52 protein-coding genes, 1 pseudogene and 3 riboswitches (1 of these 56 running past the window's edge) are annotated in these 57671 nt (G+C 37.6%); of the genes and pseudogenes, 34 read left to right on the plus strand and 19 right to left on the minus strand.

Annotated features, from left to right (window positions below; genetic code table 11):
• The first annotated feature begins 63 nt into the window (after positions 1-63).
• From JTI58_RS20975 to proS, 6 genes are all read left to right on the plus strand, one after another.
• Positions 64-1026 carry a tyrosine recombinase XerC gene (locus JTI58_RS20975; RefSeq protein ID WP_205443500.1) on the plus strand — a complete coding sequence of 321 codons (963 nt, stop codon included), beginning with the start codon at positions 64-66 and terminating at the stop codon, positions 1024-1026.
• Positions 1027-1084: 58 nt separating this feature from the next.
• The gene (locus JTI58_RS20980; protein WP_205443501.1) at positions 1085-1579 is read left to right on the plus strand and encodes a DinB family protein; all 495 of its coding nucleotides are present in this window, start codon (positions 1085-1087) and stop codon (positions 1577-1579) included.
• A 161-nt stretch (positions 1580-1740) separates the two neighbouring features.
• Positions 1741-1890 (plus strand): transcriptional regulator, encoded by a 150-nt coding sequence (locus JTI58_RS20985; RefSeq protein WP_155591126.1) that lies wholly within the window; start codon positions 1741-1743, stop codon positions 1888-1890.
• A 217-nt stretch (positions 1891-2107) separates the two neighbouring features.
• Positions 2108-2278, plus strand: coding sequence for a hypothetical protein (locus JTI58_RS20990; protein ID WP_016992674.1), 171 nt, complete (start codon positions 2108-2110; stop codon positions 2276-2278).
• A gap of 391 nt (positions 2279-2669) precedes the next feature.
• On the plus strand, positions 2670-4388 hold the full coding sequence (locus JTI58_RS20995; RefSeq protein ID WP_243456169.1) for a sensor domain-containing protein: 1719 nt from the start codon (positions 2670-2672) through the stop codon (positions 4386-4388).
• 368 nt (positions 4389-4756) lie between these two features.
• Positions 4757-6193 carry a proline--tRNA ligase gene (gene proS, locus JTI58_RS21000; RefSeq protein WP_205443505.1) on the plus strand — a complete coding sequence of 479 codons (1437 nt, stop codon included), beginning with the start codon at positions 4757-4759 and terminating at the stop codon, positions 6191-6193.
• Between the two features lie 42 nt (positions 6194-6235).
• Here proS and JTI58_RS21005 read toward each other — a convergent pair.
• Positions 6236-6696: pseudogene (locus JTI58_RS21005) on the minus strand (NUDIX hydrolase).
• 239 nt (positions 6697-6935) lie between these two features.
• Here JTI58_RS21005 and JTI58_RS21010 point away from each other — a divergent pair.
• The 5 genes from JTI58_RS21010 to JTI58_RS21030 all read left to right on the plus strand — a co-directional run bounded on the left by JTI58_RS21010 (position 6936) and on the right by JTI58_RS21030 (position 12917).
• Positions 6936-7622: a Dph6-related ATP pyrophosphatase gene (locus JTI58_RS21010; RefSeq protein ID WP_205443507.1), complete on the plus strand. Its 687-nt coding sequence runs from the start codon at positions 6936-6938 to the stop codon at positions 7620-7622.
• Between the two features lie 191 nt (positions 7623-7813).
• Positions 7814-8140 (plus strand): ArsR/SmtB family transcription factor, encoded by a 327-nt coding sequence (locus JTI58_RS21015; RefSeq protein WP_205443508.1) that lies wholly within the window; start codon positions 7814-7816, stop codon positions 8138-8140.
• Positions 8137-8547: an SRPBCC family protein gene (locus JTI58_RS21020; protein WP_205443510.1), complete on the plus strand. Its 411-nt coding sequence runs from the start codon at positions 8137-8139 to the stop codon at positions 8545-8547. The genes JTI58_RS21015 and JTI58_RS21020 overlap by 4 nt, the downstream gene beginning before the upstream one ends.
• 103 nt (positions 8548-8650) lie before the next feature.
• Positions 8651-11821, plus strand: coding sequence for an ATP-binding cassette domain-containing protein (locus JTI58_RS21025; protein WP_205443511.1), 3171 nt, complete (start codon positions 8651-8653; stop codon positions 11819-11821).
• Between the two features lie 145 nt (positions 11822-11966).
• A complete protein-coding gene (locus tag JTI58_RS21030) occupies positions 11967-12917 on the plus strand; it encodes a nucleoside hydrolase (RefSeq protein WP_205443513.1) in 951 nt (316 codons plus the stop codon).
• A gap of 1 nt (position 12918) precedes the next feature.
• On the opposite strand, the gene JTI58_RS21035 is transcribed toward JTI58_RS21030, so the two are convergent.
• From JTI58_RS21035 to JTI58_RS21045, 3 genes are read right to left on the minus strand one after another with little or no spacing between them, the layout of a single operon-like run.
• Positions 12919-14043, minus strand: a complete 1125-nt coding sequence (locus JTI58_RS21035; protein WP_205443514.1) for a Ger(x)C family spore germination protein — start codon at positions 14041-14043, stop codon at positions 12919-12921.
• Entirely contained in the window at positions 14030-15151 is a 1122-nt protein-coding gene (locus JTI58_RS21040) for a GerAB/ArcD/ProY family transporter (protein ID WP_131520226.1), read from the minus strand. Before JTI58_RS21040 ends, JTI58_RS21035 begins: the two co-directional genes overlap by 14 nt.
• 16 nt (positions 15152-15167) lie before the next feature.
• Positions 15168-16685, minus strand: coding sequence for a spore germination protein (locus JTI58_RS21045; protein ID WP_205443516.1), 1518 nt, complete (start codon positions 16683-16685; stop codon positions 15168-15170).
• 418 nt (positions 16686-17103) lie between these two features.
• Between JTI58_RS21045 and JTI58_RS21050 the strand changes: the two genes are divergently transcribed.
• Both JTI58_RS21050 and JTI58_RS21055 read left to right on the plus strand, forming a co-directional pair.
• On the plus strand, positions 17104-17988 hold the full coding sequence (locus JTI58_RS21050) for a GNAT family N-acetyltransferase (protein WP_205443518.1): 885 nt from the start codon (positions 17104-17106) through the stop codon (positions 17986-17988).
• Between the two features lie 482 nt (positions 17989-18470).
• A complete protein-coding gene (locus JTI58_RS21055) occupies positions 18471-18863 on the plus strand; it encodes a hypothetical protein (RefSeq protein WP_205443519.1) in 393 nt (130 codons plus the stop codon).
• Positions 18864-19232: 369 nt separating this feature from the next.
• Here JTI58_RS21055 and JTI58_RS21060 read toward each other — a convergent pair whose 3' ends face one another.
• Positions 19233-20435 (minus strand): MFS transporter, encoded by a 1203-nt coding sequence (locus tag JTI58_RS21060; protein WP_205443520.1) that lies wholly within the window; start codon positions 20433-20435, stop codon positions 19233-19235.
• Positions 20436-20577: 142 nt separating this feature from the next.
• Here JTI58_RS21060 and JTI58_RS21065 point away from each other — a divergent pair, with 142 nt between their 5' ends.
• Positions 20578-21132 carry an XRE family transcriptional regulator gene (locus JTI58_RS21065; protein ID WP_205443522.1) on the plus strand — a complete coding sequence of 185 codons (555 nt, stop codon included), beginning with the start codon at positions 20578-20580 and terminating at the stop codon, positions 21130-21132.
• A gap of 78 nt (positions 21133-21210) precedes the next feature.
• Here the strand turns inward: JTI58_RS21065 and JTI58_RS21070 are convergent, their stop codons facing one another.
• The gene (locus tag JTI58_RS21070; protein WP_205443524.1) at positions 21211-21828 is read right to left on the minus strand and encodes a TetR/AcrR family transcriptional regulator; all 618 of its coding nucleotides are present in this window, start codon (positions 21826-21828) and stop codon (positions 21211-21213) included.
• Between the two features lie 163 nt (positions 21829-21991).
• Between JTI58_RS21070 and JTI58_RS21075 the strand changes: the two genes are divergently transcribed.
• Positions 21992-23185, plus strand: coding sequence for a YhgE/Pip domain-containing protein (locus JTI58_RS21075; RefSeq protein ID WP_205443525.1), 1194 nt, complete (start codon positions 21992-21994; stop codon positions 23183-23185).
• Positions 23186-23244: 59 nt separating this feature from the next.
• Here JTI58_RS21075 and qoxD read toward each other — a convergent pair whose 3' ends face one another.
• Genes qoxD through qoxA form a run of 4 tightly spaced genes read right to left on the minus strand, consistent with a single transcriptional unit; the run spans position 23245 to position 26984 of the window.
• Entirely contained in the window at positions 23245-23529 is a 285-nt protein-coding gene (gene qoxD, locus JTI58_RS21080; protein ID WP_205443527.1) for a cytochrome aa3 quinol oxidase subunit IV, read from the minus strand.
• Position 23530: 1 nt separating this feature from the next.
• Positions 23531-24127, minus strand: a complete 597-nt coding sequence (gene qoxC / locus JTI58_RS21085) for a cytochrome aa3 quinol oxidase subunit III (RefSeq protein ID WP_205443528.1) — start codon at positions 24125-24127, stop codon at positions 23531-23533.
• Complete coding sequence (gene qoxB / locus JTI58_RS21090) at positions 24124-26073, minus strand: cytochrome aa3 quinol oxidase subunit I (RefSeq protein WP_205443530.1); 1950 nt, start codon at positions 26071-26073, stop codon at positions 24124-24126. Before qoxB ends, qoxC begins: the two co-directional genes overlap by 4 nt.
• 20 nt (positions 26074-26093) lie before the next feature.
• Complete coding sequence (gene qoxA, locus JTI58_RS21095) at positions 26094-26984, minus strand: cytochrome aa3 quinol oxidase subunit II (RefSeq protein WP_205443532.1); 891 nt, start codon at positions 26982-26984, stop codon at positions 26094-26096.
• 352 nt (positions 26985-27336) lie between these two features.
• Here qoxA and JTI58_RS21100 point away from each other — a divergent pair, with 352 nt between their 5' ends.
• Positions 27337-28767 carry a MocR-like pyridoxine biosynthesis transcription factor PdxR gene (locus JTI58_RS21100; protein WP_205443533.1) on the plus strand — a complete coding sequence of 477 codons (1431 nt, stop codon included), beginning with the start codon at positions 27337-27339 and terminating at the stop codon, positions 28765-28767.
• Positions 28768-29409: 642 nt separating this feature from the next.
• On the opposite strand, the gene JTI58_RS21105 is transcribed toward JTI58_RS21100, so the two are convergent.
• Entirely contained in the window at positions 29410-30021 is a 612-nt protein-coding gene (locus JTI58_RS21105; protein ID WP_243456171.1) for a hypothetical protein, read from the minus strand.
• Positions 30022-30256: 235 nt separating this feature from the next.
• A complete protein-coding gene (locus JTI58_RS21110; protein ID WP_243456173.1) occupies positions 30257-30700 on the minus strand; it encodes a hypothetical protein in 444 nt (147 codons plus the stop codon).
• A gap of 1105 nt (positions 30701-31805) precedes the next feature.
• Between JTI58_RS21110 and JTI58_RS21115 the strand changes: the two genes are divergently transcribed.
• On the plus strand, positions 31806-33335 hold the full coding sequence (locus JTI58_RS21115) for a DHA2 family efflux MFS transporter permease subunit (protein ID WP_205443535.1): 1530 nt from the start codon (positions 31806-31808) through the stop codon (positions 33333-33335).
• Between the two features lie 128 nt (positions 33336-33463).
• Here the strand turns inward: JTI58_RS21115 and JTI58_RS21120 are convergent, their stop codons facing one another.
• Both JTI58_RS21120 and JTI58_RS21125 read right to left on the minus strand, forming a co-directional pair.
• Positions 33464-34372 carry a C40 family peptidase gene (locus JTI58_RS21120; RefSeq protein ID WP_205443536.1) on the minus strand — a complete coding sequence of 303 codons (909 nt, stop codon included), beginning with the start codon at positions 34370-34372 and terminating at the stop codon, positions 33464-33466.
• Between the two features lie 563 nt (positions 34373-34935).
• A complete protein-coding gene (locus tag JTI58_RS21125) occupies positions 34936-35538 on the minus strand; it encodes a YczE/YyaS/YitT family protein (RefSeq protein WP_205443538.1) in 603 nt (200 codons plus the stop codon).
• A gap of 127 nt (positions 35539-35665) precedes the next feature.
• Between JTI58_RS21125 and JTI58_RS21130 the strand changes: the two genes are divergently transcribed.
• Positions 35666-36184, plus strand: coding sequence for a spermidine/spermine N(1)-acetyltransferase (locus tag JTI58_RS21130; protein WP_205443539.1), 519 nt, complete (start codon positions 35666-35668; stop codon positions 36182-36184).
• Positions 36185-36231: 47 nt separating this feature from the next.
• Here JTI58_RS21130 and JTI58_RS21135 read toward each other — a convergent pair whose 3' ends face one another.
• Complete coding sequence (locus JTI58_RS21135) at positions 36232-36849, minus strand: FMN-binding negative transcriptional regulator (RefSeq protein ID WP_205443541.1); 618 nt, start codon at positions 36847-36849, stop codon at positions 36232-36234.
• A gap of 167 nt (positions 36850-37016) precedes the next feature.
• Here JTI58_RS21135 and JTI58_RS21140 point away from each other — a divergent pair, with 167 nt between their 5' ends.
• Entirely contained in the window at positions 37017-38432 is a 1416-nt protein-coding gene (locus tag JTI58_RS21140; protein WP_205443543.1) for a MocR-like pyridoxine biosynthesis transcription factor PdxR, read from the plus strand.
• A gap of 68 nt (positions 38433-38500) precedes the next feature.
• Complete coding sequence (locus tag JTI58_RS21145; RefSeq protein ID WP_205443544.1) at positions 38501-38929, plus strand: DUF2935 domain-containing protein; 429 nt, start codon at positions 38501-38503, stop codon at positions 38927-38929.
• 83 nt (positions 38930-39012) lie between these two features.
• Here the strand turns inward: JTI58_RS21145 and JTI58_RS21150 are convergent, their stop codons facing one another.
• The gene (locus JTI58_RS21150) at positions 39013-39378 is read right to left on the minus strand and encodes a hypothetical protein (RefSeq protein ID WP_205443546.1); all 366 of its coding nucleotides are present in this window, start codon (positions 39376-39378) and stop codon (positions 39013-39015) included.
• An 805-nt stretch (positions 39379-40183) separates the two neighbouring features.
• Here JTI58_RS21150 and JTI58_RS21155 point away from each other — a divergent pair.
• Positions 40184-40336: a hypothetical protein gene (locus JTI58_RS21155; protein ID WP_205443547.1), complete on the plus strand. Its 153-nt coding sequence runs from the start codon at positions 40184-40186 to the stop codon at positions 40334-40336.
• On the plus strand, positions 40333-41439 hold the full coding sequence (locus JTI58_RS21160) for a response regulator (protein ID WP_205443549.1): 1107 nt from the start codon (positions 40333-40335) through the stop codon (positions 41437-41439). Before JTI58_RS21155 ends, JTI58_RS21160 begins: the two co-directional genes overlap by 4 nt.
• Before the next feature lie 82 nt (positions 41440-41521).
• On the opposite strand, the gene JTI58_RS21165 is transcribed toward JTI58_RS21160, so the two are convergent.
• A complete protein-coding gene (locus JTI58_RS21165; RefSeq protein WP_205443550.1) occupies positions 41522-42262 on the minus strand; it encodes a DUF3888 domain-containing protein in 741 nt (246 codons plus the stop codon).
• A gap of 90 nt (positions 42263-42352) precedes the next feature.
• Between JTI58_RS21165 and JTI58_RS21170 the strand changes: the two genes are divergently transcribed.
• Positions 42353-42772, plus strand: a complete 420-nt coding sequence (locus JTI58_RS21170; protein ID WP_205443552.1) for a hypothetical protein — start codon at positions 42353-42355, stop codon at positions 42770-42772.
• A gap of 35 nt (positions 42773-42807) precedes the next feature.
• Here the strand turns inward: JTI58_RS21170 and JTI58_RS21175 are convergent, their stop codons facing one another.
• Positions 42808-44286 carry an Lsa family ABC-F type ribosomal protection protein gene (locus tag JTI58_RS21175; protein ID WP_205443553.1) on the minus strand — a complete coding sequence of 493 codons (1479 nt, stop codon included), beginning with the start codon at positions 44284-44286 and terminating at the stop codon, positions 42808-42810.
• Positions 44287-44849: 563 nt separating this feature from the next.
• A riboswitch (cobalamin riboswitch) is annotated at positions 44850-45029 on the plus strand.
• Positions 45030-45201: 172 nt separating this feature from the next.
• Here JTI58_RS21175 and metE point away from each other — a divergent pair.
• From metE to JTI58_RS21220, 9 genes are all read left to right on the plus strand, one after another.
• The gene (gene metE / locus JTI58_RS21180; protein ID WP_205443555.1) at positions 45202-47499 is read left to right on the plus strand and encodes a 5-methyltetrahydropteroyltriglutamate--homocysteine S-methyltransferase; all 2298 of its coding nucleotides are present in this window, start codon (positions 45202-45204) and stop codon (positions 47497-47499) included.
• Positions 47500-47653: 154 nt separating this feature from the next.
• A riboswitch (cobalamin riboswitch) is annotated at positions 47654-47846 on the plus strand.
• A 149-nt stretch (positions 47847-47995) separates the two neighbouring features.
• Positions 47996-49612, plus strand: a complete 1617-nt coding sequence (gene nikA, locus JTI58_RS21185; protein ID WP_243456175.1) for a nickel ABC transporter substrate-binding protein — start codon at positions 47996-47998, stop codon at positions 49610-49612.
• A gap of 71 nt (positions 49613-49683) precedes the next feature.
• Positions 49684-50637, plus strand: a complete 954-nt coding sequence (gene nikB / locus JTI58_RS21190) for a nickel ABC transporter permease (protein WP_243456177.1) — start codon at positions 49684-49686, stop codon at positions 50635-50637.
• Positions 50638-50639: 2 nt separating this feature from the next.
• Positions 50640-51449, plus strand: a complete 810-nt coding sequence (locus JTI58_RS21195; protein ID WP_243456178.1) for an ABC transporter permease subunit — start codon at positions 50640-50642, stop codon at positions 51447-51449.
• A gap of 13 nt (positions 51450-51462) precedes the next feature.
• Positions 51463-52236: an ABC transporter ATP-binding protein gene (locus tag JTI58_RS21200; RefSeq protein ID WP_205443556.1), complete on the plus strand. Its 774-nt coding sequence runs from the start codon at positions 51463-51465 to the stop codon at positions 52234-52236.
• 10 nt (positions 52237-52246) lie between these two features.
• Positions 52247-53053: an ABC transporter ATP-binding protein gene (locus JTI58_RS21205; protein WP_243456180.1), complete on the plus strand. Its 807-nt coding sequence runs from the start codon at positions 52247-52249 to the stop codon at positions 53051-53053.
• A gap of 190 nt (positions 53054-53243) precedes the next feature.
• On the plus strand, positions 53244-53609 hold the full coding sequence (locus JTI58_RS21210; protein ID WP_205443558.1) for a DUF2089 domain-containing protein: 366 nt from the start codon (positions 53244-53246) through the stop codon (positions 53607-53609).
• 13 nt (positions 53610-53622) lie between these two features.
• Positions 53623-54009: an SHOCT-like domain-containing protein gene (locus JTI58_RS21215; RefSeq protein WP_205443560.1), complete on the plus strand. Its 387-nt coding sequence runs from the start codon at positions 53623-53625 to the stop codon at positions 54007-54009.
• Between the two features lie 9 nt (positions 54010-54018).
• Complete coding sequence (locus JTI58_RS21220; RefSeq protein ID WP_205443561.1) at positions 54019-54300, plus strand: hypothetical protein; 282 nt, start codon at positions 54019-54021, stop codon at positions 54298-54300.
• Positions 54301-54355: 55 nt separating this feature from the next.
• On the opposite strand, the gene JTI58_RS21225 is transcribed toward JTI58_RS21220, so the two are convergent.
• A complete protein-coding gene (locus JTI58_RS21225; RefSeq protein ID WP_205443563.1) occupies positions 54356-54841 on the minus strand; it encodes an NUDIX hydrolase in 486 nt (161 codons plus the stop codon).
• A gap of 248 nt (positions 54842-55089) precedes the next feature.
• Positions 55090-55285: riboswitch (cobalamin riboswitch) on the plus strand.
• 192 nt (positions 55286-55477) lie between these two features.
• On the opposite strand from JTI58_RS21225, the gene mmgD reads away from it, so the two are divergent.
• On the plus strand, positions 55478-56602 hold the full coding sequence (gene mmgD / locus JTI58_RS21230) for a citrate synthase (RefSeq protein ID WP_205443564.1): 1125 nt from the start codon (positions 55478-55480) through the stop codon (positions 56600-56602).
• Between the two features lie 98 nt (positions 56603-56700).
• Positions 56701-57671 carry the 5' portion of a 2-methylcitrate dehydratase gene (gene prpD, locus JTI58_RS21235; protein WP_205443565.1) on the plus strand. It continues 463 nt past the right edge of the window, so only the first 971 of its 1434 coding nucleotides appear in the window; it begins with the start codon at positions 56701-56703; its stop codon lies off the right edge, out of view.

Here is a 57671-nt window from a genome sequence, read left to right on the forward strand (position 1 = left end):
TTCCCAAATTTATATTTGGGAACGTTTTTTCATGGTAAAATAGAGCAAATAGAGGTGATACGCATGCAAAAAACGAAGCAACCAAAATTCATGAAGGATTTTCTTGTCTATTTAACGACCATCAAAGGAAAGTCTCAGCGTACAAGAAAAGAATATGAATATGACCTGACCTTATTTTTTCGCTTCCACAAAGCTGTCCAAGAAGATTTGAATATAGAGAATTTAGCTGCCATTGATATTAGCACTATTACAATAGAAGAAATCCGTGAAATGACATTAGAGGATCTTTATTTATTCATGGAATATTGTGAGGTACAGCGAGGCAATTCTGCCGCTGCAAGAGCACGAAAAGTGGCGACTTTAAAATCCTTTTTTAAATATCTAAAAGGCAAACGTCGACTCATTGAGGAAAATCCGGCAGATGAATTAGAGACACCGAAGATAGGCAAAAAAAGACCTATCTATATGAACCTCCAGGAAGCTACACAATTTATAGATGGAATTAAGAGCAATCAGGCATCCCCAAGAAATTATTGCATGATGATGTTTTTCTTAAATTTAGGCATTCGTGTCACTGAGCTATGTCAGCTCAATAAGACATCCATCCAAGGACGTTATTTAACCGTGATTGGGAAGGGCAACAAAGAGCGCACTGTCTATTTAAATGATAGCTGTATGCAGGCACTTGCTGACTATGAAAACTGTGGGAAGACACCCTATAAAGGAGAAGGCGAGGAGCCCCTTTTTGTATCACAAAAGGGAACACGCTTTACACGTCAAACCGTTGCCAAAATCGTTAAACGCATTAATCAGCAGTCAGGTCTTCAAAAAGAACGACTTACGCCACACAAGCTACGTCATACATCCGCGACGATGATGTATAAAGCAGGGGCAGATATCCGCAGTTTACAACATATTTTAGGGCATTCTAGTGTCGCAACCACGCAAATTTATACGCATATTGAAGATGAGCAGCTGCAGCATGTCTTAGAAAATAATCCATTTAATATTGTTCGAGAAAGATGATTTTGCTTTACCTGTATCGAATATATAGAAGAACGCCTAATGAAAGGGGTAGCTTAGGATGTCAAACGTCAAAGATCATCTCGATGCCACAAGGACACAATTGCTTCAGGAGATTGACACATTAGATGACACAGCCTTTAATAGGAAACCAGATGTACAAAGCTGGAGTGTAGCACAAATCTGTCATCATCTTGTATTAGTAGAGGAAGCAACGAGAAAAGCCATTGCTTGGGGATTAAAAGCCCAGGAAAATTCAACGCCTGCTCGAAAAAATGTTCAGCTCATTTTAGATCGGACAAAAAAAATCCAGGCGCCATCGATTGTAGAGCCGACAGAACAACCTTTTACCGTTCAAGCCATGCAGGATTTACTCGCCACAACAAGAAAGAACCTCCTCGCCTTTTTACAAACAATCGAGGATCCTGAAGTATTAGCTAAGCGCGCTGTGCAGCACCCAGCTTTGGGAGAATTACCACTCGATCAATGGATTGAAATGGTCTATTTGCACGAGCAACGTCATATCGAGCAATTACAAGAAATCGTTAGAGAATAGCAAGTATCAAGGGAATTTGGCCACAAGGGATGAGCTAAATTCCTTTTAATGTTATTCAATTTTTCTATTATAATCTCTTGACGTGTCACATAATCTGTTATATATTAAATAAAAATAATAACAACTGTTATAAAACAGATTCGTTAGAGGAGGAATTTTAAATGTCAAAGTATCGTGATGGTTATGAATTTTATTGTGAAATGTGTGAGCGCTATGGATTAGAAGCAATTTCTTTTCGTTACTATGTACTACAATTATCACAGCAACAACTTTCAGCTTACAATATGCAAGCAAAACAATTAGGAATTTAAAAGGATGTGATTATGACGGAAGCCGCCGTGAATATTTTATGAAAAGCCCAGCCATACTAAATAAAATGGTCTGGGCTTTCGTGATTTCAGTAAGAAATTTCAGATAATTTATTGACAAGTATCGCAGTCTGTTATATATTTTTAAACAAATAATATTTCTGTTATATAACAAAATAAACTAGACGTATAGTAACGAATGTGAAAGGAAGTTATGAGGATGACAGATTATCGAGAAGGTTATGAATTTTATCGCCAAGTTTGTGAGGAGCATGGGCTAGAGCCTATTAATTTTCACTATTACATTTTAAATTTATCGCAAGAGCAGTTAGATGCCTACAACAAGCAGGCGAAATCAACAGGGGGTTCAATTGAATATGAGGTCTCTTAACATCTAAAATGCCTTACTTCCTATGTGGGACAGTAAGGCATTTTACTTTAACAAAAATTTTACATAACATCAAAACGCAAAATATAAAACTTTAATGTTTTGTATTAAAAAGATAAATAGCCTAAATAAACTATTTACATTAGTTCAAAAGTATCAAAAAACTATATTTTTAGACAATTTCAAGGTGTTAATATCCACTAAATTTTGTCTGTTTTATTAAAAACTATCAAATGTAGCTTTGAATGTTTTTGAGATTTGGGTTGAATTAACTGCTTTTCTAAGACTATAATATAATTACATAAAAAAGGGCGATATACCACAACTTTATACCTCGCTGTAAGATAAAGCAAAAGTACCAAACCCTTCATATTTTAATGAATGGAGAATGAAAATGATGAATATCACGCCTAGTAGTATTAATCAAATGAACTACAGTCTAAAAGAATTACAAGATATCTTTTCCGCCATGAATAGTTCCATCATTGTAGCGATTACAGATCGCACCGGAAAAATTACTTTTGTTAATGATCATTTTTGTAAAATTTCCAAGTATACGCGTGAAGAATTAGTTGGCCAAGATCACCGTTTACTAAATTCAGGCTTTCATCCTAAATCTTTCTTTAGAGAGATGTGGAAAACAATCGGTAATGGCGATATGTGGAATGGCGAGGTGTGCAATCGTGCGAAAGATGGCAGTTTATATTGGGTGAAAACAACGATTATCCCGTTCCTAGATGAAAAGGGAAAGCCTTATCAATATATTGCCATTCGCGTAGATATTACAGCGCAAAAGGACATTAAAAAAATTACTCACATTGCCTATCATGATGAACTAACAGGGCTACCAAATCGTCGCAAATTAGAACAGCGTTTAGAAAATGAATTTCATCAATCTCGACGTACAGGAGAGAAGTTTGCGTTATTTTTCATTGATGTGAATCGTTTCAAACACATTAACGACGGACTTGGGCATATTATCGGCGATATGTTTTTAGTGGAAATGTCGAATCGTCTGCGCAATATTGATCATACATCAAATTCTTTCTATCGCCACAATAGCGATGAATTTGTCATGATTTTAAATGACGTCAGTCGCATTGAGGAAATGGCTAAGGAAATTATTAGCGTCTTCAATGAAAGCTTTATTGTCGACACCTATGAATTTTATGCAAGTATCAGCATCGGCATCAGTATATTCCCAGATCATGCAAACTCCGTAGAAGAATTATTGAAAAACGCAGATATTGCTATGTATGCAGCAAAATCTACACGAGGCAATCAATATCGCCTGTATCGTGACAATATGGATGAGGCCAATGATAAATGGCTTTTATTAGAAACGAAATTACATCAAGCATTAAAACAGGATCGTCTAGAATTACATTATCAGCCTAAAATAGACCTAAAAACAGATTCTGTCATTGGTATGGAGGCATTGCTACGCTGGTACGACCCTGAATTAGGGCATATTCCGCCAGATCGTTTTATTCCATTTGCGGAGGATTGCGGACTGATTAATGATATCGGTGTCTGGGTTTTACGTAAAGCATGTGCACAAGCTCGTCTTTGGAATGAATCACATGAATTATCCTTGCGAGTAGCCGTGAATATTTCGCCCATTCATATTAGCATAGGTGGCTTTGTTGATATGGTGCGTGGTGTCATTGCAGAAACAGGCATTGACCCTAATTTATTAGAAATTGAAATTACCGAGATGAGTATGCTTGATTATACGGAAGATTTAATTGATACAATCAAGCAATTACGAGCACTGGGTATTACTATTTCATTAGATGATTTCGGGACGGGCTATTCATCGCTAAACTACTTAAAAAAATTCCCGGTGGATGTGCTTAAAATAGATCGTGCCTTTGTCCGTGATATCGTGCCTGAAAAATCGGGAATCGCCATGATTTCGGCCATGATTTCATTAGCCCATGCCTTAAACCTACAAGTAGTAGCTGAGGGTGTGGAGGAGGAAGCTGAATTAAACGTACTGCGTGAGCACGGCTGTGAATATGTGCAGGGCTATTATTTCAGTAAGCCTTTATCGGTAGGAGATTTTACGAATCTCATTGTTAATTCTGTCACAAATAAATCCAGTTATTAATTGCTATTCCTGAATGATTTTGCTAAAGTGGGATAAAGTAAAACTGTTAACATGATAGACCATTTGATGATGTGGCCAAGTAAGTAAGAATTGTGAAACAGAAAATATAGCAACTGCTGAGAGCTATATCACCGCTTCTTGACTGAACACCTACCACGGAGATGTTATGCAAACATAACCGAGTCGTTTTCGTTACCAAACGTGAGAGGGCTTTAAGTTCTGCTTAAAGCTAAATCAAGGTGGTACCACGTCATTCCAGCACAAAGACGTCCTTATTCAGAGGACAGCTTTGTGCTTTTTTTCTTGCTTCAGCTAAATCTTCATACGGGTTGAACAAGTATTCATTTAACAAAATAGGAGGAGAACACATGTCAAAACAACTAGAAGATTTTTCGAAATGGTATATCGAGACCATCCAAAAAGCCGATTTAATGGATTATACACCTGTTCGTGGTTGTATTGCGTTTAAGCCAGATGGCTACGAAATTTGGGAGCATATTCAGGAGGAAATGGATCGTCGCTTTAAAGAGACAGGACATCGTAATGCCTATTTCCCAATGCTGATTCCTGAATCCTTCTTCCAAAAGGAAAAGGATCATATTGAAGGATTCTCACCTGAGCTTCCTTGGGTAACTGAGGCAGCAGGAGAACAACTAGAAGAACGGCTAGCCCTTCGTCCAACATCTGAGACGATGATTGGGCATCTTTACTCTAATTGGATTAAAAGCTACCGGGACCTACCAGTGCTAATCAATCAATGGGCAAATGTCTTCCGTTGGGAAAAGAAAACACTGCCTTTTATTCGTACCTCTGAATTTTTATGGCAAGAGGGGCATACAGCACACGTAGATGAAGCAGATGCTCGTCAGGAAACAATGCAAATGCTCGAAATTTATAAAGAAGTGGTGGAACAAGTGCTAGCAATTCCTGTCTATGATGGACAAAAAACCCCTTCTGAGCGTTTCGCAGGGGCTGTCGATACGTACTCTATTGAGGCGATGATGAAAAACGGCAAGGCTGTGCAAGCAGGAACATCGCATTATTTAGGAACAAAATTTGCAGAAGCCTTTAACATCAAGTATTTAAATAAAGCGAACCAGCATGAATATGTTCACACAACATCTTGGGGTACATCTACACGCTTAATTGGTTCAGTTATTATGGTGCATGGTGATGAGCAGGGACTTGTTTTACCTCCACGCATCGCGCCAACGCAAGTCGTTTTAATTCCAGTAGGGCCATGGAAAAAGAACCCTCAAATTATGGAGCATTTAGATGAGATTTTTGCTGCCTTAAAAGCGAAGGGGATTCGTGTACGTCTGGATGACTCGGACCAATCACCAGGCTTCAAATTCAATGAATGGGAGCTAAAAGGGGTACCTGTACGTGTTGAATTAGGGCCACGTGACCTAGAAAACAAGCAAGCTTTACTGAAAGCTCGTGATGAAGAGGAAAAACGAACAGTCGATTTAGCTACAATTATCACAGCTATTGAAGAAGAATTAATGACTATGCAAACACGCTTACTAGAAAAAGCTCGTCAATTCCGTGAAGCAAACGCTCATACGACGATTGACACACTTCCACAATTACAACAGCATATTGACACAGCTAAAGACAATGGCACAATCCCAGGCTGGGTACTTGCTGGATGGTGTGGAGAGGATGCGTGCGAGGAAAAAGTGAAGGAAGAAACAAAATACACATCTCGCAATATTCCATTTAATCCACCAACAACGAAAACAACATGTATTGGCTGTGGAAACAAAGCAAAACATACAGTTTGGTTTGCACAAGCTTATTAATGAACAAAGCCGTATGAACAGAAAGCCCGAACCATGATGTAATTAGTTCGGGTTTTTCATGTTTAGATGGTGAACAATAATATCCTGTGCTTTCTTAACATGATGAGAAGGTAATGCATCTAAAGAAAAATAGTTTAACGCTAAGCTTTCACCATCTAACGCGGATAGTTGCCCATTTACCTGTTCAGCTAAAAAGACCGCTGTTACGCCAAAGACCTCATCCCCATTTGGATATTTAAAATAATCCTGATGACCTGATAATATGGTTAAAAGCTGAAGATTACTTGCACGTAATCTTGTCTCTTCGTATAATTCTCGTTTCGCTGTTTCTTCAAGCGTTTCTCCTGGCTCCATAGCTCCTCCAGGTAGCCCCACATTTTATTATCAGAACGAAATTGCAGGAGGACTTCTCTTTCCTCATTTAATACAATGACGGTAGAACCTACTAATATAATAGGCATTGATCCAACTAATTGTCTTAATTTGGTTACATAATCACTCATAGTGCACCCTCCGTTTCTTGCAATCTATCTAAACCTTAACAGATATCGCCAAATTCTCATCATGATTGTGATAAAATGAAGGGGCGTTTGTTCCTGAAAATTTCCTAAAGCAATAGGAGTATAAATGACAACATTACAATGATTTGTCGATCACTACCTCGATATTAAAATCAAGGATTGCCAGCTATTCAAATGGAGGACGCTCTAATAGAAGATGAACAGTACAAGGAGACAAGGAAATGACCAACACAACCGACTGGAAACAGAATGCACAAAATCATACATTTATTGCTTCGTTTAGTGGTGGCAAGGATAGTGTTTTAGCTTTATATAAAGCATCACAGGTGGGCCAAGCAATGGGACTCATTGTGATGTTGGAAGAAGAAGGGAAACGTTCAAGGTCCCATGGGATGCCACCTGAGCTTATCCAGGCACAAGCTGACTCTATTGGGCTGCCAGTCTATATAGCTGCGGCAAGTTGGGCCGATTATGAAGAAGTATTTGTAGGACTCTTAGAAAATGCAAAGCAGCAAGGGGCAGAGGTATTAGTGACAGGAGACTTAGATATGCCTGCGCATGGCTGCTGGCATGATGAAGTCACTAAAAGGGTTGGTTTAAAGCTAGGCATGCCATTATGGGAGATGAACCATCGAGAGGCTGTCGATGAATTTATGAACCTAGGCTTTGTCACAATGATTGTCACGGTCAACATATCCTTAGGCATGACGGAGGACGATTTAGGACGTGTGCTTACCCCTGAATATGTAAAGGAGCTTGAAGCCCGGAATATCGATCCTTGCGGTGAAGGGGGAGAATTCCATACAACCGTCATTGATGGGCCACTTTTCCGGCAGCCAATTGCGGTGCGCAAATGTTCCATTATAAGAGATGGAGACTACGCATTCTTACCTTTAGAACTGGCATAAATGAAGATACAAATGAATAATTAACTTCAAGTACAAAGGTTCTTGCCTCTGTACTTTTTTGTATTTCGGCTAATTCTACCTTGTACGTATAGAACCCCTATCGCTTTGTCCAAAATAATAATTGACTGGACACTATTTGGTGTCATATAATTAAGACACCAATCAGTGTCCTATTAGAAAGGGTGGTGGTTTTGAATAACAATCATCAAGAGCGTGACGTTTATGTAGCCATTGCTGACCCAACTAGACGAAAGTTGATCCGTTTATTAGCTGAGGTAGATGAGTTACCGCTTCACGAATTAACCGCTCAATTTGACATGGGGCGTACCGCTGTTTCGAAACATTTAGCCATCCTGAAAGATGCAGGCCTTGTCATTGCTCGTAAGGAAGGGAGAGAGACGAGGTATCGTTTGAATGCAGCTCCATTGAAAGAAATACAAGATTGGGTATCGTTTTATGAAGGATTTTGGAAAGAAAGAATCGCGAAATTACATCTTTTATTGGAGGAAAAAAAATGAAACCAGATGTATCATTAGATTTTAAATTTACAAGCTCCATCGAACAGGTATGGCATGCTTTAACTGATTCAGACACGCTAGCAAAATGGATATGGAGCAATGACTTCCAACCAGTTGTAGGGCATAAATTCCAATTCCGTGCTGAACCAAATGAATGGTGGGACGGCATTGTAGACTGTGAGGTGCTGGAAATAGAAGAGCCTCACAAATTATCTTATACTTGGACAAGTGCTGGTGAGACAACGACAGTTACATGGACATTAACACAGGAAGCAGATGGCTCGACTCAGCTTCATCTAGATCAAGGTGGCTTCAGCGAAGAAACAAAGGCACGTCAAGGGGCAATCGAGGGCGCAACATATGCTTGGACAAATATGAGTGCGCAGCTTGAAAAAGTATTAGCTTAGTGTAAATTAAATGACAAAAAGGAGAGCGCAATTCCGTAGCAAGAATTGTGTTCTTTCATTTTCAGTCAAATCTTTTAATTTTCTTAAATGGAAGGATAACTAAATGAAGATTAATGAACTAATTGCCAATAATATCAGCCGTTTAGATGTCGTTTTACCAGAAGATCAATCGTTAGCGATAGCAGGTTTGTCTGGTTCAGGGAAAACGACCTTTTGTCAGACGATTGGGGAAGAATCTAAAAAACGTCTCGTTTCCTTATTGCCAAAGGCTGAATATCAATATTTGTTTCCAAACATTATGGAAACGAACTTCAGTGCCATCAAAATGGAGGATATGCCCCTTGTACTTTTTCTAGGAAAATCCTCAATCTCCAGCAATCCACGCTCCACAGTTGGCACGCATACAGGTGTTTTTAAAGAAATTCGTCATCGACTGGCAGATGAGTTTCATCTTTCGCCAGAGATGTTTTCCTTTAACAATGCGTTAGGCTGGTGTCCTGCGTGTAAAGGACGAGGCACAACCAAAAATGTAGAATGTAAAAAATGTTTAGGAAAGCGCTATAGCCCAGAAGTGGAGCAACATAAAATCACTTTATGGAATGAACCTTATAGTGTTTCTGATATTCACAATTTAAGTATCGAGGCCATCTATTCCTTATCAGAAGAATTAAATATCAGTGAAGAAAAACAGCATATTCTTCACAATATTATGCAAATGAATATTGGCTATTTAACATTAAATCGTATTATGGGGACATTGTCAGGTGGAGAATTAACAAGACTTTACTTAGCACAATTCATGGCGACAAGCGAAAACACAGTGATTATTGTTGATGAAATTTCTGTGGGCCTTGACCATAACACCTTACTGAAAATTTTAGAGCAAATTCAACAACTCGGCGCTAAAAACCAAATTTGGCTAATTGATCATTCTGATACGGTGTTAGACACAGCAGACAAGCATCTATTCTTTGGACCAGGTAGTGGAAAATACGGTGGGAAAATCGTTGAAGAATCTCCACGACCAAAGCCTATGTATTGGGAGCGAAACCTAGCAGCGCCAATATCCTATTATCAATTCCGAGACCTCCATTGCCGTAATATCCAAATAGACGAGATAGACATTCCTCAAAACCGACTTGTTACCTTTACGGGGGAGTCTGGCTGTGGAAAATCAACGCTTGTCAATGAGTGTATCGCTAAAGATTTTGTCAAACGCTATCCAAAGGACAAACTCGTGATGGTTGGGCAAGATCGAAACCAATCGATTACGAGTCGATCTACTGTGGCAACATTCCTTGATATTAAAAAGAAACTAACAAAATATAGTGAAGATATTGATGATATTTTCCAGCGCTCGATTGAAGATATAATCGATGAACTACCTAATGAAGACATCGCCCATAAACGTTTAAGCTTGTTGATTAAGCTTGGACTAGGCTATTTAACACTTGAAAGAAAAACGCAATCCCTATCGACTGGTGAATTCCAATGTGTGCATTTAGTCTCAGAGTTATTTGCCAACTCGCGTAATCCACATACATTATTTATTTTTGACGAGCCTTCTAAAGGGCTATCTCAAAATATTTTAAACCAGTTCATTGATAGTGTAAGGGACATCCTAGAGGATGAAACCATCTCCATCCTGATGATTGAGCATAATGCCTATATGTTGGAAAGCTCAGATTTTGTTGTGGACTTCGGTAGAAGACAGCAGGAGCCTGTAACACATCTTGATGTGACCAGTCATGACGATTATTTTAAGCAGGATAACCATTCAACGGGTACAGCTCCATTACAAATTGCATCTACACTCGCAACACGGAATGGCATTCAATACTTAGAAGACAACCATATTAGCTATTTTAAAAATGCGGAAAATATTTATAAGGGTGGCATCTTAAAAAGCTTATCTTCCATGGCTCGTCTTATTTACGGTGAATACGAATCCAATAAGATTGCCCCTGTTGTTGCCATTGATTTGGAAAGACATTTATATAGCCAATATAGTTTTCTCTATGAAATAGGTGGTCTGATCAATCATATTGTGGCTGCACATCCAACGAATAAGGATACAAGAAGCTTTGATTTTTACAGCCAAGAAAATCATTGTCCTAGCTGCTCTGGTCGATTGGAAATTGAAAAATTCGATTTTGATCTTGTCGTACAAGACAAAAACGTGCCATTTTGGGACGGTCTCTTACATCCAGACATCATGGAGGTCTTGAAATACTATCAACATGCCAAAATAGCGTTTCTCTTTGAGCAAATAAAAAATGAGCTTGGTCAGGATATCAGTAAAAGCTATCATGACATGACTGAGGAAGAAAAGCATACATTTTTATATGGTTATTGGGAAAAATCCTTTTACGATAAAGCAACGAAATCCTCGAAAAAGTGGGAGGGCTTTAATTTTATCATTGGTCGTTATATCGTGATTTCGAAATCCATTATTAAAGAGCAAATGAAGGAAACAAGAGAAATGGTGCCTTGCCCAATTTGTCATGGCACTGTGCTCAACCACCACAAGAAATTGCGATTTGGGGACACAGATATTCGCAAATTGATTCACCAGCCACTTGATGAAGTCATCAAAACTGTAGGCAACTTACCACAACTAGAAAAAATCAAAGCCATCGTTGGCGGAGATATGTCACTGCTACAAGATGTTTCCTTATTGCCAAGGGAAACACAGGTAGCACTGAAAATGCTGGAATTAGAGCTAGCCAGTTTTGTCGGCTATGAAATCGTGCTACAAAACGCTTTTCCGTTCTGGGACAAAATCAAGGATAATCTAGAGAACATCAGCCGTAAAAATCAAGTAACCATCTGTGATTTTGCTACTATACAGGAGACAAGAGAACATATTATTGACCAATATTTTACGAATGGTAAATACAAAAAACTAACATATGTCTATGAAGCATTTGGCTACAAAAAAATCGTCACCCAAATCAATAAAGTAAAAGCTAGTCACTCCTGTCCATTCTGTAAAGGCAAAAAGGTGCTTTCTGAAGATGGGCTGCATGACGGTGTCCATAAATTAACCGTGCCATGTGTAAGCTGTGGTGCAAGTGGCATTAATAAGGAGGGGCGCAAGGAAATCGTGGATGGCGTTGATGTGGAAACATGGCTAACTGGTACTGTAAGCGATGTTGTAACAGAGGGCTCCGATCTTGAGGCCGTTGCCAATATTCCTATTTTTAATCGTATTCGCGAATTGAATAAACAGGAAATGATGGCAGTCTATCAGTTCCTTCAATCAAATAACTAATTCATCAAACCCATGTGCTTCGGCAAATGGGTTTTCTTTCATTGGACTAGAATGACACACTAATTTTTCCAAAAAAAATCATAATCAATGTCAGCTTTGATTACTATAAGGATAACAGTAATGGAAGTAAAAGGGAGGCTATTCTTTGGTGAAGAAAGTGCTGTTATTTGGGGATATTGGCATTGATGATACGGTGGCACTAATCTATGCACGGCTCAATCAAGCAATAGAAATTGTGGGACTTGTTGCAGATTACGGCAATGTATCACGAGAAGATGCGGTGTCCAATATTTATTATGTCATGAAATTGTTTAACTTTCCTCAAGGGATTCCCGTTATTTTAGGAGCAGAAGTACCTTTAACTGGCGAGCAGCCCACCTATTATCCAGAAATTCATGGTGAACGAGGACTTGGACCCATCATACCGAATGATGATCACGAATTAAAAATTGAGAACTTTTTTGAAATTGTCAACATTATTGAAAGGTATAAGGATGATGAGCTGATTATTGTTAATATTGGGCGATTAACCTCACTTGCCACAATGTTCATCCTTTACAAAGAGCTTATGAAAAGCGTAAAGGAATTTTATATTATGGGTGGAGCATTTTGGGTGCCAGGCAATGTGACGACGGTGGCAGAGGCGAATTTTCATGGCGATCCTTTTGCTGTTAATATTGTGCTTACCTATGCAACAAATGTGACAATCATACCATTAAATGCTACGCAAAAGGCCATTGTTACACCAGGAATGGTGGACTATATTGATTCCTTTGGAAAAACAAAAATTTTGAAGCCCTTAATGGAATACTATACACGTTTTTATCAAGAACGGGACCCCTCATTACTAGGAAGCCCCGTGCATGATGCATTAACACTTATGGCAGTTATTTATCCTGACATGTTCATTTATGAATCCTATCCGGTATCTGTTGTCGATAAATTAGAAGGACCTGCAAGAGGGCAAAGTATTGCGGAAACAAGACCTTATGAAAAAAACAACGGCGAAAAAAAACATCGAATTGCCTTTGATCTTCAATATGAACATTTTTTCCATAACTTTTTATCGATCATGACAGGGCAACCATTGCATTAGCTTATTCAAAAACTCCATCTCGTAAGATGATAAAATCAACATTGACATTTACCTTCATGTCTTTATATATCTTATGCCATTTTTCCTTTGTTAGCTTAGCATGTCTTACTTCGCTTCGATATTTCTCACCAAAGCCAAAGATATCAGACTCAACTTCCTGACTATGAGCAATCACTCTACGTATTTCCTTTGACAATTTTTTCTCGATTTCTTTTTCCAGTGCCGCCACACTTTTTGGGTCCCCTTGATTGATATCAGGGTACACCTCTAATACTCTCGATTTGATTTTGATGTTCAGGTCAAATGTTGGCGTATCCGCATCAACTAACATCATTTCTCGTTTCGACTGGATTGCATCAAAAGCTACCGTTATTTTATTGGCAGGCTTTTGAAGAATTTCGGAAGGTACATCTTCGTTTTCCAGAACGGTTTCATATAAACCTACTTTAAAGGTATCTCTGACAATCTTTACGTAAAAGCTATCTTTTGCTGGAAGGGTACTGACCATTTTGCTGCCTTTAAAAAGTGCTATCCCACTTAATTCCACCAGCTCGTCATCTCTTTTAATAATAGGCATGGCAAATTCTTTTCCAGATGAATAGAAATCATGGGCAATTTGATGAAGTGTAGAGGAAATCATATATTCCTGCTTGACATTTTGTTCAATCAACCTAAAAATATGCTGCCCAATATCCTCAATATTTTGATATTCGTATTTCAGTAATGTTTCTGTTTCACCTTCCACAATAGCCATAAAGATTCCATTGCTGACACTAGCATTTTCTAGGTTTGTATCAATATAATAGCGAAGGTCTTTTTTTGCCAATTCCTCTCCAAATAGGATGACTCTCATTTGACCAACCATGATTTTTTTCGAAAGCTTACGATTGGCTTCCATCCGATTTCCTTTACTCGTATCGTTTTCTGTAGACAGAACTTCCACATTGCTTTGAAATTCGGGGTTTACTTCACGAATAACAGCTGTTGTCTTTATTTTATCCTCTGTACCTACATCATAGCCGACTAAAGTAGTTAATCCAACTTTATCCAAAATATTGGTTTGTGCACATCCATATAAAAAAACAAAGGATAGAAGAATCATCCATCTTCCTTTAAGTTTGTTCATTCTTTTTCACCTTCTTTGATGTGAAGTTCTTCTTTAGTCGTGCTATTGGCCAAAGTAAAATAGGGTAGACAAAGATTACGTAAAAAGCAATCTGTCCAAACACCGTGTTAATTGTATTAATCTGTGTCCGTGTTTGAACCAATAATGTTCCGATTAAAACGATGAATGAAAAGAGCCAAACAAATGTCTTTTCACTTATCGGGAATAAACGAATTGCTCCGCGGTACGCAGCCCATAAGTATAGACATAGATTCGGTAAAATGATTAGCATCCAAAAACAAACAGCTACAAATTCAAAGCGTTCCATAAAGGGGAAGCTAATAAAACTAAATAATGTCAAGGTTGCCCATATCGTTTTCAATAGCTTGCCCTCACTGTAATAAGCAATGGACACCAGCATCACGGCTAAATAGATGATGGTTGTAGCTAATAGTCCTAAATGAACAGGTTTTCTGATTTTTTTCTTGTCTTTTACAAAGGGGTAAATCACGTTTAGAATTTCAAAGCCGATAATCGTAAAGGTCATTGATTGTGCCCCTTTTAAAATGGAGCGAATATCATTTTCTAAAATAGGGAGAAGACTTTCTACTGTAGCGTATTTCATCGGAAATGCTAGCATTGGGAAAATCCATAAGGAGAGAATGATACTAAAAAAAGACACGCCTACAATGACACGAAGCCCTCCCGTAAAGGCATAAATAATAATAATTAATAAAGTTGCTGACAGGAACCAGGTCTCGATGCTAGGAAAAATCCATGCTTGTATAACTTCAATATAATTTCGTAAAACAGAAAAGAACGCCACGGAGCAATAGATGACATAAATTGCATTTAAAAAATTGCCAATCCATTTGCCAAAAATATCAATTTGAATTCCGTAAAGATCATCAGAGCCGTAAATTTCTAACGTTTTAATCATACAAAACGTAACAAGATGTGTGGCAATCCCAGCCAGTAGAACAGAAATCCATGCATCCTGTCTAGCATCCTGATAGATAATGCGTTGAAATCCCTGTATACCAACCCCAATTTGAGCACCGTGTACCACAAAAAAAAGCAAATAAGCATTAATCATATCTTTAGGGCTAAGTTGTATAGGTTTTGCCATTTATTTCACCTTCAGTTCAACTTTTATCAGGTTTCACTGGCTCTGGCACAAATTTATGTTCATCCTTTGGTCTTGTCAAAGCAGGTCTTTTTGATGTTAATGGGACAGGCATTCTAATAATACTATCCCGCATTTCCTTCAACCTCGGTGGATAGAAGGGAGACATATACGGAGCACCCAAGCTTGACTGACGTAACAAATGAATCAGAATAAAACAAAAAGCCAACATGATACCATAAAAACCCCAAAATCCTGCAAGTATAATGATAGGGAAGCGAATAAGACGAATCACATTGCCCATCATATAACTTGGCGACGTAAAAGAGGCTAGGGCACTTAACGCAATGATAATCAGCAATATATTACTGGTAATCCCTGCCTGTACAGCTGCTGTTCCAATAACGATACCACCAACGATACCGATTGTTTGTCCAATTTTAGTTGGTAATCTGGCTCCTGCTTCTCTCAGTAGTTCAATAATAAATTCCAGCAGCAAAGCCTCAAATATGGGCGGGAAAGGAACTAAAGCCCTTGATTCACTTAATGGTACGAGAAAGGCTTGTGGAATCACTTCATAATGAAAGGTAAGAGCTGCCACATAAAATGGTGTTAAATAAACAGATAAAAAGAAGGCAGCCAGTCGTAATAAACGAAGAAAAGTAGCAATTTGCCATCTTAAATTTTGATCTTCTTGACTTTGAAAAAACTCAGTAAATCCTTGAGGGGAAACGATAGCCATTGAACTACCATCTACGAGAACCCCAATTTTTCCATCTAAAATGCCATCACAAAATCTGTCAGGTCTTTCTGTCAATAGCATTTGTGGAAAGACAGATAGTGAATTATCATCAATCATTTCAGCTAATACGGCACTATCGATAAGCTCATCGATATAAAGATCTTTGATTCGTTGACGCATTGTTTGAACCATTTGATCATTGGCAATGCCACGCATATATAAAAGAGAAACAGAGGTACTTGTCCGTGTACCAATTTTTACTTTTTCATTACAAAGATTAGGACTCACTATGTAGCGACGAATCAAGGAAATATTGGTAGATAGACTCTCATTAAATCCAACCTGTGTACCAATTACCTGCGATTCATTCTCAGGCGCTGACAATGCTCTAGACTCTCTGCTAGCGATATTGGCTAAAATAGTCTGCGGGAAGCCACCTATGTGAATCACAACATGACCATTGACCATCAATTCTACGGTTTCCCTTAGTAGACTGGATTGACTGACTTCTGCAATAGAAAGGGCCATCTCAATTGCCTCGGGTGTATCGTGAGGCTTGCTCTGTAAATTAGCAATAATATCATTATTTAAAGTCTGATCATCGATCAAATTATCGATGTAAATAAGGGTGACGTTTGGTGGAAGAGATTTAATGATTAAATCTGCCGGATGATTAGTAGCATTTTTAATCGATTGAATAAAATGATCTGTGGCATGTGCAACTCTCACAAGATTTTCTTTAGGCGCCTCTTGAACTGGTTGTTGTTGTTTGTTGAAAGGTAGTTTAAATTTCATAGTAAATGGTAGGCTCCCTTCATTGCTAACTTCGTTTATAGAATAGGCTTTAAAGGGGCATTCTATACTTATTTCAGTTATTTTCATCATGTAGACATATCTAACAAATAACGGTAATATAATAGTAATCTTAAAAACAGAAGGGAGATTAGCTTTTTTATGCTAAAACTAATTATCGCAAATTAAATTCAATGAATTTAATAAAGGGGTTATTCTATAATTTTTTTTAAAATTATAGGGTCTATTTAGTAATGCCCTTTTGCGATAAAAGAGAAGCATAATGATGTCTAATCCACAGTTATATTTTGTATAACAAAGGACTTTATGAGCTTGTTCTCATAGGGTCTTTTTCTGTTTTTAGGAGGTGATGATTCCCACAAAAATTAGCGATTGAAACATAAAATAGGAGGGAATAGACGTGGCAAAATATGAATTAGTTAGTGATTATCGTCACAATGAAAATTTAAAGGCAAGTTTTAATGATTTAGCAATGAAAACATTTGGTTTGGACTTTCGAGGCTGGTATAACAAAGGCTATTGGAATGACCAATACATTCCCTATTCATTTGTACAGGATGAAAAAGTCATTGCAAATGCCTCTATAAACAAAATGTCAGTACGAATAAATGGAGAGCGATTAAACGGCATTCAAATTGGTACAGTGATGACTGCTGAACAGTATCGCCATCAAGGCTTAGCGAAACAGTTGATGCAGCATATTCTCAAGGAGTATGAGAGTGCCTGTGATTTCATCTATCTTTTCGCCAATGACACCGTTTTGGATTTTTATCCGAAGTTTGGCTTTACACGCGTTCATGAAAGCGAATTTAGCTTAGACCCTACAAAAAATCCTATTCAACCAAAGAAGGGGGCCAAGGTACGTCAGCTGACAATCGAACAAGATCTCGCACTGTTAGAAAACTATGCAAAAAATCGTCATATAAATTCTAGTATTTTAGCTGTTGAACACAATGAAAGCTTATTAATGTTTTATTTCACTTTAGTATTTCAGCATTCCATTTACTATTTAGAAGACGTAGCAGCCATTGTATTAATGGAGGAGGAAGAAGGGGTGTTACATATTTTCGATATCATCTCTTTACAGGCAATTAATATAGAGGCTGTATTAACAAGCATTATTAAGGATACAACCAAAAAAGTAGTATTCTATTTTACACCGGACTTTACAATCGAAGGCATGACAGCCACCATCACGCCGAATGATGACGACGCACTTTTTATCCTAACGAAAAAACCATTACTACAGGGGCATTTTATGTTTCCTTTAACATCCCATTGTTAGGAAGTGTTTCTGAAGGCTGTTTGATCACTTCAAGTTGAAATCGGAGCGCTGTTGATTAAAGAATGAGCGCTTCTAGCTGGAAAGGGAGCGTTTTTGAATAAAGAGTGAGCGCTTTTAGCAAGAATGAGAGCGCTTTTGGATAAAGTATGAGCGACTCCTGTCACATACCATAACAGCCTTTTTAATAGCTTCTATAGTATTGCTCATATCCATACATTGTTGCAATACGAGTTACTGATGGTGGTGTTGTCAGCGCACTTCTTACCATTCTAGAGGACATGCATTTACTAATGACAAAAGGCTTAGGAGGATTTCTTCCTAAGTCTTTTCATATTCTATTTTGCCATTGAAAGAACAGGCCCATGCGCACGTTTATTACCAAATAGTGCTACTAAAAATAAATCCTTTAGCACCATCTTCACAGTGATTGTCTAACTATAATAGATAATGTTTCAACAATCTTGAGGAGGAATTGACGATAATTGATGGCTTCTAAGCGATATAAACGATTTGTAAAAAGAGCGAATCTGTATGATATGATTTTTATGAAAAGGACAGCTATAAAAATCATGTCCGCTGCATTAAAGGAGCCATTAACAGATCATGAGAAATCAAGTGCAATGATTTATATGGGGCTTTTATACGGAGAGCTAAGAGAATATGAAAAGGCTTCCGATCATTTTCATAATGGGCTGAGTCTTGTAGAACATCAAGCATTTTATTACAGCCCTAATTTCAAGAAAATACTGAGTATCTTCTATAAGAACAATGATTTAGAAAGAGCAGCCTATTGGTTTGAGAACTTTCATAGAAGAAACGCCTACGATAAAAATTTTGAACAGCTCGAAATTTTTTCAAAAAGAAAATTAAAATGAAATACCTTTTGATAAGGTCTAATGAATGGAGTCCTAATGGAACAAAGAAAAAATAAAACACTCACGCATTTATTATTTAGCAGTTATACCATTGGCTTTGTATTAGGTGGCTTTACCTTTTTTATAACAGAAACGAGCATGACTATTTCAAAGGAAGGTATTTTTAGTTTTATCCTATTGCTTCCTATTATTTACTGGATATACCGTTATTCAGGGATGGTATTTAATGAGCAAAGTATGAAAATAAAATTCCTTTACGCTGTACTATTTTTGATAGGTATATGTTTTGGTGTTCTATTTTTTTGGTCCATGCGCTAATAGCTTTGAGACAAAAAGTGGGCGTCACACGGATGACGCCCACTTTTTCTGTTAGGGAAGAATGCGAATAGTTGTTTCGTTCTTTGTTTTTACCTTTAATGTTAGTAGCATGAGGACGATTATAATAAATAATAGTGCAAAAAGGGCAACGTCAAATGTATTGGTTACATCTTTTATGACCCCAACAAGCATCGGAATAATACCACTAATAATATAGCCACCAAATTGAATCATGGCTGTCCATTCACTTGCATCCTTTGGGGTAGTCGTTGCATCTAAAGGTAGGATCATCGCTAATGGGAATAATCCACCTGCACCAATCCCCATTAATGTGGCACAGAAAATAGGGGAAACTCCACCCGTTATTAATAACAGAATGCCAATAAAGGAGCTTAACGCACATAATAGCAGCCAAGGCTTTCTCTTCACACTATTATTAATAATAACCGGAATTATAAAGCTACAAATCATTTGCATAACAGAAAAAATGGTAGCTGTCGTTGCGGCATAGCCATCGCTATAGCCGATGTCCTGAACTTTTGGCGCAAGCCATGTCGCTAGGGAATAGTAGACACCCGATTGCAAACCAAACATCACCATCAGCAGCCAAACATATCGATTTCCCCAAGGTAAACGACTTTTTTGACTGATAGTTTTTTCCTTTGCAGCTTGCGATTGATTTGATTTTTTAATAATAGGAATCCATACAATGATCCCCACTAGTGCAAACACAGACCATATCGCTAAAGCTGCGTTCCAAGATTGATGAAAAGCATGCATAACGGGCACAACTAAGCCAGCACTTAGAGACGCACCAATCCCCATCCCTGCTGAATAAACACCAATCATTGAGGAAGAAGATTTAGGAAAATGCTTTTTAATATACCCAGAAATGAGTGGTCCTGTAATGGCAATGCCTATCCCACTAAGAATCGCTGTTAATAATAACAGCAAGGGAGTTGTTGCCACTAGACGTAATGCTGTGGAGACGCCAATTAATAAAACCGACAATGCAATCGTCAACTCTAGGCCCCAACGTTCGCTTAGCTTACCAGCCAAAGGTGCAAAGAGACCCATACAGAACACAGGGAGGGCCGTCAGTAGGCTGACCACTACACTCGACATTTGTAAATCAGTCTGTATATTTTTCAGCACTGGTGAAATGGACGTGATAGAAGCTCGTAGATTCATAGAGAGTATGAATAAAGAAAAAACGCTCCAAATAATAGATAGATTTTTTGATTTTGCCATCATAGAAAGCACACCTCTTTGTATAAATATGAATGATTATTTGATATACTATAGTTAACTTTTCATACAAAAAATAAACTATAATTAATCGACTTGTATACTATAATATACTTATTATGTGAAGTCAATGGAAGGGGTGCGCAAAATGCTTGAAGAAAATATTGACTTATCTGGTCAAGTTGGCGTTAATCTAAGAGAAATTCGAAAAAGCAAAAGAATGAGTTTAGAGGACCTGGCGACTATCAGTAATGTCAGTAAATTAACGTTAGGGAAAATTGAACGAGGGGAAACGAATCCAACCGTTAATATTCTTTGGAAAATATGTAGAGGACTTAATATTCCACTCGTTTCATTATTAACATTCGAGGAACATACAGAAGTCCATCGTTTTGGCTCTGACTATCAATTTGCAGGGCATAATAACGACTGGTTTGTTGAACCATTATTTAAAACACATGGAACAGAGTGGTATAGAGGCTGTATCGAGCCACATAGTGAATATAGTGAGTGTCACCTAGCAGGGTCCGAAGAAATTGTGCTTGTGTTAAATGGACAATTGGACATGAAAGTAGGGGAGAAAAGTCATCAGTTGAACCAATGGGATGTCATTAAATTTAAAGGCGAAGAACTGCACACGTACATCAATCGCTCCAATGAAAAAGTACATTTGATGTTGTCGTTAACGTATACAACGCCATAAATGAGTACTTCTCACAAAATACAAGGCAGAAACATGACACTCGTTTCTGCCTTGCTCATGCGACAAACGCACACTTATTCAGTTATTTTTTAAGCCCGCAGCAAAAAATGGGCCATTTAATGTGATGGTCGATAGTATACGAGCCATTTCTTCGGGAGATTCTTTGCCTTCGCCAAGTAGCCATTGCTGTACAACGCCGATATGTGCTGAAGCAATATAAGAGACAAGATATTCTCCTGGTACAAGTAAATTTTCCAATTTAAGTGGGGTATCAGTACTTTCAAATAATGTTTTATAGATAAATTCCTTCAATTTCGTCTGAAAAGATAAATCTCCGTTTGGACCTAATACCGCTTTCATAAACCGCCGATTTTGATCTAAAAATTTAAAAATTAAAACAGCTATTTCAATGGTTTGCACCTTTTTATCATTCGTATGAAGATCAGCTATTAAATTTGGTAGGTTTTCTTTCGTAATGGTTGACATTTCACGCATTGTTTCTTCTTGATAGCTATTCATTAAATCAAATTTATCCTGATAATGTGCATAAAAAGTTCCTCTATTGATTCTTGCTTTTGTTGTAATATCCTTAACCGTAATGGATTCAAAGCCTTTTTCCTCAATCAAATCAACTAATGCACCTTTAATACTCTCTACTGTTCGAATGACACGGAGATCTGTAAAAGACTCTTTCATTTAACCCCTCCTAATTTTAAGCAACAGAAGTAATAGATGTGTTCGATAAGCAACACTAACTACAGTTTTGATTATTGAACAGTGATTTCTTGACAACTATAATTTGAATTGTAATAAACAACAGGTTGTTCGTTATTATAACTTAAAAGGAGAGGTAGATGAAATGGTCAAACATAAATTTGCATGGTCTGCACCAATTCTAGCGTTCGTTGTTATTTTCATTTTTTCACTTACATTATTCCCTTCAGTGCAGCCAAAACCAAAAAATTTGCCGATAGCCCTTGTGAATGAGGATCAAGGAGTAGAATTGCCGAATCAACCAAGTATTAATTTAGGCAAAAATATGGTAGAAATGATCCAAACTACAGCTAAATCAGCAAAAGAAGAAGAGCCTGCTGTGAAATGGGTAGTAGTAAAGAATACCGAAGAAATGCAAAAGGGGCTCAATAACCAAGAATACTATGCTGCATTCGTTATACCTAAGGATTTCAGTGTCAAACAAGCTTCTTTACGGACGCCCAACCCCATTGCTCCAGAGGTTCAGCTATTCATTAACCAAGGAATGAATATGGCAGCTTCCACGATAGCAGGCCAAATTCTAAATGGTGTAGTGGATACTATGAACCAGAATGTACGCACACAGCTACTGGCAGAGCTAGATGCACAAAACGCAACATTAACAGTTGAACAGGTAGCTCTTTTGGTAACACCGATTTCAAAAACGGTCACAAATGTTCATGCGGTAGGCGAAAACAGCGCTAATGGGAATGCGCCTGTATCGCTCTTCCAGCCATTATGGATGGCGACTATGGCAGGTGCAGCCATTGTTTTTATATCAATCAATAAATTAGCAAGCCATTCTCGTAAAGACAATTTTATGGCAAAGCTCAGTCAGATTATGATTGGGGGTATTGTTGCTCTTGTGGTGGGATTTGGTCTTACTTGGATTGTCGATGGAATGGTAGGAATTCATATTCCAGACTTCTTGGATACAGCCTTATTTTTATCCATTACGACTTTTAGCTTCTTTTTATTAATATCAGCCGTTCTTTCTTGGTTCGGGATCAAAGGCATAGCTATTTTTGCTTTAATGCTGTTCTTTGGGGGTCCACTGCTTGCATTAGCTCCTGAAATGATGTCAGCCTTTTATCGAGAGTGGATTTATTCTTGGCTACCAATGCGTTTTATGGTTGAAGGTTTACGAGAACTGTTTTTCTTCGGAAAAGAACTATCTTGGAATTCCTCTGTAGCTGTTCTTGTCTGGATTGGCGTCGCTAGTATCCTCTTGATTCTTCTATCAGCTTTAAAATTAAAAACTACAAGTCATGACGATGAAAGCCACATCATTCAGCAGTGATTTCACACAAAAATCGTCCTTACTTTGAACAGTAAAGGACGATTTTTTATTATTTATTTTTAGATATAACCCCAAATCATGCATAATAATGTTCCGAAAATCGTCACGAGAGCGATGATTAATGCATAATAGATGTTGGTATAAATCGCAGGCTTATCCTTTGTTTCACTAGCGTGCATAAAGACGACTAATTGGAGACCAGCCTGAATAAATGCTGTGACTAATAAAATGGTCATGGTAATAGCAAAAGGTAGATCGAAAAAATATACACATGCTGCGATTATCGTAAGGATAATCGACATGCCAAACCCCATGACCTGTTTCAGTGGGAATAAATCACTCATGTTACACCATTCCTTTCAAGTAAATGAAGCTGAAAATAAAAATCCAGACCACATCTAAAAAGTGCCAGTATAAGGAGAAGATGAACGATTTATTGGCAGTTTCTGGTGTCAGGCCACGTTGGATGAGTTGATAGACGATAAACATTCCCCAGAATACCCCAAAGGTAACGTGTGCCCCATGTGTTCCTAATGTTGTTAAAAGGGCAGCAGTAAAGGCACTCGTCTGTAAGCCCGCACCAACATGAATATAGTGCATAAACTCGTAAACTTCAAAACCAATAAATACGATACCAAGTACTAGTGTCAAAATATAGAACCCTATCATCGCTTTTGTATAGCCCTTACGCATAGCGTGTATACCTAAGCCAATGGTAAAGCTACTTGTTAAAAGAATAAACGTTTCAAATAAAACAGGTGTAATTTCAAAAATATCCGCTCCTGTCGGTCCATTTCCAGTACGGTCCACTAAGACAAAATAACCTGCGAATAATGTGCCAAAGAGCATAATTTCAGCACCGATAAACACCCAGAAGCCTAATATATTCAATTGATTTTGCTGAGTACTATATTCTAAAGGAAGTGATTGATCGATTTTCATAATTGACTACCTCGCAATTTCGATTCCGTTGCTTTCACTTTTTCGACAGGTACATAGTGTCCTGGATCTTTTTCCAATGAACGGTGAGCCATGCATATAAAAATACCAATGGTTGTGAGAATCGTCGGTATCCACATACCAAAAACAAAGGAGAAGCCCCAAGCAAAGAAAATACAGCCTAATATGAAAGGCACACCACTATTATTCGGCATATGAATCTTTTCATATGGCTCTGGGAACAAATCATGCTGACGATATTTTGCATCCCATAACGCTTCTGTCGAAATCACGTGTGGAACCTTGGCAAAATTATAGTACGGCACTGGGCTTGGTGTAGCCCATTCTAATGTACGAGCATCCCATGGATCTGAACCAACATTTCTTGGTGAATAGCGAATACTGTAGATAACATTGTAAACAATTAAGATAAAGCCAATTGTCAGGCCAATTGCGCCGATAAACGAAAGCATATTCCACAACCCAAAACCTGTAGAGGCAGAATAAGTATACATACGACGTGCTTGTCCATCTAAGCCAGAGAAGAACATGGGCATAAAGGCTAGCAGGGTGCTCATCGCAATTATCCAAGCCGTCCATTTGCCGATTTTTTCATTCAGCATAAAGCCAAACATTTTTGGCCAATAGTAATGTAATCCAGCTAGCATAGCAAAGACAACACCAGGAATAATGACCATATGGAAGTGGGCAACCAAGAACATTGTGTTATGGTATTGATAGTCAGCTGCTGACATGCCGAGCATTACACCAGTTACACCACCTATTGTAAAGGTAGGAATAAATAACATGGAGTAAAGCATTGGTGTTGTAAAAACAATTTTTCCTTTCCAAAGGGTGAATAACCAGTTAAAAATTTTCACGCCAGTTGGTACCGCAATGGCCATCGTTGTAATTGAGAAAATGCTGTTTGTTAAAGCACCTTGTCCCATCGTAAAGAAATGATGTGTCCACACTAAAAACGATAGGAAGGAAATGATCACCATGGAGCCAACCATTGACTTATAGCCATAGAGATTTCGTCCAGAAAAAGTAGAGATAATCTCACTGTAGATCCCAAAGGCCGGTAAAATCAGGATATAAACCTCAGGATGCCCCCAGACCCAGAAGAAGTTTGCCCACAGCATATCCATACCGCCATCGGATGTTGTGAAAAAATTAGTAGCAAATAGTCGGTCAAAGGTTCCCATCGTTAGGGCTACCGTTAAAACGGGAAAGGCGAAAACGATAATCACGTTTGCCACTAACGAAGACCATGTAAACATGGGCATTTTCATGAGTGTCATGCCTGGTGCTCTCATTTTGAGGATCGTCACAATCATATTAATACCAGTAATTAATGTGCCAAGACCTGAAATCTGTAAAGCAAATAAATAATAATTTGTACCTACAGATTGACTAAATTCATTATTTGCAAGAGGGAAATAATTCGTCCAGCCAGCATCAGGAGAGCCACCTATAACAAAGGAAATATTTAATAGCATAGCCCCCATGAAAAATAGCCAAAAGCTTAAAGCATTCAACCGTGGGAAAGCAACGTCTCTTGCACCGATTTGTAAGGGCACAATATAATTCATAAAGGCCATAATAAAAGGCATGGCCATAAAAATAATCATCACTGTTCCATGTGTTGTGAAGATTTCATTATAATGCTGCGCATCAAGTAATGTATTGTCAGGTACAGCCATTTGTGCACGCATCATAATCGCATCTGCTCCACCACGGAAAAGCATCAGTAGGGCTGAAATTAAATACATAATACCAATGCGCTTATGATCAACGGTTGTTAACCATTCATGCCAAAGGTAGCCCCATTTTTTAAAGTAGGTTAATCCAACTATAATCGCTATCACCGTCAGCCCAATCGCAACCATCGATGCATAGATAGCTGGGCTTGGATGGGGTATAGCAAATCGTTCGAAGTACTCCATATGACTATGTCTCCTTTTCATTAATGATCATTTTGTTGAGAAGCATGATCTTTCGTGTGTGATGTGCCATGTTGATGTCCACCATTTTCACCCTCAGGTGCTGGCAAAAACGTTAAATGTGTGCCAGTATAGGTTGATTGGCCAACGTGTCCTGGTTCTAGCAACGTATTAAATTTTTCTTCCGTTAATGGTTCTGCAGTTGCTTTTACTTCCTTCACCCAATCAGCAAACTCATCCTGAGTCACCGCTGTTACGTTAAACGTATTTTCAGCGAACCCTTTACCATTAAAGTTTGCATTTCTTCCCATATACTCTCCAGGTAGATCCGCAGCCAGATGCAATGTATTCACCATATCGGCCATTGCATATTTTTGACCACCTAGTTGAGGAATCCAGAAACTTGTAATCGGTCCGTAAGAATAAAGTTTAAATTCAATGGGACGCTCTGCAGGAATATACAAATAATTCACGGTTTCAATATCTTCCTCTGGATAACTAAAATGCCATTTCCAGTTCGATGTTGAAGCATAAATGATTAACGGCTCTTCCTGTTTGTATTTCTCTGGTGTGGATTCCACCTTATAGTTACTTTCAACAGAAATAAAGGATAGGTACGCTACAATTAAAACGGGGATACCTACACAAATAATTTCCACCTTTGTACTCCCTTTAATGTGGGGAGGCTTATAGTCAGGGCTTTGCTTAGATGCACGAAACTTCACTAACATATAAGCTAACAATACAAATACGATGAGTACGATAAAGGACATAATCCCTATCGATAGCATAATATCTTTGGCTTGCACTTGAGCTTGAGGTCCTTTTGGATCTAATACTAACAATGGGTCACAACCAGTTAGCATAGTGACAATAGTGGAAAGACCAATTAATCTGAGCCAACTTTTTTTCATAAATAAACCCCTTTAACTGATTCATTGAAGTGCTATAGGCTACTATGGGTTTGTATGGAATTCGATTCACAATTGATTTTTATAATAGGGGCACTTCATTTGAAAGACAAGGCGTTTTGCCAGATTACACAGAATGTTCTCAAACGAGAAAAATAATTTCAGTATAATTTTATAGAGGGAAATACGCATCAAGTAAGGGATTTTATCAACTGTAATGGATTGAAATCGAAAGTGGATGGTGAAAGTAATAAGGAAATGGATGGTTAGTTTCAAATATTGTTATAGTATGATTGCCTTTTTAGCTTATTTACGAGAGCTAAGAAAGGATAAGGCATAACTGAGGTGAGTAAATATGGATTGGAAACCTGATCGAACAGCAAAAAAAGCGATCTATAAACAGCTCGCAGAATATATTGAAAAGGGGATTGCAGACGGAACATTTCCGCCCGATAAACCTTTACCATCTGAGCGTTATTTAGCAAACGCTTTGAATGTAAACAGAAGTACGGTAGTTAGTGCATACGACGAATTGGAAGCAATGGGGCTGATTGAACGGAATCGTGGGAGTGGCACAACCATTAGCAAGGACATTTGGGGTATCACAAGGAAACGAATTCCTAGCTGGAATCGCTATATTGAGGCTGGCTCCTTTTTACCCAATCTTCCTGTTACGCAAAAAATTAGAAAAGAGGCTATTGAACATAAATTAATTAATCTCGCTACGGGGGAATTATCAGAGGATCTTTTTCCAAAAAGCGCCTTGAGAGAAATCACGGCAACTCGTTCATTTATCGGTAGCCTTGGGTATGATCATCCTTTAGGGAGTGAAATATTACGGACAACCCTTACACGGCATATCAAAAACAGCAGAGGAATTGAGACAAAGCCTTCTTCCATACTGATTACATCAGGAGCCCAGCAAGCCTTACATTTGATTGTCCAATGCCTGTTAAAGCCTGGAGATGCAGTCGCGATAGAAGACCCCTCCTACAATTTTAATCTACCTATATTTAAAACAGCAGGCTTACAAATCCATTATCTTCCTGTCAGTAAGGATGGCATTAACCCAGATGATTTGCAAGTATTATATAAAAAACATCGAATTAAAATGATTTTTCTCAATCCAGATTTTCATAATCCAACGGGGTCTTCCTTAGATTTGAAGAAAAGAGAAGCTGTTTTAGACATATCCTCTAAGCTAGGCATTCCCGTAGTAGAGGATGATCCCTATAGCCTAACAGCCTTTTCAGGGGATAAAATGCCTACGCTTAAATCCCTGGATAAGAATGGGAACGTCTTATATATTAGCTCTTTGTCCAAAATTGTAGCCTCAGGCCTACGAATCGGGTGGATTGTTGGTCCTACATCTGTTATTGAACGACTATCTGATGCCAAGCAACAAATTGACTTTGGTCATTCTAGTTTCACGCAATGGATCGCCAATGATTTTTTAGAGTCACCTAATTTCAATTTGCATATGAAGCATTTAGTGAAGGAATTAGAAACACGACGAGATACCATTGTCCAAAGCCTCGATATGTATTTAAAGGACCAAGTAGTTTATTCCATTCCTCAAGGTGGGATTCATTTATGGTGTCATGTTTTGAAGGAATATAACGAAACGCAATTACTTGAGGAATCCATAAAACGAGGCGTTATTTATGTTCCTGGATCTACGATGGGCTCCAAAAAGGGGTTTGTCCGCTTTACTTACGCAAGGGATGATGTCCATTCAATCAATGAAGGGATTAAAAGGTTTGCTCAAGCTCTTAATAGCTTCTAGAAATTTTGTAAATTATAGACAAGTGGATGACTGAAAAAGCGCTCAAGTGGATGGTTTAAAATCGAGGGAAAGAATTTAAGATAGAGTCATGGATAACAACTATCCATCAAGGCTAACTACTATCATGGAAGTGTGGATGGATTCACAATTATTCACACAAGTAATGAAATCTGTAAATTGGGAAGGTGATAGAGGAACCTTGACTGCTATGCCGAGGACGTTAGGGAAGAGGTAGATCGCTAATGCTAGTAGGTTAATGCTTCACAGAGGTTATTGGAAAAAATCGCTAGAGCCCACTTTTAATAAAGAGGTTATAACATTCACAACACCTATTGTTAAAGTTGTCTGAAAGCTTTACCTGTTCGACCAATTTCATTTTTAGCTTTAGCTGCTGATGAAAAAACCAAGGCAGTCACTACTTATTATATTTTAAGGTCAACGAGAATATAGAAAGGATATAGCTACTCCTTATATATTCAATTAAAACTAGTTAAAAGCATCACTTAGCCACCTAGCTCTGCAATACCATCAGCGCGCTAGGTGGCTGGCTGTTTTTATAGAAAGATTGAGTAAATAGTTAAGCAATACTATCTGATTATAAAAGTTTCTTGATTACTCAGTTAGTGGTGATGATATACAATATTATTTTTTAGTTACGATATTAATGCCTGCACTTGCAGTACCTATTAAATTAACTGGGAAGTTTACCATTATTGATGAGATATAAAATACCATTAATAAACAATCTCCAACTGATATAGATAAGGGTGAAATATTACTTGATGCGAAAGCAATTTGTCCGAAGGTTACTACTGGTAATGTTATAGGGGGAGTCAAATCAATAAAGGCACTTGTACCAGTGAACATATTACTTCCAACGGGTGCATGAAAAATTTGAGCACGGATTGTAACAGTTCCTTCAACTAAAGGTAATGATCCTAATGGAGAAAATGACGCTGAGATAGCTGTAATGTTACCATTACAAGGAACTGTGAAGGCTTCACTTGTGTTTCCATTTATGTTAATGACATTATTTATAATAGAAACGGTATTTGCAGTACCGAACCCTATGCTACTTGCGAGTCCAACTAGAGCTTGAATATGTGATGTTGAATTTCCGCTTGAGAATGCAATTATAGTGCTGTCAGTGGTAGAAGAAGGGTTTAAACAGTTGGTTTCTTTAGCCACAAATGGTCCTGATTGATCGCATGCTCTAAATGTTGACAATCTACTATTATATCGACAATTATCCATACAAGAACTTATCCCCTTTCTATTTTTAATATGTAGTAAAGAGTATTAGGCATGAACAATAACCTTATGTATGGGTATTTAATGTGAGTAAAAACACTTTCAAATGGTTCACAAATGAACTACATATAATATAGATAAGGAAGATCACTTTGAGCGATAAGTGATCCTTCTTTTTTATACGTCCAATTAAGTTTCTTTAGTCCTAAAAGATTATGATTTATAAGGAATACAGGTTTTAGTCATCGCATGTATATTTAAATTCCGGATTAGTCTGAATAAAATATCCACTTCTAACTTGCCCTGCCCAATTCTGTAGTGCTTCTTTCCACGCTACACTTTCAAAAAACTCATCTACTGTTGTTGTTTCAGAAAACCAAATTAATGGTGTGAAGGGTGCAAGGGGTCCCACATCACCCCAAATCCCCCCAGCTTTAATCGTACTTTGTTTCACAAGAAGCAAGGGGAGCCCGTGTTGAAAAGACATAGAAGGTTCTATTTGCATGAAAGGTGAATAGGGTTCTAATTGATCCGTACGACGTGTTGGCTTTAAAAGGGCAGCTATAGTTCCGTAACTAGAGTTTACAATTCTACGGACATTTTCTAAAGTGGTGTTAGGATACTGGTCTGTATTGGGTAGTGTTCTAGGGAAAAGAAGAACCTCTTTTATTTCATTAAACATACGAATAATGAATCGCTGCTCTTGTGATAATGGTGGTTGCGATGGCCCCAGAGTAAATAGGTTCTGATGGCTAAAAAAATAGGTATCCGGAAAAAAGCACTCGCTGCTTCATTGAAATCATCAACAGCTTTATAAAACTGATCTATTTCATTATTAGTAGCATTTTTTCTAGTTTTATTCTCACTCAATTTTTTATCACTTCCTTACGATAACTTATTCATAAGTTGGAAGGGAGGTTTGTGTTTACATACAAAGTTCACTATTCATTTTAGTATTCATGAATCTTTTTAAATAGATATTCATTTCTAGGATTATATATTATTTATGAAAAAATAAAATGAAACTAATTATTCGTCTGTTCAACATTTTTGTTTCAGAAAAATCTTTGCCTGCACATTTATGGTTCTTATGAATAATAACTTAACTCCTATTTTTCCATGTTGTAAACACCACAGAATAAAAGTGCACCTTTTAACTGTTTCTTATCAACAAAAGTTTGAAGATCCATTGATTTTACTAGTGCTTCATTAGTATTATGGCCTTTATTCGACTGGCAATTTAAGTCCATGCTGAATCACCGTCAATAAATAATTGATTTGAGACATTGGCCTGTAAATATTTGAGCGCCTGATTAACTTGTATAATTGGTCCTAGATATTGCGGCAGAAACATTAGTGTTTTTCGTGGTCACTGCTACTTACAAGAAGTCACCGCTATCATTTACGAATTAACAAGGGAAGGATTATTTATAAAAATAACGACAACAAAAAAGTCGCATTCCAAGAATTCAGGAATCGACTTTTTGTGAAAAAATTATATAAAATACATTGAAATGTGAATAGTCATATGATAAATTTATAGAGATAGACACTGTATGATTATTACACCGCGAATTATCCCTATTTTAATTATACAATACAATCTACTGTGTCGTCAACAATTTTAATTTTATTTTTTTGAGGGGTGGTTGCGATGAAATCAGCAGGGGCAAAACAGCAGATTGGGGGAAAAATAAACGAAGCAGCTCAAATCTTTGAGACAATCAAAGGCTTCATAAACATGTGAATGAAATTGAAAAAGATAAAGAAAGTAGGACGGATACTATATGTCAGAAAAAACCATTTCAGTTGAGACAAAAGCGCCATACGGCATGATTGCCATATTATTTATCGGGGCCTTTGTTGCTATTTTAAATGAGACTTTACTCAACATTGCACTACCAGCCATTATGGACGAATTCGATGTGAATGCTACTGCGGTACAATGGCTTTCAACAGGCTATATGCTAATTAACGGTATTTTAATTCCTGCCAGCGCGTTCTTCATTCAACGTTTTACGGATAAAAAGTTATTTATTACAGCGATGGCTCTGTTTACTTTAGGTACATTTCTAGCTAGTATTGCGCCTACATTTGGTGTGTTATTAGCAGCACGTATGATTCAAGCTGCAGGCTCAGCGATCATGATGCCTTTATTAATGAATGTTATGCTGACTGCATTTCCAGTTGAAAAACGAGGAGCCGCAATGGGGATGTTTGGTCTTGTCATGATTACGGCTCCAGCAATCGGCCCGACGCTTTCTGGTTGGTTAATAGAGCATTACAGCTGGAGAATGCTATTTGATCTTGTGCTACCAATTGCTATTTTAACTTTAATTTTTGCGGCCTTTAAATTAAAGGATGTAACACCACAACGTGCCATTAAGCTCGATGTGATTTCTCTTATTCTTTCAAGCATTGGATTTGGCGGCTTGCTTTATGGCTTTAGTTCCGCTGGTGAAAAAGGATGGGATCATATCCTTGTATATGGAACAATTATTATTGGAACACTTGCTTTAATTACCTTTACCCTTCGTCAGCTACGAATGGATGAGCCAATGCTTGAGTTTCGTATTTTCAAATATCCAATGTTTGCTTTATCCTCAGCCATCTCCATCGTCATTTCGGTGGCTATGTTCTCGGCTATGATTTTAATGCCTATTTACGTACAAACCATTCGTGGTATTTCACCAATGGATTCAGGTCTACTCATGCTACCTGGTGCCATTGTGATGGGCATTATGTCGCCGATTACAGGGAAGCTCTTTGATAAATACGGGGCGAGAAGCTTGGCTGTATTTGGCTTAATCATCACCATTGTAACGTCGTATTACTTCAGCAAAATTAGTATGGATACGGCTTATTCTACATTAGTACTTCTATATACATTACGTATGTTTGGGATGTCGATGGTAATGATGCCCGTGATGACAAATGGTTTGAATCAGCTACCAGCGCACAATAACCCACACGGCACAGCCATGAACAACACATTACAGCAGGTTTCGGGTGCGATTGGTTCAGCAGTATTGATCACGATCATGAACAATAAAACAACGGCCAAGGCAGAGGAATTGGCTGCAAGTGCAATGAACAATATGAGTGCCAATGCAGCACAGGCTACGACACAATCTGCCAGCGAATTAAAGCAGCAAATCTTAAACGAAGCCATGCTACATGGCATCAATTATACGTTCTTCCTTTCCACATTGATTGCGGCCATCGCACTCATACTAGCCTTCTTTATTAAGCGAGTTAAGCCTAACTATGATAATCACACAGGTGGGGAAGTTGCTGGAAAGCAAGTAGAGGAATAAATGCAAAAGGGGTGTTGCTCAACTGAAGCAACGCCCGTTTTTTATTAAGGGATTTTATATAGAGATGGGGGAGTCTAGAAAGTATAAAAAAGGCATTGCATCCAAAGATGAAACACCTTTTCTAGTAGTTATTGAGCTAATCGTTGGATAAAAGCATCTAATTGGGCCAATGTGACATTGTCGTTCACACCGAATGTGCCGTCACCTTTACCTACAGTTACTTTATTCGAAGCCAGGATCGCTACATAATTATTTGCCCAATGTGAGCCTGGAACATCCATGAATTGTTCAGTTGTTCCTTGCTGTGTTAAATGAAATGCTTCCACTAAAACTTTAGATAGTTGCCCACGTGTCATCGGAGAACCAGGATTGAATTTCCCATTATCATCACCCGTAAAAACACCCATTTTTTTAAGTGCCTCTGCAGCACCTGCATATTTAGATGATGGCTTAATATCTGGGAAACTTGAATTCGTATTACTCGTATCTAAATGTAATTTATCAGCCAATCGAAGAGCTACCTCTCCACGCGATGCATAAATACTAAAGTCAATTTCCGCATCTTTTACTTCTCCATAATCAGAGAAGTTGGCAATACGTTTTGCCCCTACATAACGTGAACCCCAATAATATGGGTCATTCACTGTATCTACCTTAACCCCAGAACTTGTAGTAGCTGAGATAAAATTATTGTCACCTATGTATATGCCAACGTGTGAAACACCACTTCCAGAAGTATTAAAAAATACGAGATCACCCGTTTTTAAATTGTCTTTTGAGATTGACGTACCTTGCTGGTATTGAGCTTTAGATGTGCGCTCTAATGACATGCCTAGCTTAGAAAAGACTAATTGTGTATAGGCTGAGCAATCCACACCTGTCTTAATATCTGTTCCTCCATATTTATAAGGAGCACCAATATATGCTTTTGCTGTAGTAGTTATATCTGCTATTGTTGCCGCTTTCGCATCATGAATACCCATACCTGTAAAGAACATAAACGATGCGAAAATGGGTAGTAACCATTTTTTCTTCAATTCTATCTTACTCCTTTCAAAAAGCTATCGCCTTTGAACTAAAGTAAGAATAGCATGAAATAGGGGAGAGTTATTTTTCAATAATATTACCGATTACCCCTAAACACCAAATTTGAAACCTTAATTTTAATTGTGTAAAACTTTTGCAATAATAATGGGCAATTTTACTAAAAATATATGAAATTAATGGATTTATAGGGACATAAGTGCTTTTTTTATATTTTATCCAATTCTGTGAACCGTAAAATTTGTGGAATGATATTTACTAATAGTTATAATGTGAAAGCATCTACCTTAATAGAAACCTTTTTTCAAAATGGGAAAATAAAGTTGGCAAGATGTTAGTTAAAATTGTATCACAGAGGTGTATTATGCAATTATTTGGATTGTTTTATGACACGATTAATTCCTGTAATCGTCGACCGCTTTGTATTTTTAGAGATTAGTTATGCCAAAGCTTTTGAAGCGATGGTCCATTTTCAATCAATACGGAGTGGAGCTTGAGGAAGATTAGGCATCACAAAACCAGAACTCATTCTTGAGCGAGTATCTGGTTTTCTATTTTAGGACTTATTCAATATATTATCTAGTATTCTCCCAGTAATGGGCATAAAGAAATGCAGGATAAAGCCACCTAAACAAACCGTTAATAATGTACCAATACCGATTGGGCCTTTACAAATGATCGCCAACACTAAGAATAAGAGGTAAATAGCTGTTCTTGAGAAAAAAATCGTTTTTTTCGTTAATTCTTTAATAATTAAGGTTAGTCGATCTACAGGAATTGGCGCAAAATTTGTATGTAAATAGGTTGCCGTTCCTAAACCAACTACAACCAATCCTATGACAAAACAAACGGTTTGGCTATACCAAATATCAGGGGTTACAACATCGTGGAATAAAAATAACCACATATCGATCCCTATACCCGTAATAAATGCGGTGATCAAGCCTAAAATTTCTGGCCTTTGTCTAGCTAACAGGGAATTACTACATATTAATAGGAGCGCTAAGATGATTTCCCAACTTCCTACAGTTAGCCCCACATTTTTAGATAATCCTACGAGAAGTGCATCAAAAGGTGACGTGCCGAGGTTAGATTGAATCGTGAGCGAAATGCCTAGCGTTAAAATTAAAATGCCCACTACATAAAAGACATATTTCAAATAAAAGACCTCCTCCTATTAATTTTATTGCAAATACAATAAAATTACGTTAAATTGACTATATACTCTTTTTATTGCATTTACAATATAAAATTTAAAAAGAGTTTACGACAAAGGAGTGAAATCAATGACTATTAAATTAGAGAAATGTGAACAAGCAGATTTAAAAAAGCTACAAGCAATAAGTATTGAAACATTCCATGATACATTTAAAGATCAGAACTCTCCTGAACATATGAAGGCTTATTTAGAGCGTGCCTTTCATGATCAGCAGCTAGACAAGGAATTGGCCAATATGGATTCGGCGTTCTATTTTATCTATTATGAGGAAGAAATAGCTGGCTATTTAAAAGTAAATGTTCATGAGGCGCAATCCGAACTAATGGGGGATGAGTCACTTGAGGTGGAGAGAATTTATGTTCGACATCAATATCAAGGAAAAGGGCTAGGCAAATACCTTATGAATAAAGCAATAGAGGAGGCTGTGGCTCAAAACAAAAAAAGCATTTGGCTGGGGGTTTGGGAGAAAAATGACAGTGCCATCGGTTTTTATCAGAAAATAGGCTTTGTCCAAACAGGAGCCCACTCCTTTTCTATGGGTGACGAGGAACAAATCGATCTTATTATGACCAAAACACTTGCCTAAAATTTTTATGGCAGAAACGTTGATTCACAACATTTCTGCCTTCTCTTTTAATTGCTTCTATTTTTCTTCATGGCCTCAGCCACCGCATCAGCATGTGGATCTTCCTCTTTATAGAGCTCATTTATAATATTGGCGTAATCACTCGCATTACGATTTTGACTTAATTTATAGGCAGCTTGCACTTCTTCTACCTTTATTTTAAACCCTTTTATTCCTTTCATTTCTTGCTGCAGAAGTTCCGGAGATAGTTTATCCCACAAGACAGGATTTTCACGGAATGACTCATATTTTTCAAGTAAGCTAGACAAATCTTGTTCTAAGTCTTTTCCTTCCATGACATTTGCTTTTCCATAAACATGGACAGCTTGATAATTCCAGGTTGGCACATTTTCATGCTCATACCAAGAGGAAGAGATATAGGCATGTGGACCATTAAATATCACCAGAATGTCATGCACCTCCTCAAATGTCTTCCATAATGGGTTGCCATAGGCTAAGTGACCTGTCAGATAATAGTCATCCTCGATTTTTTTCAGGAGTACGGGGATATGAGCTGCTATTGGCTTACCTTTTCTAATTGAAACAATTGTTGCAAAGGCATTATGCTGAATAAATTCTTTGATTTCTTCTAAATCCGTTACTTTGTAATACTTAGGAACATACATGGAAATCTCTCCTTATACATAAAATCATCGCGAGTTTTTGGAATAAACAAATAATTGTGTATGGACGTCTTTACATTTTCTACTCAACAATGTAGATTTTATTATAATCAATTACTGGCACCTCTTAAAAGTGCCAATAACGCTATTTCTAAAGGAGCCAAGAAACCATGCTCGAAATGACACCAAACTTGAATAGTGAAGAACCGCTTTATCTTCAATTATATAACTATATAAAAGCTGAAATCCAAAATGGCAATATCTCCGCTCAAAGCAAATTGCCGTCTCAGCGTAGTCTAGCTCAACATTTACAGATTAGTCGCAACACGGTAGATGCAGCTTACCAACAGCTCCTTGCAGAGGGCTATGTGGTTAGTAAAGAACGAGAGGGACTATTTGTGGTCGATCTTGAAAAAGGTTATTTCCAAGCAAACTCCCATCATTTTGAACCTCAATTAACAACTCAGCAAAAACAAGAACGACTAGCTATTAAGTACGATTTTAATTATGGGGATATTAATTTAAAAGATTTTCCCTTTAAAATATGGCGTAAATTAACGATGCAAAGCCTTGATGAAGAACAGGCTCAGCTGCTTTTATACGGAGATCCACAGGGCGAGCTTGAATTAAGGAATTATATGGCAACTTATCTTTATGAAGCTAGAGGGGTGCAATGCAGTGTAGACCAAATTGTTATAGGGGCAGGCCTGCAGTTTCTTATGGGCATCGTATGTAACTTAATTGGGCGAAATGAGCTTTTTGCTATGGAAGATCCAGGTTATTATCGCGTTCGCCAACTGTTTAAAGATAATGCTATAAAGGTGAAACCAATCTCTCTTGACAATCACGGGATTCATATCGACCAATTAAGGAAAAACAAAATAAAGGCTGTTTATGTTACACCCTCCCATCAATTTCCCCTTGGAACGGTTATGCCTATCTCAAGAAGATTAGCGTTACTAGAGTGGGCAAAGGAAGAAAATGCTTATATCATCGAGGATGATTATGATGGGGAATTTCGATATGCTGGAAAACCGATACCTGCTCTACAAGGATTAGATTCAAATGATCGGGTCATCTATATGGGCACCTTTTCAAAATCTTTGATTCCCTCTATCAAACTAAGCTACATGATATTACCAAGAAAATTAATCAATATATTTCATCGCAACAATTACTATGTTCAAACTGTATCGAGACTCCATCAGCATACGTTGCAACTATTTATGGAGAGTGGACATTGGGAGAGACACTTAAATAAAACACGCAATAGCTATAAGCGAAGATATGAGGCTTTACTTAAGGCCATTCATCAAACTTTTGGGGAAAATGTGAAAATATATGGGGCTAGCAGTGGCTTACATATTTTACTAGAACCAAATAATAAGATGTCTGAAGAGGAATTGATTGATACAGCAAAAATGGCTGGCGTTCGGGTCTACCCAACATCCATTTTTTATGCAAACCCCTCGATCTTACAGCCCGCAAAGGTATTACTTGGATTTGCTAACCTAGCGGAAGATGAGATTGACACGGGCATTAAGCTATTAAACAATGCTTGGTTTGATAGGTGTCATATGTTGTGAATCTTTCAAAGTTCTATTTCTACATTTCTTGTATATACATAGTAGAGATAGGTGGGAGGGGGATTTTCATGCAATTTTATTATGGCAATCAAATGCCATTACGTGTATTAGATGAAGCTGAATTTTGGAAGCATCAAGAAGAGGAGCATACAGTAGTAATAAGAGAGCTTGTAAAAGATTTGGAGCAGCCATATGTCGATGCGTTAAAGGAATGGGAAAAAGCTTTCGCTCAAACACATCAGCAAGTTGTAAGATATATAGAAACAGTCAATCGTTCACAGGGACAAGTTTCCCCAGCCCTGTTTCAGGATATTTTACAGCTAACTTCCTTCTGTCTACAACAGAGTGATCAATTTATCCAGTTTTGTCGAACTCTAATGGAAGAAAGTCAACCGATAAGCGCCAATCCGACAGCTAAAGTTGTATTAAATCATATCATTGTAGAATCCGAATATTTTATCGGAATTGCTCAAACCATTTTATACCAACAGAAATAATAGGTTTTAGCGTGAGAAAAATGGAGTTTGGAGAAAGGACACTTGCCACACTCCATTTTTAGTTCGCTAGTTCCATCACCATATTAACTATTCGGAATTTTCTCTTTATACTTAAAGGAAAGGAGACTTAAAGAATAATTCTTCAGTGTATCTGTGTTAACAAAGTCATTTAGAATACTTTCAATTGAACTACAATGTTGATTGATTAAATTAATTTCTTCTATATAAATTGAATCGATCAAAACTTCTCTTAATGTTTTAAATACTATTTTTTGCTCATTAAATAAATAAACCAATTCAAATCTAGCGTTCACTATTAAGGTGGTAATCTCAGGGAAAACAATTCGATCCTTTAATACTTCAAGAATGGAATCCACGGATTTTACTCCTTCAATAGCCTGTATAGATGAAAAAGCACCATTTAATAGCTCTTCAAAATCAACCTTCATTCATTTAAATCCTCCATCAATCTTAAATTCTTTCTGATAATAACATTTTTTTAGAAAAATTTTAATGATTAATATTTCCCTTCAATAATGTGGAAATACTGTTTAGTACTAATTAAGATTTCTAGATGCCTCTTGAAATTAATTTTTCAAAATAATAACAAACTAAAACTCCTATAAGGCGTTATGATTCTTTGTTCAGATTTTGTTCAAACTTAATATGCTACTATCTCAAAGGGTGAACAATATGATGTAAAGATACATCTGAATGGGAGCTTGGTAATGAAAAAATATGATTATTGTAATTATAGCCATGCGATTAGTGATAGTTTTTTCATTCAATAACCAGCCACAAATCATACATAAAAGAGGTTTTAAAAGTTACCGGAAAATTCGTGCTATGCTCCCCATTAGGTAGACAGATTAAGAAATAAAATCTGTTTATCTAATGGGCGTTTTTATGTGGCAAAGCAAGTATCCAATCGAACTAAAACTACAAATCCTTCAATTGTTTGAAGATGGTCACTATTCTATCCTCGAATTGTGTGAACGGTTTTCATTCAATCTTCAGACTTTTTATAGCTGAAATATGAGGCTGGTGGATGTGGAGGATAAAAGAAGCTACTTCATTAAAATTCTTTTCAAAAAGGTGAAATTAGTAGTTGTTGAAGACTATATTCAGGGAAATTATTCAAAGACGAGTGTTGATGAATATGAAATTAGAAGTACTTCCGTTTGAAAAAAGTAGGTAAAAAAGTATACTATTCATAGTGGATGAAAAGATTCAGGTAAAAGGATGCGTTCAACTATGACAGATGGGAATGAAGAAAGTACAAGAATCGGCTTTATGAATCAATTAAAGACATATAAATTAATAATAAATGCTAGTTTACGAATATACAGCGAAGAAGGAAAGGGAACAACAATTGTCGTTTTATTACCAGAGGGTGGTGGCACATGAATATAATGATCGTTGATGATGAAAAATTAGCCATTGATATTTTAACGATCATGGTTAAACAACTTACTCAATTTCAGATTAACATTAAGGGGACATTTACAAATTCAACTGAAGCCCTCCATTTTCTTGAAAAAGAAAAGATTGATGTAGTGTTTTTAGATATTGAAATGATTGACACACACGGTATGCAACTTGCGAAGCAACTACTACACAAGCAACCATCCTTACAAATCATTTTTGTGACGGCTCATACCCAATTTGCAGTGGAGGCCTTTGAAGTAGAGGCAACAGATTATTTATTAAAGCCTGTACATGAAAAACGACTTATTATAGCGTTAACAAAAGCACAGAAAAAAATGGTCGTTACGGCGGCACCAAGGAAAGAGCAGGAAAACTCATTATATGCGCATACTTTAGGCAGTTTTTATTTATTGGATATTCAACATAATGTGATGAAGTGGCGTACAAGAAAAGTACGTGAACTATTTTTATATTTATTATTTCACCAAAAAAGGCCCATGTTAAATGCCGTCCTTTTAGAGGTATTGTGGCCAGATTTGAATTTTGAAAAGGCAGCAAGTAATTTACATACAACTATTTATCATTTAAGAAAGATATTAAAGGACAATGGCTTACAGGATCCCATCCTATTAGTCAATAATCATTATAAATTAAATGCAGTCATTAAAACGGATTATGACGAGCTCAATCAATTATTAGAGCAGGATCAACATGATGAGAAATCCATTCAGCAGTTATTGAATTGCTATGAAGGGGATTTTTTAGTGGATGAAGAGTATTTATGGGTTAATCAAATCAGGCTTCGCTTAAAGCAAGCTGTCTTACATGTGCTTGAACAGTATACGGCTCGTACAAACGCTGACCATGCTCTATTAAAATATAATTGCTTACAAAAGCTATTAGAGCTAGATGAATACAATGAACATTATATGTTTCAATTGTTGGAATTCTTAATTCAGCATAATAGGAAACAGGAATGTTTAAAATTCTATAAAACTATAGAGGCGAAATTAGCTGAAATTGACCTCTCTGTGCCAGAAAAGATTAATAGAACATATAACGAATACTTACTCAATCTATAATGGATGAAAGATCCGTTATACAAACAATTTGAAATAAAAGAGGCAAGCGAAAAGGATTGGGAAAAATTAAATTCCCAATCCTTTACATATACCAAGGCAACAAATCCTCCATCTTCTTACCTGGCTTACTTGCTTTATCTGTTACGATCCATGTGCCTTCTTTCTTTTGCAGTTGATATTTTACATTTGTTCCATCCGCCCTTTTAAAAAGCATATAGCCTGTATTACCTTTGATAAAGGTGACAGGGTCTATGACATTTTTGTAGGGTATCTTTCGCTCAGGAAATAAAATATTGGTGGCTATTTCCTCTGCAATTGCAGCAAGGGGTTTCATGTCATTATTGATTTCAGCTTGGTATTGCAATTGATCGTATCTATAGGAAATATACGATGACAAGTCCAGATTAAAGCTTTGCTGTATATCTGAAAGTGTTGCGCGATAGAATGCATCTATTGCTTTTTCTACATCATCCGCCTCATGTTTATAGCGAAGTGTGCTGACACCCGTTGGACTGACTTCAAACGTAATGATTTCCTTACTATTGGGTGGGGAATGTGCATGTTCAAAGGTGGTGACTTCAACGTTAACTTTAAAGCCAAATTGACTTTCTCTGACAATTTTTAAAATTTTCACATCATATAAGCCATACTGCTTAGGATAGCCGTAGTAATGATCAATTTCCTTTTCTATATATGGATTAAGGATTGTGATCAATGTGTCAGCAATCAGTTTCTCATCAGTTTGTTCACTTTGTGCATACATCTTACTGGGCAGCATCAAAATAGTTACGATAGCCATTAAAACATAAGTGATTTTTTTCATGGAATAGGAGCCTTTCTGTAGGATAATACTTTATAGGATGCGCCAATCACAGTAAATTATTGAGCATTTTTAAGAAAGGGAGGGGATACGTTGCGAAAAATAATGATGCCCTTTATATGTATGCTTTTGTTATTTCCAACAGTATCTTTGGCGTCAGAACCTGAAGGCTTAGTATGTCCAAATCCAGATGTATTGATGAAAACCACGGAGAAAGACAAAGATGAGCTTATTCAATCATTGGCTGACATCATTCCAAAAGTATATGGCTCAAGCCCTGAGTATCAGGAGTGGCAAATTGAGGTGATAAAACCTATGCCATTATTAGCTGGCATGGAGGAGAATTACTATAAAATGGCGATGAACTTCTGTGGAGAAAATGTGGCGAATCACTCCTGGTTTGTTCGACTAAGGTTTCCAAGATTACTCCCAGCGCAAAGTGCATCTCTTGGGGAGCTATATATTGTGAAAGAAACAAATAATAAATGGGTCCCTTGGTTCCAATATCATTAAAAAAGAAGAATCCATAAATTGGATTCTTCTCTTCACTACATAGCTATCGTTTTCGTTGCCACGGCTTGTTGAAATGCCTGGTCATGCTCAACTATCACCATTGTGAGATGAGCGCTTTGAATAAGCTCTTCAATCTGCATACGTGAATAGATATCAATAAAATTGAATGGTTCATCCCAAATATATAAATGAGCTTTCTCACACAAGCTTTTAGCAATCAGCAGTTTTTTCTTTTGCCCACCAGAATAATGAGAGATGTCTTTCTCAAATTGAATTCGCTCAAAATCCATCTTGCGCAGAATTGATTTAAATAACGTCTCATCAATACCATGCTCTTCAATAAATTCCGATAATAACCCCTTCAAATGGGATGTATCCTGTTGAACATAGGAAATGACCAGACCTGAAGCTAATTTAATGGCGCCTGTATGTTGGATGGGCTTGCCTAGAATAAGTTTTAGAATACTACTTTTTCCGTTTCCATTTTTGCCATCTATAACAATGCGATCACCTTGTGCCACTTGGAAGCTAATGGGCTTATTTACGATATGGTCATCGTACCGAATCGATACATCCGTGACAACAACCATTTCTTTTGATGGACATGCCAATGGCTCTACTTTCAATGACTCGGTTTTTTCAACATTTTTTAGCAGTTTTGATTTTTCCTCAATAGCTCTTTGTTGTCTGGATTCCAGGTTCTTTGCTCGTTTCATCATCTTGGCTGCTTTATGTCCAACAAAGCCTTTGTCCAGCTTCGAACCTGAATTGGTTGTCCCGTTTTTGGAGGCTTCCACTTGATTCGACCAACCTCCCGAACGCTTTGAGGACTGTTTTAATCGGTCGATATCTTTTTGCAGTCGTTGATTGGTTGCTTCTTCATGTTCCTGCTGTCGATCAAAATTGAGCTTCCAAGATGAGTAATTACCACTTTGAACGTCAATATTGGCTCTATTGATCGATAAAATATGGTCAACGCAGCCATCTAAAAAGCTTCTGTCATGCGAAATTAAAATAAATCCTTTTTTCCTACGAAGATAATCTGAGACCGTCTTTCGTGCATCCGTATCGAGATGATTGGTAGGTTCATCAATTAATAAAAATTGACCCTCTGTCAAAAATAACGCCGCAAGCAACACCTTTGTTTGCTCACCGTTGGATAATGTTTTAAAAGGACGATACATAACCTCCGCATCTACATGTAGATAAGCTATTTCACGTAAACATTCCCAATCCTCTGCCTGAGGGCAAATTTCTTCAAAAATTTCGTGTGTATATTTATTTGGATCCGAAACGGGATAGGGGAAATAAGTAAAGTCTACGGAAGAGATGATTTTTCCGCTATACTCATAATTGCCTAATAGCAACTGAAAGAATGTTGTTTTACCTCGTCCGTTTCTCCCGATAAATCCAAGTTTCCAATCCGTGTCGATTTGGAAGTTTACCCCTTCAAAAATATTGTCAAAGCTACTTGGATAAGAAAAAGTTAGGTTTTGTACTTGTATCATGGACATGATAATTCCTCCTTTGTATTGCAATAGTTTTCCTTTTCATACAAAGTCGGTCTATCCATCTATGCTCCATTGCTCCGTATAAGTAGATGGATATTAACGACTTATACGGAGTATTACATGCGTCACAATAGTATCTGAATCGCTCATATTATCTCTCTCCTTTACGAGTAGATGAAAGGTACAGATTCAACGATGAGAGCAAGAAAAAAATCCCTCCAATCGTGCATTGGAAGGATTAGTCTTTCACTGAATAAAGTCGATTTGCCACTCGTATCATGACAAATAAAATGCAAACTGATTGTTAAAAATGGATAGACTAACCCTATATTTTGGTTTGAAATCATTCAATTCAAATAAAAATATAGTTTAGTTCATCATCGTCCATTCATCAGTCCTCTCATAATTGTCTATTTATAGTAACAAATTTTTTAACGGAATACAATGTAGCCTTATCTTAGCGGAGATATTTAATAATTCCTAGAATATTTATAGAAATAATTTATATAATTGTTTAAAAATAATTTCTACTATTCTGAAATGTATGCTATAGTAGGAGCATAATTGAATAATGTGTAAGACTTGGTGCCAAATGAAAGTTTGGCTTAAAAGGGAAGTCGGTGAAAATCCGACGCTGTCCCGCAACTGTAATTCGGAGCAAATCACAAATGCCACTGGGGAAACTGGGAAGGCTGTGAGGCGTGTTGATGAAAAGCCAGGAGACCTGCCAATTTCTAGTACACACCAAATACCTACGTGGAAATAGGTGGTGAAAAGTGACCAAATAGGCACTGTGCGATAATGTTTATGCAAAAGTAGATACTTTTTCGCATTGTTTTAGCATTCATAATTTTAACATGCAGCCATTTTCCAAATAGGAGAATGGCTTTTTATTTTTTCTAAAAAGGAGATTATAACATGACCTATACAAGCACACTCATCGGTTACCCCTATATAGGGGAGGATCGCGAATGGAAAAAAGCATTAGAATTATTTTGGCGTAATGAACTTTCTGAAGAGGACTTTGAGGAAAGATTAAAGAAGATTCGTTTAGCGAGAATCGACAAGCAGCTACAATTGGGTATCGAAATGGTGACAGTTGGTGATTTTACGTATTACGATAGAATGTTAGATACGGCTTTGATGTTTGGTCTAGTACCAAAACGCTTTAACTGGCAAGGTGGTAAAGTCGATTTACATACCTACTACAGTGTAGCAAGAGGGAATAAAACAGCCGTAGCGAGTGAAATGACAAAATGGTTTAATACCAATTATCACTATATTGTTCCTGAGTATGAGGGACAAACCTTACAACTAACAGAAAATAAAGTGTTAGCTGACTTTTTAGAGACGAAAGAAGCATTCGGGATCATCACGAAGCCGACATTGATTGGTCCCTATACATTTTGCAAGTTAACAAAAGGCTACAACAAATTAACACAGGTTGAATACTTATTAGCCTTATTACCGCTCTATACGCAGGTATTAAAAGAGTTAGTGGATGCAGGTGCCACTTGGATTCAGCTAGAAGAGCCATCCCTTGTTACAACTCTTGATCCAGCAGAGATAAAGCTGGTGCAAGAAATTTACGACCAATCAGCCGTTGCCGTTCCAGGGGCTAAGATTATGCTACAAACTTATTTTGAAGCATTATGTGCCTATGAAACATTGATTACGCTGCCTGTTCAAGGGTTTGGCCTAGACTTTGTTCATGGCTATAAAGGGAATATGGAGTCACTGCGTCAATTCGGTTTCCCGCAGGATAAAGTATTGGCAATTGGGGTTGTAAATGGCCGTGATATTTGGCGTTCAAACCTTGCAGAGGTCAACGCAACGATTCAAGCCATTGAACAGCTAAGTCATGCCGAAGAGCTATGGATTCAACCATCAAGTAACCTACAGCATGTTCCAATCACAACCTCTCTTGAAAATGAACTTGACCCTGTTTTAAAGCAGGCTTTGGCCTTCGCAGATGAAAAAATCGTAGAAATCACGGGGCTGACTAAATTTAGACGAGATAAAGATGGTTCCTTACAACATAATTTTTCAGAAAGTATGAAGGCGATTGAGGCTCTAAAAAATCATCCAATCCGCCAAAACAAGTTGATTCATCAAGCTGTTCAAACTGTGACAACGCAAGATTTTGAACGACACAGTGATTTTACGCAACGTCAAAATATACAACAACAGGCCTTAGCGTTACCACTGTTCCCAACGACTACAATCGGTAGCTTCCCACAATCTGATGAGGTGAAAAGAAATCGTAATGCTTGGCGAAAGAAACAACTAGCAAATGAAGACTATGAGGCATTTATAGAAGAGGAAACTAAGCGCTGGATCACTATACAAGAGGACCTAGATATCGATGTACTCGTTCATGGTGAATTTGAGCGTACAGACATGGTAGAATATTTTGGTGAAAAACTGACTGGCTTTGCCTTTACAGAAAAAGCATGGGTCGTTTCATACGGGTCACGCTGTGTGAAGCCTCCGATCATTTATGGAGATGTTGCGTGGGCCTCACCCATTACCGTAAAAGAATCAGCCTATGCTCAAAGCCTAACAAAGCGATTTGTAAAAGGCATGCTGACAGGGCCTGTGACGATATTAAATTGGTCGTTTGTACGCGATGATCTTTCCCGTCAAGATGTCGCTTATCAAATTGCATTAGCACTTCGCAAAGAGGTGGAAGCACTAGAAAACGCAGGTATTTCGATTATTCAAGTGGATGAACCAGCACTAAGAGAAGGCTTACCGCTTCGAAAAGAAGAGTGGGGGGCTTACTTAGATTGGGCTGTCAATTCCTTCAAGCTTGCTACATCTAGTGTCAAAGATGAAACACAAATCCATACACATATGTGTTACTGCGAATTTAATGATTTCATCGAACCGATTAGCGCACTAGATGCAGATGTGATTTCCATTGAAACATCGCGAAGCCATGGGGAACTCATCACGTCACTACAAGTGCAACCTTATAAAAAAGGAATAGGTTTAGGTGTCTATGATATTCATAGCCCACGTGTACCAAGTGAGGAAGAAATGCTCACTATTATGAAAGATAGTTTACAGGTTCTTGATCGCCATCAATTTTGGGTGAATCCAGATTGTGGCTTAAAGACTAGAAAAGAAACAGAAACCGTTGCAGCTTTAGCCAATATGGTTGCTGCTACTAAAACATTGCGTCAAGCCGTACAACAATCTACATCAAGATAATGAAATGATTTATTTAATCTACTACATCTACTCTCCAAAAGATAACAAAGGCCAGGGTAAGTTACCTGGTCTTTTTATGTTGTTTGGAGAAATTTATTATATTCAGAAAATAAAATTGACGTGAACATGGGAGCATGTTATGTTTATTACTAATTTCATAGCAATCATTACAAGTTTGAATGAATTCGTCTTTCATTCAATTAAAAGGAAAATGGGTGAAAATCCCATGCTGTCCCGCAGCTGTAAATGAGGAGTTTTGTTTCAAATACCACTGAGTAAGTACTTGGGAAGGTGAAGCAAAATCATGATTCATGAGCCAGAATGCCTGCTTGTAAGAAGATTCATTGATGATCTACGAAAGATAGGGAGATGGATGGAGACTTGCTCATCGTGAGTTTTTCTGTCCTTATTCTTTTTTAGAATAAGGTTTTTTTATGCCCTCTCTTCTTTAACAAGTAGATTTATTTGCACTACGAATAGAGATAGGAGACAGAAAATGAGATTGACTAAGTATTTACTTCCTTTACTGCTTGTGCTGACGTTCAGTTTACTTGCTGGCTGTACAAGCACGGATGAAGAAAAGGGGAAGACAGCGACACCACAAACAAATGGAAAAATGATAACAATTGGCTGGCCATTAGATGTCGGTCCATTGAATCCTCATACATATTTACCGAATCAAATGACTGCCCAAGCCATGGTCTATGAATCCTTGGTGGAATACAATGATGATGGCACGGTTACGCCAAAGCTAGCAGAAAGCTGGGACATCTCAGAGGACAAAACTTCGTATACTTTCCATTTAAGAAAAGATGTGAAGTATTCAGATGGAACTGCTTTTAATGCCGATAATGTCATTCGTAATTTTGATGCCGTTTTAGCGAATCGAGACATGCATTCTTGGATGGGCATGGTCAACCATATGAAAGAGGTTGTAAAGGTGGATGATTTTACCATTCGTCTGCAATTGGATGAACCCTATTATCCTGTCTTAAACGAACTTGCCTTTGTCAGACCTTTCCGCTTTTTAGGGGATAACGGATTCCCAGAAGGCGATACGACGCAAGATTCTATCAAGGAACCGATTGGGACAGGCCCATGGGTGTTAACTGAATACAAAAAGGACGAATATGCATTATTTAGTCGCAATGAAAACTATTGGGGTGAAAAACCACTAGTAGAACAAATAAAAGTAAAAATTATTCCTGATTCAGAATCTATTTCATTGGCATTTGAAAACGAAGAATTAGATTTAATTTATGGTCGTGGCATTATTAGTTTAGATAACTATACGTATTTAAAAGACAGTGGGAAATATAAAACAGCTACCTCTGAGCCTTTGTCTACGAAAGCACTGCTGTTCAATACACAATCTGGCCCGTTAGCTGAATTAAAGGTGCGTCAAGCCATTCAATATGCTATTAATAAGGAGCAAATGGTAGACAGTATTACACATGGTACAGAGAAAGTGGCAAACACATTGTTCTGGGATGCGATTCCTTATGCCAATATAGATTTAGCGCCTATATTATACAATCCGGAAAAAGCGCAACAATTGCTAGATGAGGCAGGGTGGACGTTACAGAATGGAGAAAAAATTCGTTCGAAAAACGGACAACCATTATCATTAGATTTAATTTACATTGCATCCGATGCGATTCAAAAACCAATGGCAGAATTAATGCAAGGTGAATTAGCGAAAATTGGCGTACAGTTGAATTTAGAAGGTGCAGATGTGATGGTCGGTCTACAAAAATTGATGGATGACCAGGTAGATATTAATTTCTGGCGTACCAATGGACCGCCAACAGACCCTCATAGCTTTGCAAATGAATCAGCTACACCAAATGCTAGTGGTGTGTATGAGGCGAAATTAGGCTTACCAAATGCCAAAGAAATTGATACGAAAATTCACCAATTATTAGTAGGGACAGATGAAGAGGAACGCGTGCAGCTTTATACGGATATTTTAACGATGTTCCATGACCAAGCACTATTCTATCCAATATCTTACGAAACAAATAATGTGATTTATCAACCATATCTAAAGGATTTTGCCCCACGTGCATCTGAATACGATATACCTTATGCACAAATGGCTACAGAAAAATAAAAGTGGAAGAGAGAGTATGTCTAGCAGAGACAGCTCTCTCTTTATCATAGGATTGAGTAGGAAGTGACAGCATGTATGAGTCGACATGGATGTTTTGTTTAAAAAGAATTTTGACATTGCCCTTTGTCTTATTAGGCGTTTCCATCCTAACCTTTGTATTTATTCGTTTCGTTCCAGTAGAGCCTGCTGAAGTCATTCTACGTTTGGCAAGAGTTGCGCCAACAGAGGAAGCCATTCAGGCATTACGTGAAGAACTAGGGACGGACAAGTCGTTTCTTCTTCAATATTTACTATGGGGAAAAGGCGTATTACAGCTAGATTTCGGCACATCTTTTGTTAGTAAATTACCCGTGGCACATGAGCTACTTGCGAAATTACCCGCAACCATTGAATTAGCGATTGCTGCGTTTGTCCTCATTTTAGGGCTAAGTATCCCATTTGGGGTGATAAGCGCATTGTATAAGCACGCTATCATCGATAAAATCATTCGATTCTTTACCATCCTGAGTGTGTCGATTCCAACCTTTTGGCTAGGTTTCCTACTACTCTATTTATTCAGCTTGAAATTAGGATTCTTTCCGACAAATGGGAAGGGCACACTATCTCATTTAGTTTTACCTGCATTCACTCTGGCTTTACCAACAATTGGCTTGTTCGTTCAATTTATCCGTTCAACCATCCTAGAAGAATTACAGCAGCAATATGTTCAATATGCACAGTTAAGAGGATTAAAACGCTCTGTGATTCTTATGCGTCATGTGTTGCGAAATGCTGCTATTCCATTGACATCCCTGTTAGGCATGACCCTTGGGAATCTACTAGGTGGAGCCGTCATTGTGGAGCAGGTTTTTAGCTGGCCAGGACTCGGCAGGTACTTAATAGAATCCATTATGAACAGGGATTACCCAGTTGTACAATGCTATGTATTAATTATCGCTGTAATCTATGTGCTTGCCAATTTATGCACAGATATATTGCATCGTTTATTGGACCCTCATCTAATGATGAAGGGCAGGAGAGATTAAAAATGAACTTCGTACGAACAAAAAGTAGCAATTTGATAGGATTCATTAGTCTATCGCTCCTTGTTATCATTGGCTTGTCGGGGCTATTTGCGCCAATTTTAATGCCACACGACCCTTTAGCTGTCGATATAGCTAAGAAATTTTCGGTTCCGTCTTGGGACTATCCATTAGGTACAGATCATTTAGGAAGGTGTATCTTGTCACGCCTCCTTTTAGGTATTCGTTATTCATTAGGATCAGCGCTCGTCATTCAGCTAGTTGCCATTGTTTTAGCTATCCTACTAGGTGCTTTTGTAGCGTTGAAAAGGGGCTTAATCGATTTTCTTTTTATTCGACTATGTGATATTTTATTAGCCTTTCCGACACTTGTACTTGCATTTGGGCTATTAGGTATATTAGGCCCTAGCTTAAAAAATGTTTTAATAGCACTCATTTTTACACAGCTTATTTATTATGCAAGAATGGTCCGAAGTTTGTGTATCGGCATGAATGAGAAAAACTTTGTTCAAGCTGCAAGGATTTCAGGCACTACAGGTATCCAATTAATTAGACGCCATTATATACCCAATATACTGCCATCTATTGTCACGATTGTTGCATTAGATATCGGGAAGGTGATTTTAGAAATTGCGGGCTTTTCCTTTATCGGACTTGGCGTGCAGGCACCGATTCCAGAATGGGGCATGATGATCAACGAAGGAAAGCAATACATGAGACAGCATCCTGAATTAATGCTTTATCCTGGACTTGCCATCATCCTTGTTGTGTTATTGTTTAATCAGTTAGCAAATCGTTTAAAAAAGCTTGATTAGTAAAGGGGAAGTTATGGAGAAAGTTTTAGAAGTGAAAGACCTCACAGTCAAAATGGGGGAGAAAAATATATTAACCTCTATCAATCTGACAGCTTATAAAGGGAGAGTCTTAGGAATTATAGGGGAAAGTGGCAGTGGAAAGACCATGCTTTGCCATGCCATCATGCAAACATTACCGTCCTTAGCACATGTCACCCAAGGTGAAGTACTCTATCAGCAAGAAAATTTATTGAACGTTTCAGCTGCTAAATTGAGAACTTATCGTGGCCGGCATCTTTCGATGATTTTGCAAAACCCATCTACTGCATTCGATCGTATTCAAACGATTGAAAGTCATTTTCGAGAAACATTAAAAGCACACTTTAAGCTGACCAAAAAGGAAATGAGACAGATTGCCCTTGATGCTCTGAATAAAGTCCATTTATCTCATCCAGAGCAGCTTTTGTCCTACTATCCTTTTCAGTTAAGTGGAGGCATGCTACAGCGAGTGATGATTGCCCTATCATTGGCGATACAAGCTTCTCTCTACATTGCAGATGAACCTACGACTGCTCTTGATACTATCAATCAAAAACAAGTATTAACACTTTTTGATTGTATTCGCTCAGAAACAGATGCTGCCATACTCCTTGTCACGCATGATTTAGGTGTCATTGCTGAACTTGCTGACGATGTGGCTGTGATGTATCAAGGAGAAATCATTGAGCAAACGAATGTTTTTGATTTTTTTGATGCGCCTCAGCATCCCTATACAAAGAAGCTTTTACAAGCAAGAATGCTATTTTAGAGGTGAAAAAATGACGTTGCTAGACGTGAAAAATATAGACATGCATTATGCTCAAAGACCAGCCCTATTTCAACGAAGACAAAAAATTCCTGTATTACAAAAGATGTCATTTTCACTTCAGGAGGGAGAATGTCTAGGAATCGTCGGTCAAAGTGGTTCAGGAAAAAGCACATTAGGACGCATTATTTTAGGGATTGAACGACCAACAAACGGAGAGCTGCTCTTTCAAGGTATCAATTTATACGAAGCACCCAGCAAAGAGAAAAAAATGATACGAAGAAATTTACAGGCTGTTTTTCAAAATAGCTATCATTCATTTAATCCAAAACAGACGATTTTCGAAATACTCGAAGAACCGTTTTTGAATTTCGAGCATTTTAGCAAAGCAGAGCGACAACAGAAGGTAAGGGAATTACTAGACTGTGTAGAGTTAGAGTGGGCAATGGCTCAAAACTATCCCTCACAGCTAAGTGGGGGACAGCAGCAACGAGTCAACATCGCTAGAGCTCTTGCATTAAAGCCGAAACTGATTGTTTTAGATGAGGCCATTAGTAGTCTTGATATGATTTTGCAAAAGACGATTATAGAACTATTACAATCACTGCAAAAAGAGCTACAGCTTGCTTATCTATTCATTTCACATGATTTACAAGCCACACGTTTTATGTCAGATCGCATCCTAGTGATGCAGCATGGTCAGCTCGTGGAGGAGATTGGGAAGGATGGAGCCTATCAGCATCCCGCTTCACAAGAATTATACAATGCTATTTTGCCATCACACCCGCGAGAAAGAAAAAATAAGGATAGACCAAATTAAACAGAAACTCCATTTTGAATTTTTCAAAATGGGGTTTTCTTAATTATTAAAGCATTTTAGAAATAAAATTAATAATATCAATCATAAAATTAACTTTATTTATATTTTGATTCAAATAATTAATTTTTATTATTTACTTCTTTAAATTCTTTGTTATATAATCAACTTAACTTAAAGGAAGGAGTTCACTATGGCTTATCAAGTAATCACAAATTGCCCTGTCTGCAGTAAAACTTTGAAAATTACCAAGTTACAGTGTTCTCATTGTCACACGACGATTGAAAATGAATTTGAATTATCTAAGCTCGCATCTTTATCAAAGGATCAGCTTCATTTTGTGGAAGTATTTTTAACTTGTCGAGGAAACATTAAAGAGGTTGAAAAGGAACTGGGGGTTTCGTATCCAACAGTTCGTGGCAAGCTAAACGACATTATTTCATCCCTTGGCTATGCTCAAAAGAAGAAAAATGAAGTAGACGAGAAAAAAATTGTAAGCATGTTGGAAAATGGCGAAATCACAACGGATGAAGCCATAAAGCTTTTAAAAGGCGAATAGGGAGGAATAGACCATGAAAGAGGAAATTACAAAAGTGTTAACCATGATTCAAGAGGGGAAAATTGATGCGGATAAAGGTTCAGAGCTGATTCAAGTGTTACAACAGAAAGAAGAATCAGGAAACAAATTTGTGGAAAAAACAAAGTATTTAGATAAAACATTAAAGGTCCGTGTTGTATCCACCGAAAATGATAATGTCACGGTGAATTTGCCGATTAAACTTGTCAAAGCCGTACTCATGGCTGGACACAGCATCGCAGCGAGTATTCCACAATCGGAAAAATACGTGAAAGATATCGACATCAATCTTCTTCTTGAAGCGATCGAAAATGAACTAGATGGACAAATTGTAGATATAAAATCGGCAAACGGAGATACCGTTGCAGTCTTCATTGAATAGAGGCGACGAATGATGCATGTAAAAGTGAAAGCAAAAGACGTTCGCTTTACCTTCCCTGTTCCCTATGCTGTGCTAACCATTGTCCTCTCCATTTTAACTTCCAAATGGATTCAGCAACAAGTCAATAAGTGGACAAAGGCATACTTCGATCGAAAGAAAATAGACTTTACCTTTCCGCTCATCGACAAAGAAATGCTCAAGCCGATTATCAAGGAACTACAAAATTATAAAGGGCTCGTGCTAGTCGATGTCAAAGCTCAGGACGGGACTGAGGTTAAGGTTAGACTATAATACCCAACAAAGAATGATTAGAGCATGTTTGAATAAAAAGCATGCTCTTTGTTATTTAAAGAATATCCTTTGCAAAAGAACTATCGAAATCCCACAATGTATCTTCCAGATTGTTTAATAGCAGTTTCGTTCTTTTCTCAAGTTGATCTGGTAGCTCATTTTTACTGAAATAGGTAAGTTTCAAGCTCTCATCATCCTTTATCTCCAATATACCCCTTACATTTTTCGCAATATAAAGATGAATAACTGTATAGACTTCATCCCCATTTGGATATTGGAAATAATAATCTGGCCCTGAAAAAACACCCACCAAGTCAAATTCATTCGCTACAAGTCCTGTTTCTTCATGAAGCTCACGAGCAGCAGCTTCCTCTAACGTTTCGTTTAGTTCCAATGCACCGCCAGGTAATCCCCAATCCAACGTATCTGATCGATGTTGAAAGAGAATTTGCTTGTCATCGTTAACCACAAGAATGGTCGCCCCAATACTGATAATTGGTCTACTACCGATGTGTTTCCTTAACTCTGAAATATATCCCATATTGGTCCCTCCTATAGATCATAAGAAACGATTCGCCTTTCTTCCTTTAAAAACCTCTATTTTCCTTGTAATGCTTAAAATTGGATGTATTGGGATAGATGCACAATCTTTTTTTTGTACAAAATATTGCTAAAAAACGCAGAATAGTTCATCAAAGATGAAAAATAGCTTTTTATAATCAGTCTTTTCTGAATTTTACCTATATTGATTGTTTTGAAAACTCTATGTTAAGGTAAAAAGACAAATTGAATATGCTAAATTTTGGTGGTTCAAATGGGAGTTGATTCTATTTGATTAAAAGGGAAGTTGGTGAGAGTCCAACACTGTCCCGCAACTGTATTTAGGAGCTCGAAAACAAAGCCACTGTTTTGTTTGTCAAAATGGGAAGGTGTTATGAGAGCGTTGATCATAAGTCAGGAGACCTGCCACGAAAAAAAGCATCAATTGACCTACGAGGATAGGGAGGTGTTAGCTACTGCATGATTGTGAATTCATGTAAATTCACTGTTTTTTTGGTCTGTCATGCTTTTGTAGATTAACAACTTCTAGAAAGGGATAGGAGTTGTTTTTTTGTTGTTCTGTCGTGTTTGAATGGTAACGCTTACAAGAATAATTAAACAAAGGGGCTGTCATTAAATGGAGTTAAATTATTCACCAGGTCTTGATGGAATCATTGCCGCTGAAACAAAGTTATCTTTTTTAGACACTGTAGGAAGTCAAATAGTTATTCGAGGCTATGACTTGATTGAATTATCTCAGCGATATTCGTATTTAGATATTGTTTACTTATTGCTGCATGGAGAAATACCAACTACCGAGCAACAGGCTGATCTACAGGACAAATTGAAAGCTCATTATCAGGTTCCACAAGAGCTATTTCAAATTTTTAAGCTATTGCCCACTGAAACACATGCGATGGATGGGCTTAGAACAGGAATTTCCGTTTTAGCAGGCTTTGATCAGCACATCAATGATCGTTCGACTGAAATGAATTTATCGCGAGCATATAGACTTTTAGGTGGTATGCCCAACATCGTAGCAAATAGCTATCGTGTATTAAATGGACAAGAGGTTGTCGAGCCGGATAGTCAACTTTCCTATAGTGCCAATTTTTATTACATGATTACGGGCAGAAAGCCAACTGCGTTAGAAGAAGAAATTTTTGATCAGTCACTCGTTTTATATAGTGAGCATGAGATGCCAAATTCGACATTTGCAGCTCGTGGTGTCATTGCTTCTACACAATCTGATTTGTATGGCGCTTTAACGGGAGCTGTCGCATCATTGAAAGGGAATTTACATGGAGGAGCTAACGAGGCAGTCATGTACATGCTTCTTGAAGCCAAAACAGTAGAAGGCTTTGAAGCATTGTTGAAAAACAAGCTACAAAATAAAGAAAAGATTATGGGCTTTGGCCACCGTGTCTATATGAAAAAGATGGACCCAAGAGCGCAAATTATGAAAGAAGCCTTGCACAAATTATGTTTAGAGCAAGGGGATGATCGCTTATATCACATGTGTGAAGCTGGTGAAAAAGTGATGGTACAGGAGAAAGGGTTGTATCCAAATTTAGATTATTATGCAGCACCCGTGTACTACATGCTTGGTTTGCCGATTGAAATCTATACGCCAATCTTCTTTGGCTCACGAACAATTGGCTTATGTGCCCATGTAATTGAGCAGCATGACAATAATCGATTATTTAGACCTCGTGTCAATTATATTGGCGAGCGTCATAACCTTGAAGAATTGTCGGTATAATCAAGTTTTAACAACTCGCCATAAAGCTAATGGGCATTCTGACCAATGCCCATCAGCATACTAGTATATCAAACTTAAGCCTTGAAAGGAAGATATAGATGATTAAAACAAATGACATAACGAAGACAGATCAATTACTTACAGATATTGCGGATTATGTACTAAATACAAAGATTACAAGTGAAGAGGCGTACGAAACGGCACGCTATGTTCTATTGGATACTTTAGGCTGTGGCATTTTGGCCTTACAATATCCTGAATGCACGAAGCTTCTTGGTCCAGTAGTACCAGGCACAGTCGTTCCTAATGGTACACGTGTTCCTGGAACTTCCTATGTTCTTGATCCAGTAAAAGGCGCTTTTAATATCGGGTGTATGATTCGTTGGTTAGATTACAACGATACTTGGCTTGCGGCTGAATGGGGGCATCCATCTGATAATTTAGGTGGCATATTAGCTGTGGCAGATTATTTAAGTCGCGTGCGTGTGGCAGAGGGTAAGGCGCCTCTTAAAGTGAAAGATGTTTTAGAAATGATGATTCAAGCACATGAAATACAAGGTATTTTAGCACTAGAAAATAGCTTAAATCGTGTTGGGCTAGATCATGTTCTGTTTGTCAAAATTGCAACAACAGCTGTTGTGACAAAGGCATTAGGAGGCACGCATCAGGAAATTGTCAATGCATTGTCCAATGCCTGGATTGATAATTCAAGCCTACGAACATATCGCCATGCACCGAATACAGGTTCTAGAAAATCATGGGCTGCTGGTGATGCAACAAGTAGAGCAGTGCAAATAGCGATGATGGCTGTGAAAGGCGAAATGGGCTACGCAACGGCCTTATCTGCACCAGGCTGGGGATTCCAAGACGTTCTCTTTAATAAACAAGAATTAAAGCTTGCTAGACCACTGACATCTTATGTGATGGAAAATGTACTATTCAAGGTTTCTTATCCAGCTGAATTCCATGCACAAACAGCTGCTGAATGTGCCGTTCATTTACACCATGAAGTGAAAAATCGTTTACAGGACATTGAACGCATTCAAATTACGACACATGAATCAGCAAT

Origin of the sequence: Lysinibacillus fusiformis (assembly GCF_016925635.1) — a bacterium.
GTDB classification, from domain to species: domain Bacteria; phylum Bacillota; class Bacilli; order Bacillales_A; family Planococcaceae; genus Lysinibacillus; species Lysinibacillus fusiformis_F.

Bases quoted from the DNA above. Each gene is read 5' to 3' on its own strand.
- JTI58_RS20975 (WP_205443500.1), top strand. From the start codon at position 64: ATGCAAAAAACGAAGCAACCAAAATTCATGAAGGATTTTCTTGTCTAT.
- JTI58_RS20980 (WP_205443501.1), top strand. From the start codon at position 1,085: ATGTCAAACGTCAAAGATCATCTCGATGCCACAAGGACACAATTGCTT.
- JTI58_RS20985 (WP_155591126.1), top strand. From the start codon at position 1,741: ATGTCAAAGTATCGTGATGGTTATGAATTTTATTGTGAAATGTGTGAG.
- JTI58_RS20990 (WP_016992674.1), top strand. From the start codon at position 2,108: ATGACAGATTATCGAGAAGGTTATGAATTTTATCGCCAAGTTTGTGAG.
- JTI58_RS20995 (WP_243456169.1), top strand. From the start codon at position 2,670: ATGATGAATATCACGCCTAGTAGTATTAATCAAATGAACTACAGTCTA.
- proS (WP_205443505.1), top strand. From the start codon at position 4,757: ATGTCAAAACAACTAGAAGATTTTTCGAAATGGTATATCGAGACCATC.
- JTI58_RS21010 (WP_205443507.1), top strand. From the start codon at position 6,936: ATGACCAACACAACCGACTGGAAACAGAATGCACAAAATCATACATTT.
- JTI58_RS21020 (WP_205443510.1), top strand. From the start codon at position 8,137: ATGAAACCAGATGTATCATTAGATTTTAAATTTACAAGCTCCATCGAA.
- JTI58_RS21025 (WP_205443511.1), top strand. From the start codon at position 8,651: ATGAAGATTAATGAACTAATTGCCAATAATATCAGCCGTTTAGATGTC.
- JTI58_RS21035 (WP_205443514.1), bottom strand. From the start codon at position 14,043: ATGAACAAACTTAAAGGAAGATGGATGATTCTTCTATCCTTTGTTTTT.
- JTI58_RS21040 (WP_131520226.1), bottom strand. From the start codon at position 15,151: ATGGCAAAACCTATACAACTTAGCCCTAAAGATATGATTAATGCTTAT.
- JTI58_RS21045 (WP_205443516.1), bottom strand. From the start codon at position 16,685: ATGAAATTTAAACTACCTTTCAACAAACAACAACAACCAGTTCAAGAG.
- JTI58_RS21060 (WP_205443520.1), bottom strand. From the start codon at position 20,435: ATGATGGCAAAATCAAAAAATCTATCTATTATTTGGAGCGTTTTTTCT.
- JTI58_RS21065 (WP_205443522.1), top strand. From the start codon at position 20,578: ATGCTTGAAGAAAATATTGACTTATCTGGTCAAGTTGGCGTTAATCTA.
- JTI58_RS21070 (WP_205443524.1), bottom strand. From the start codon at position 21,828: ATGAAAGAGTCTTTTACAGATCTCCGTGTCATTCGAACAGTAGAGAGT.
- JTI58_RS21075 (WP_205443525.1), top strand. From the start codon at position 21,992: ATGGTCAAACATAAATTTGCATGGTCTGCACCAATTCTAGCGTTCGTT.
- qoxD (WP_205443527.1), bottom strand. From the start codon at position 23,529: ATGAGTGATTTATTCCCACTGAAACAGGTCATGGGGTTTGGCATGTCG.
- qoxC (WP_205443528.1), bottom strand. From the start codon at position 24,127: ATGAAAATCGATCAATCACTTCCTTTAGAATATAGTACTCAGCAAAAT.
- qoxB (WP_205443530.1), bottom strand. From the start codon at position 26,073: ATGGAGTACTTCGAACGATTTGCTATACCCCATCCAAGCCCAGCTATC.
- qoxA (WP_205443532.1), bottom strand. From the start codon at position 26,984: ATGAAAAAAAGTTGGCTCAGATTAATTGGTCTTTCCACTATTGTCACT.
- JTI58_RS21100 (WP_205443533.1), top strand. From the start codon at position 27,337: ATGGATTGGAAACCTGATCGAACAGCAAAAAAAGCGATCTATAAACAG.
- JTI58_RS21105 (WP_243456171.1), bottom strand. From the start codon at position 30,021: ATGGATAATTGTCGATATAATAGTAGATTGTCAACATTTAGAGCATGC.
- JTI58_RS21110 (WP_243456173.1), bottom strand. From the start codon at position 30,700: ATGTTTAATGAAATAAAAGAGGTTCTTCTTTTCCCTAGAACACTACCC.
- JTI58_RS21115 (WP_205443535.1), top strand. From the start codon at position 31,806: ATGTCAGAAAAAACCATTTCAGTTGAGACAAAAGCGCCATACGGCATG.
- JTI58_RS21130 (WP_205443539.1), top strand. From the start codon at position 35,666: ATGACTATTAAATTAGAGAAATGTGAACAAGCAGATTTAAAAAAGCTA.
- JTI58_RS21135 (WP_205443541.1), bottom strand. From the start codon at position 36,849: ATGTATGTTCCTAAGTATTACAAAGTAACGGATTTAGAAGAAATCAAA.
- JTI58_RS21140 (WP_205443543.1), top strand. From the start codon at position 37,017: ATGCTCGAAATGACACCAAACTTGAATAGTGAAGAACCGCTTTATCTT.
- JTI58_RS21145 (WP_205443544.1), top strand. From the start codon at position 38,501: ATGCAATTTTATTATGGCAATCAAATGCCATTACGTGTATTAGATGAA.
- JTI58_RS21150 (WP_205443546.1), bottom strand. From the start codon at position 39,378: ATGAAGGTTGATTTTGAAGAGCTATTAAATGGTGCTTTTTCATCTATA.
- JTI58_RS21155 (WP_205443547.1), top strand. From the start codon at position 40,184: ATGACAGATGGGAATGAAGAAAGTACAAGAATCGGCTTTATGAATCAA.
- JTI58_RS21160 (WP_205443549.1), top strand. From the start codon at position 40,333: ATGAATATAATGATCGTTGATGATGAAAAATTAGCCATTGATATTTTA.
- JTI58_RS21165 (WP_205443550.1), bottom strand. From the start codon at position 42,262: ATGAAAAAAATCACTTATGTTTTAATGGCTATCGTAACTATTTTGATG.
- JTI58_RS21175 (WP_205443553.1), bottom strand. From the start codon at position 44,286: ATGTCCATGATACAAGTACAAAACCTAACTTTTTCTTATCCAAGTAGC.
- metE (WP_205443555.1), top strand. From the start codon at position 45,202: ATGACCTATACAAGCACACTCATCGGTTACCCCTATATAGGGGAGGAT.
- nikA (WP_243456175.1), top strand. From the start codon at position 47,996: ATGAGATTGACTAAGTATTTACTTCCTTTACTGCTTGTGCTGACGTTC.
- nikB (WP_243456177.1), top strand. From the start codon at position 49,684: ATGTATGAGTCGACATGGATGTTTTGTTTAAAAAGAATTTTGACATTG.
- JTI58_RS21195 (WP_243456178.1), top strand. From the start codon at position 50,640: ATGAACTTCGTACGAACAAAAAGTAGCAATTTGATAGGATTCATTAGT.
- JTI58_RS21200 (WP_205443556.1), top strand. From the start codon at position 51,463: ATGGAGAAAGTTTTAGAAGTGAAAGACCTCACAGTCAAAATGGGGGAG.
- JTI58_RS21205 (WP_243456180.1), top strand. From the start codon at position 52,247: ATGACGTTGCTAGACGTGAAAAATATAGACATGCATTATGCTCAAAGA.
- JTI58_RS21210 (WP_205443558.1), top strand. From the start codon at position 53,244: ATGGCTTATCAAGTAATCACAAATTGCCCTGTCTGCAGTAAAACTTTG.
- JTI58_RS21215 (WP_205443560.1), top strand. From the start codon at position 53,623: ATGAAAGAGGAAATTACAAAAGTGTTAACCATGATTCAAGAGGGGAAA.
- JTI58_RS21220 (WP_205443561.1), top strand. From the start codon at position 54,019: ATGATGCATGTAAAAGTGAAAGCAAAAGACGTTCGCTTTACCTTCCCT.
- JTI58_RS21225 (WP_205443563.1), bottom strand. From the start codon at position 54,841: ATGGGATATATTTCAGAGTTAAGGAAACACATCGGTAGTAGACCAATT.
- mmgD (WP_205443564.1), top strand. From the start codon at position 55,478: ATGGAGTTAAATTATTCACCAGGTCTTGATGGAATCATTGCCGCTGAA.